A 57,671-nucleotide genomic window follows, 5' to 3' on the forward strand; every position below is an offset into this window, starting at 1 on the left:
AACCGATCAAAGGGGTTGAGCTAGCCAAGCTTTGCTCCGTCAGCCGTCAGATTATTGTGGGAGATATCACCCTCCTTAAAGCGCGTAATCACCCCATTATCGCTACACCTAACGGCTATCTCTACCTTCAGAACGAAGAGCGCAGGCCTGCCCTTAAAAGCATGATTATCGCAAGCGAGCACCCGCCGGAAGATACAGAGAAAGAATTACAGCTCATCGTCGATTGCGGTGTGACCGTCAAGGATGTAAAGGTTGAACACCCGCTTTACGGCGACCTCACCGCCTCCATCATGGTTTCAAACCGAAGCGATGTCCGCCAGTTTATTATGAAGCTAAAGACGACGAATGCCTCCCTCTTATCCCAGCTGACAAACGGGATTCATTTGCATACACTTGAAGCCCCGACTGAGGAGCAGCTTCAGAATGCTGCCGATGCCTTGCGCAAGGCCGGTTTCTTAATCGAATAGACTGTCTCGAGAACGGAGAAGAACAAAAAAAGCCGCCATCAAAACCTTTTATTAATCGGTTCTTAAAGGCAGCTTTCTTTTTTTCTATCTAATAACTATAATAACTTCCCATGACATGGACCTTGCAGCCGAGCGCCTCCATTTCAGCGATCGCTCCAGGGAGAAGGACATCATCCATAAGCTGGTCGATATCGATGATGAAGAAATAATTCCCTAAGCCTGTTTTAAGCGGCCTGGATTCAATCTTTGAGAGGTTGAGCTTACGCCAGGAGAACGCAGACAAGACTTGATGGAGCGCTCCGGCATGGTCAGCCGGCAGCAGGACCATCACCGTTGTTTTCTCCCCTTTCCGCGCGAGCCCATCTAATCGTTCACCAATTGGTTTATGGCTGAGTACAACAAAGCGGGTGTGGTTATGGGCATAATCATGTATATCTGGCTTCACAATCGAAAGCCCGTATTCCGCGGCGGCCATTTCATTGGCAATCGCAGCAGCTGCTTCCTCTGGATGCTCACTGACATATTGAGCCGCAAACGCTGTTGAGGTGACATTCTCACATCTCACACCCTTCAGCTCTCCGTGTAAATATTTATGGCATTGAGCAATTGCATGGCTGTGCGAATAAATGCACTCGATTTCTCCGAGCAGCTCTGCACGCCTTGGATGGACCATTAAATGCTGGCGGATAGGCGAGGAAAACTCAGCCGCAATTGGTACACGCACTTCATGGATTAAATAGTCCATCGTAATATTGACTGAGCCCTCCAGCGCATTCTCAAGCGGAACAACCGCATAATCCACTTCTCCCTTGTCTGCTGCATCTATGCATTCAGGTATTGTGCCGTACGCTATTCTTTCGGAATTATCAAATAATTTAGTTGCTGCTAAATCACAGAATGTTGCCTTTGGACCTAGAAACGCAATCTTCTCCAACTGTCTTTCCCCCTAGTCGTCTAGCTGAACTTCTCTCTTTATAAGAAAGAGGCCCGGTTCTTTCAGCCATTAGGCACCCGAGCCAAGTATTTCTACCTTATCAACAAACTCCAAGCTCTTTAATCGATGGATAAATTCATTCATATCAATCTGCATATCCCCTGTATTCAAGGAAAGGGTGACATTCGCCTTTCCTTGAAGGGGGATGGTTTGATGAATAGTCAGAACGTTGCACCCGGATGAGGCAACAATCTGCAGGAGCTCTGACAGTGTGCCAGAGCGGTCCTCAAGATGAAAGAAGAGCGTGATAATCCTCTCCTTCACAACACTATGGAAGGGAAAGACTGTATCACGGTATTTATAGAAGGCACTTCTGCTCAGACCGGCCTTATTGACCGCATCCCACACAGACAGGACCTTGCCGCGTTCAATCATCTCTTTTGCCTGCAGCGTTTTTTGCATAGCCTCTGGCAAAACATCCTCCCTTACGAGGAAAAATCGCTTATCCAACTTTTTCTGCATCCAAACGCCCCCTAATCACCATTCAACCAAGCTTAATCAATAAATTCGAATTCATATTCCATCAAGCGGACAATATCTCCATCCTCGGCGCCGCGCTTACGGAGGGCCTCATCTACGCCCATTGCACGAAGCTGGCGGGCAAAACGCTTAACGGATTCATCACGGCTGAAGTCAGTCATCTTGAAGAGCTTCTCAAGTTTCTCTCCTGTTACGACAAATGTGCCGTCAGATTCACGCGTAATCATGAACTCTTCTTTTTCTGCTTCATGCTTATAAAGGACACGGTGAACACCGGTCTGGTCTTCATCATGCTCAAGCGGGAATTCCGGCGTTTCTTCAATCTTATCAGCTACCGCATAGAGAAGCTCGCGCAGCCCTTCACGTGTAACAGATGAAATCGGGAAGATTTGTACATCCTCCTCCAGGCGTTCCTTGAAGGCCTTTAGGTTCTCCTCGGAATCCGGCATGTCCATCTTGCTTGCAGCAATGATTTGAGGCCTTTCTGTCAAGCGGAGATTGTATTCCTCAAGCTCCTTATTAATCGTCACATAATCCTCGTATGGATTGCGCCCTTCCTGGCCGGACATATCAATGACATGGACAATGACACGTGTCCGTTCAATATGACGGAGGAATTGATGACCTAATCCAACGCCTTCATGAGCCCCTTCAATCAATCCTGGAAGGTCTGCCATAACGAAGCTGCGTCCGTCCTCTGTTTCCACCACGCCTAAATTCGGAACAATCGTTGTGAAATGATATTCTGCGATTTTCGGGCGCGCTGCTGAGACAGATGCCAGCAAGGTTGATTTCCCGACACTTGGGAATCCAACAAGCCCGACATCAGCGAGCAATTTCAATTCCATAATGATATTTCGTTCAACACCCGGTTCACCTTTTTCGGATAATTCCGGTGCGGGATTCGCTGGTGTGGCAAAACGGGTATTACCGCGTCCGCCGCGTCCGCCTTTAGCAATAATCGCACGCTGGCCGTGCTCGGTTAAATCAGCAATGATTTCACCAGTATCTGCATCAGATACAACCGTACCCGGCGGTACCTTGACAATCATGTCCGGTGAATTCTTGCCGTGCTGATTCTTGGACATTCCGTGTTCTCCGCGCGGAGCCTTGAAATGCCTCTTATATCGGAAATCCATTAATGTCCGAAGTCCTTCTTCTACTTCAAACACAACATTTGCACCATGCCCGCCGTCACCTCCGGCTGGGCCTCCTTTTGGCACATACTTTTCTCGGCGGAAGGCTACCATTCCGTTTCCGCCGTCACCGCCTTTTACGTAAATCTTGACCTGATCCACAAACATGGGCGTTTGACACCTACTTTCTTTCACCTGTTTCTCTTTGTTGCTATCTTACCGTTAATTCAAAGAAAAAAGAATTTTTATCACCTGAGGGGACTGACATTTCTATAAAATCCGGCACCGAAAGGCCATCAAAAAGACAATCAAGACTATCTACATGTCCCTGAAAATCGAATCCGACCCTCAAGGCAGCTTCTTCAGACCCGCTGATCATAACCATCAGTGTATGTACGGAACTGCCGGTCAGCTGCTGATTCAGTGCATCAAAGAAATCACGCACAAAGCCTGTCAGCCTGCTGTCATATTTAGCAAGCCCGCTAATATCGTCGATAATCTCATATCCGAGCTCGAATGTATAATGAAGCCAATTGCCTGTCAGCAACAATTCTGCCAAGCATGGCATGTCCAAGTTCGACACTTTCGCTTCCTGTTTCGCATCTATAATGATTTCCTCAATTAGCCCTGACACGCGGTCCATTTTTCCTAATGCTAGATTACCTTGAATCAGCTGAATCTTATTCAGCCAATCATGCCGTGAGTGCCTCAATAAATCGATAGTGGTCCATTTAGTCTCCATCTCCATACATTCTCCTGTCGGATAATTTAAATGAGGTCCTGATTTATTCTACATATGTTTATACTAGTATAGCATAGCTGTTTCCTTATTTCTTCAGGAGAGGAATACATCGTCAGCAGCAATATATTTGGGGTCTATAAGGAAGTGTAACATCAAGCTTATTAAGCATAGGAGGCTTATAAAAAGAAAACTCCAACCGATGAGGTCAGAGCTTCATTGTTTGTTATTATTATGCTTCTTGTGCTACAGGGTATACGCTCACTTGTTTCTTGTCGCGGCCTAAGCGCTCGAATTTAACAACGCCGTCTACCTTAGCGAAAAGTGTATCGTCTCCACCACGTCCAACGTTCAAACCTGGATAGATTTTTGTACCACGTTGACGGTAAAGAATAGAACCACCACTTACAAATTGGCCATCAGCACGTTTAGCGCCAAGACGTTTGGAAATGGAGTCACGTCCGTTCTTTGTGGAACCTACTCCCTTTTTGGAAGCGAAGAATTGAAGATCCAATCTTAACATTTATTCCACCTCCTGTTAGCTATTTATAATTTTCATGTATTTGCCATAGTCACGTTCAATTGTCTGCAGGGACACAAGCATGGCTTGAATAAGAAGCTGTACCTTTTCGTCCTCCTCCGTTACCGGAAAAGTGACTTCGAGATAGCCGCCCTCTTTGCCAGCCTGGTCAATCTTAGGCTTCACATTTGTTAAGCTTAGAATGGCATTGACAGAGCCGAAGGCTACCGCCGATACCCCGGCACAAACAATATCCTGACCTTTTCTTGCAAAATCGGCGTGTCCTGACAGGCTGAACGATTGAACTCGCTCGCCATCTCGAACTACCTTTACTTTAATCATGCGCGTCGCCTTAGAAGCTGATCTTCTCGATCGTTACTTTAGTGTAAGGCTGACGGTGACCTTGTTTCTTACGGTTGTTCTTTTTCGCTTTGTATTTGAAAACGATGATTTTTTTGTCTTTACCTTGTTTTTCAACTTTACCTGTTACAGTAGCGCCTTCAACAACAGGGCTTCCAACTTTCACATCGTCTCCACCAACGAATAAAACTTTGTCGAAAGTAACAGATCCACCTTCTTCAACGTTCAATTTTTCAACGTAGATAGTTTGACCTTCTTCGACTTTAACTTGTTTACCACCAGTTTCGATAATTGCGTACATACCTGCACCTCCTTGAATGATCTAAGACTCGCCAACGGCAGGCGCCACAGATGCGGACTTATAACCTGACATGAGCGGTTGTAGCATGGGTGCTACAAACATAACAAACAAATACTATCATATAGAGACATTCATTGTCAATCTTCTTTTAGCGTCAATCGCAGCAGGCTGTCCCCTTCCTGTTGAGAGGATGCACGTCTCGCTCTCTCATCAAGCTCTTTAACGGACCCCGTTGCACGAATGACGAAACGATGATTCCCTTCTACTGCCGCCTGTCTGAATAGAACCTGCTTCCCATGCGGTTCCAGTTCTTTTCTCCGCTCCTTTAAAAGGGCGAAGAATTCCGGATCAGCATCAATCCAGATGCACTCATCCATCACATAACGCATGCCCTCGAGCTGCCTTGATAGTTCATGCCACTCTGCCTTATTCCCTTGAATATGTCCGTTCCCATGACAGCGCGGACAATCATCAAGCATGAGCTCATATAGGTCCGGCCCTTCTTTTTTGCGTGTGATTTGCAAAAGGCCAAGCTCTGTGAACCCGACAACGACCGACCGCGTCAAATCACGCCCAAGCGCTGACTCCATCTCTTCCTTTACCTTCTTGCGGTCTGCATTTGAGGTCATATTGATAAAGTCGACAATAATGATGCCGGATAAATTCCGCAGGATGACTTGGCGTCCAACCTCTTTTGCAGCAAGCAGATTCGTCTCAAGCATCGTTCTCCGCTGGTCATGCTTGCCGGTGAATTTCCCCGTGTTCACATCAATGACATGCATAGCTTCCGTACGTTCAAATAGCAAATAGGCACCATTAGAGAGCCAGATGATTTTTTTTACGGCCTTTTCCAGGTCTGCCTCTGCCTGATGCTCTTCAAATAGAGGAATTTTGCTCTTTGCCCGCGAAATCGTCCAGTCATCTGTAGAAACAGCCTCCTTTAGAAGGCTGACTCCCTCAGAGGAGTTTGTGTAGCACTCCCCGCTAGTTCCATCCGTCCATTTTTGCACGATTTGCGTCATCCGATTATGCCCGCTTACAAGCCCTGGCGCCTTCACGGAATCTGCCCGCTGAATGAGCACCTCATATCTTTCACGAAGTCTCGCAAGCCTGTTCACGAATTCTCCTTCTCCCGCCTCAAGGAGCTGCGTACGGACAATCACTCCCTCATCTTCCCGCAAATGGTCTAAAGCAATGCCTTTCCATTTATCTGCCGTTTGGCGGCTTGCATTTTTGGAGGTTCGGACGAAATGCTCTCCCTTAATTAACACAAGTTCAGGATGAGAGATCTCAATCAGCGCGCTCACCTTTGCTCCCTTCGTTCCTTGAGGGTCGCGCACAACCCGGACAAGAAGCTTCTCTCCCTGCCTCACATAGGCGACGCCCGGCTTTCCGTCCGAGAGCTGGTAGCGCGGTGTCTCCTCAAAAGGCAAATAGGCATTCTTTTCAAGTCCGATATCCACAAAGGCCGCATTCATGCCAGGCACAACTTCCCGCACAATTCCGGCATACAGATTGCCTGCATACGGACCCTCTCCGTCACGTTCAATATGGAATACGTGAAGCCTGCCATCCCTCCAGATGCCAAGCCTTTTTTCTCCATTCTGATAATCCAATAAAATTTTATCCATAAAAATATCCTCCAACTGGCTCTTACTCTAACTTTAGCGAGTACGCCTCTGCCAGTCAATAAGGATAGAGCAGCTCCCCAATCGGCCTGTAGGCAAGCTTTGAGGTAAAGCAGGCATGAAGCACCTCTGACTCATCCAGCTTGCCAATTTCCTTCCTTTCATTCTTAATGACGATGACATGCTTATTATCCCTCCGGAAATGCTCAAGAATCTCAAAGATGGGCGTTTCCTTTTCCGCCTCAAGCCTTGAGATTGCCCGAATATCCTGCTGATGACCATAATGCCGCTCAAGCAAAAAACGCATGAACACATATTGACGGTGCTTCCATTCCTTCCAAAGCGAATATCCGAGAAATCCGGCAATGACCCACCAGTTGAAATTCAGTGGATTAAGCATTAATAGGCCAGCTAATAAAATAGCCAGAGAAACAAGAGAATACTGAATGATTAAGCGGTGTGCCTGGACGAATGGATGACGGAGGCTTAGCAGGATAAACAGAAGCTTCCCCCCATCAAGCGGCCAGATTGGCAAAAGATTTACTGCCAGTATGACTGTATTGAAAAGGAGAAACTCTTGATAAAGATGACCAGGCATCCATTCGTTCACATAGAAAAGGAAGGCTGCCCCGTAAAGCCAGAGATGCTGCGCCGGGCCAGCCAGCAGCACAGCCAGCTCTTCCTTCCAAGGAAGGTTCCCATGCTCCTCTGTCTCAAGCTCCCCTCCAAACGGAAGGAGCGTGACCGCCTTTATGCGCCAGCCATATATTTGCGCTGCTGCGGCATGGCCAAGCTCGTGAATTAGGACGAGCGAAAACATCATCAATATTTCCGCAAACTGCGCTGTAATGACTCCCAGTCCCATAACCGCCCATGTCAACGGATGAATTCGAATCTTCCAGAGTACCGGCAGAATCTTATTCAAAGGAAATCACCTCACCCGGGTCAATGAACCGACCTTCGGATTTCAGCGCAAAGTAAAATTCTCCTTTCCCCTCCTCTTCCTCTGAAGCTTGAACCCTTCCAAGCTTTGCCCCTTTCTTAACCTGTTCGTAAAGACTCACATCAATCGATTCTAAGCTTCCATACCAGGATTCACTCTTGTCAGCATGCTGAATAATGACCGTTTTTCCATATTCCTCTTTTTCACCCGCATAGATGACTACTCCTTCTTTCACGGTTCCAACAGAGGCTGCTGCGGCCGTCTTCACAATAACCCCTTGACCATTGTTCTCAAAGCTCTCCATGATTGTCCCGCTTGCAGGCATAGAAAAATCTTCTTCCTTTTCTTTGTCTGCATTCTCCGGAAGGAAGGCAAATGGCTGGCCAACGGTTTCATCAAACCAATTAACAACACTCGCAAACTGAAATTCCTGCTCATACACTCCACCGATAAGCTCTCTAGCATCATCTGTCCAAGGCGCTGATGTTCTGTAAACAATGGCCATTACAAGCACGAGGCAGGTCGAGGCCAATACCTGAAAGAGCATCCATTCCTTCTTGATAAACACCTTATTAGGAGGACTTTTGATTCCCTCATCGTAAACGACCATATTCTCCGCACCCCAATCAAGCTCCTTGTCAGCGAGAATCGGACTCTCTCTCTGAGCCTCCCTTTTCTGATAACCAAGGTTCTTCTCTCTGTTCTTCCGCCGCTGGGCTATCCGTCTGCGGACATCTGCGCTGTTTTTGTATGCCATCCCCTTCACCCCTTAAGAAATACCATGTTAATTAAAACTATGAGTTTCTCGTCCAAGCTATGACTGGAGATGATAACGCAAAAAAGCCCGCTGCAGCTAGGTTTACCAGCTGAGCAGGCCTTTTGGGATTAATTTTTAACACCGAATAATTTTTTTATGCGCGTGAAGACACCTGTCTTCGTTTCCTCCAGCGGTTTAAGCGGAATGGACTCGCCCAATATCCGGCGCGCAATGTCACGGTAAGCGATGGACGCCTTATTGTTTGGGTCAAACACGATGGGTTCACCTTGGTTAGACCCTTTAATGACATCATCATCATCAGCGACAATACCAATCAGATCGATGGAGAGATGGTTAGTGATCTCATCAATATCAAGTACATCCCCCTGCTTAAGCATATGACTTCGGATCCGGTTGATTACGAGCTTAGGAGCTTCAACATCCGGCTCCTTCTCCAGCAAGCCGATAATTCGGTCTGCATCACGGACGGCTGTTGTTTCTGGGGTCGTCACAACAATCGCCTTATCCGCACCCGCAACAGCATTGCGGTAGCCTTGTTCAATTCCTGCGGGGCAGTCAATAATAATATAGTCGAAATCGACTTTCAAACTCTCAATTAATTTCTTTACTTGCTTCGGTGTAACCGAAGACTTGTCCGCCGTTTGTGCTGCAGGCATTAAATAAAGCCTGTCTTCGAAGCGTTTATCCTTAACGAGCGCTTGATGCACCTTGCATCTTTCTTCAATGACATCCACCAAATCATAGATAATCCGGTTCTCAAGCCCCATGACTACATCTAAATTTCTTAATCCGATATCTGTATCGACCAAACAGACTTTTTTCCCCATTAACGCCAAGGCTGTTCCGACATTGGCACTTGTTGTCGTTTTACCGACACCGCCTTTTCCGGAAGTAATTACGATGGCCTCTCCCATGGCTATACGCCCTCCTCAAATAAGGATATATTCGGTCTCACTTTACTCAAGACTTGCAATCTATCAAACATGATTTCATTCGATTGATTCACATAAGCACATGCCATCATCTGGTCATCCTGCTCATGATGATCAAAGGAGTTATACAATATATCCCCAATGGTAATCAGCGCCGGCTTAAAGACAGAAGCTGAAATCACACAATCCTTATTGCCATTAATGCCTGCTTCGGCCCTTCCTCGCAATGTGCCCATCACAAATATATTGCCGCCGGCCTTAACGGTACCTCCAGGATTGACATCACCGACAAGGAGAAGATCTCCCTTCACCTCAAGCACCTGACCAGAGCGAACAATCTTCATTTCCTTTGTGACAGCCACTTCTTCTGCCATTCGCTTCGATTCTTCCAAAAGGATGACATTTGATTCGACATCCTTTACGGTCATATATCCTTTTTTCTCAACCAATTCCACAAGATGAGTGGCTTGCTCATCCGTTAAATATCGATTACCCGTATGTATAGTGACGTGTATACTGGATGCCGGCTCATTATTCGCCAGATGCTGATGATGAATGGACAGCTTTTCATCCAGGTCCCTCATTGCTTCAGAAAAGGAGGATGTGTCATCAATGACAATCATTAATCCTTGTTTACTTCCTTTAATCATAACATGCTGTACAGTTTTTTTCCCCATGACGTCGTGCTCACCTCAATGCAATTTAATTCGACATAAGCGCTGGCAAATCCTCTTTTAGCGGTATTCCGCCGCTTAGAGGTCTTCCTCTACTACCCATTTCTTCATCCATTTTGCAAATAAATGCGCAAATAGAATGAGGAAAACAAGATTCAGCAGTAAAGTAGGCAGCAATCTCATTTTTGCAAAATCAATGAAACTCAATGAAGCAAAACCAATCAAACTGTTCACCTCATACACGATGATCTCAAGAACAGATATTGCAAGCAGGCTGACCGTTGAGACAATTCCCAGATTCACTTGCAAAACCTTCATCAGCTGAGATGAAAGGTAGACCATTAATGGCAGGGTGAACGTGTAAATGCCCAGTATTTCTGTATAAACAACATCGTAAAAAATTCCAAGCCCGAAACCATACCATATAGCCATTTCCTTCTTGCCGTATACGGTCAAGAACACTAAGAAAATCATAATGAACCTCGGTACGAGAATATAATCCGTCTTATTGAGGAGGCTTGAGAATACCTCTACGAAAATACCTTCTGAAATAAAGACAAGCACCGCAAGAAGGAATACCCTAATTTTCATTATAGGTCATCCCCCTCAGTACTTTCTGTATCGACCTCGGCAGTCGAACGTTTAACAATCATGACATCGTTGACATCATCAAAATTGGCTGCAGGCTTAATATAAGCCGTCTGTGTCAATCCATACTGATCAATGATAACCTCTTCCACTTTGCCGACAACCAGTCCTTTAGGGAATACACCTCCAAGGCCGGAGGTTTCCACATTGGAGCCTTCCTTAATATCCGCATCATACAATAGTCCTGTGAGCATGAGCGCTTGCTTATCCTCATCAAACCCTTGAATAAAGCCGTATGCGGGCTTCTTCCCCTGCACGACAGCGGAGATACGGTTTTGCGGGTCAAGTGCTGTCAGCAGCTGAACAGTGGACGTAAATTGGGACACACTTTTCACCTTGCCAATCAAGCCTTTAGCCGTTATGACAGCCATATTCTTCTCAATCCCATTGACACTTCCCTTGCTCACGGTCAAGGTTTCATGCCAGCGTTCCGGACTTCTTCCGATAACGGTCGCTTGAGTGACGGTAAATTCACTGAGCGACTCTTCTTTTTCAACCATTGCTCGCAGCTCTTTGTTTTCTTTTTCTAGATCATAAATTTCTGTTTCAAGCTTCACATACTCTTCCAGGCGCGCTTTAAGATTTTTATTTTCCTCATATGTATTTCTTAAATCGGAAAGATTCTCAAAAAAGCCCGCTATTGCAGAAGCGGGCTTATGGAAAATTGTTTGCACAAAGCCGGCAGAGTCCTTCATAAACTGTTCCGGCCAGCTTAGTTCATCTCTTTCCCTAAGTGAGAACCCTATTAAAGACACCAGAAAGATGATGCTAATCAGCAAGATAATCAATTTTTTGTTTAAGAAAAATTGCGGCATATTCTTGCTCCTTCATCGTTATTATCCTCTTTCGGGATTTTTCAGGCTTTATTCGGTTTTTATTTCGTTGCTTTCCCCTTGAACAAATGGATATGGTCAAGCGCTTTTCCTGTACCAATTGCTACGCAGTCAAGCGGGTTTTCCGCAATTAAGACAGGCATTTTTGTTTCTTCAGAAATCACCTTATCAAGGTTGCGAAGTAAAGCTCCGCCTCCTGTCAAGACAATTCCGCGGTCCATAATATCCGCAGCAAGTTCTGGCGGAGTTTTTTCAAGCGTGTTCTTCACGGCATCAACAATCGCATAAACAGTATCATGCAACGCTTTTGCAATCTCTTCAGGCGTGATTTCAATTGTTTTTGGTAATCCAGTCAACAGGTCACGGCCGCGGATTTCCATGTTTTCAACACCTTCTGGATCACCAGCAGAACCGATTTCCAATTTGATGGCTTCAGATGTACGATCACCAATCATAAGATTGTAATTCTTACGGATGTAGTTAATGATTGCTTCATCCATTTCGTCACCGGCAATGCGGATGGATTGACTTGTTACAATACCGCCAAGGGAGATAATAGCCACTTCAGTTGTACCGCCGCCGATATCAACAACCATGCTTCCTGTCGGCTCCCATACAGGCAGGTTCGCACCGATTGCTGCCGCAAATGGTTCTTCAATTGTATAAGCATCACGTGCGCCAGCTTGTCTAGTTGCATCCACAACCGCTCTTTCTTCAACGGCTGTAATGCCGGATGGCACACAAACCATGACATATGGCTTACGGGCAAACAAGCCTTGGTTTTTCAACGCTTGCTTCATATAATATTTCATCATCGTAGCTGTTGTATCGTAATCAGCGATTACCCCGTCTTTCATCGGGCGAAGAGCAACAACATTCCCCGGTGTACGGCCAATCATATTCTTCGCATCATTACCGACAGCAACGATTGATTTTGTATCAGTTTGGAAAGCCACAACGGATGGCTCACGCACAACGATTCCTTTTCCTTTTACATAAACCAGCGTATTGGCAGTTCCTAAATCAATTCCTAAATCTCTATTTCCAAGCATTTTTTAATATCTCCCTTTCTGAAACGTATTCCATATTAGGCATGAATTTTTTCCATTATATTTTTCTATATAGGTAAAAGAGTTTATCTTCATGACTTTGTTAATTATATTGTCGATATCTGCATAAATCCATTCTTCCATTCAGAAGATCATCCGCGGATTTTCGCCTTATTTCAGCAATAATAACGCATAACAGAGCTTTTTTTCCGTAAGAGGCTGAAAATAAACCCAGTTAAAAAATCATACGTTATATTATAGCTCATCCTTTTTTGAATTCATAGTATTATAAATATCCTTTTTCTTTCAGACTGACATATTTCTTCTCTCCAATAACCAAATGGTCCAGCACTTCAATTCCCATGATTCTTCCGCACTCGACAAGGCGTTTCGTCACTTCAATATCTTCTCGGCTTGGGGTCGGGTCACCTGAGGGGTGGTTATGCAAGCATATAATAGATGCTGCTGACCTGCGGAGAGCTTCTTTGAAGACTTCTCGGGGATGGACAATAGAGGCGTTTAAGCTGCCGATGAAGATGGTTTGCTTGTGCAATATTTGGTTTTTGGTATTTAGATAAAGGCAGACGAAATGTTCCTGAGATAAAAAGCGCATATCATTCATGCAATAATTGGCGCAATCCTCTGGAGACCGGATCACATACCGTTCCTCGTTCGTCAGATTGCTTATTCTGCGGCCAAGTTCCATCGCAGCAGCCAACTGGACTGCCTTCGCTTCCCCTATTCCCTTGATCGCAGTCATTTCTTCAATTGTGGATTCCTTCAGGAGTCTTAAACCGCCAAACCTCGTCAGAAGCTGGTTGGCCAAGACCATCACGGAATCCTCTTTCGTCCCTGTCCTAAGGAGAAGGGCAAGTAATTCTTGGTTGGAGAGACTTTCTCCTCCGTATTGCAGGAATCGCTCACGCGGACGTTCATCCTTCGGGTAATCCCGAATCATAATTTGCGTATCCATATCATCCTCCATTCCATTGACGGAGCGGGGGCCTTTACGTATGCATGATGTCCTTCAGCTCCCGATTCAGCCTTGAAACGGGCAATCCTACAACCGTGAAATAATCTCCTTCTATTCTTTTAACGAGTAAGGAACCATATCCCTGAATGCCATAGGAACCCGCTTTGTCAAACGGCTCTCCTGTCAACACATATTGCTCAATATCCTGCGTGTCTAATGGCCAAAATTCAACATCTGTCTTCTCATAAAAAAGATGGGTACGGCCTTCTTTCACAAGAGCCACACCTGTATAGACCTGGTGGACCTTTCCGGATAATTGCGTCAGCATGGAGATAGCATCCGCCTTACCCTTGGGCTTTCCCAACACTCTTCCGTCTGAGACGACGATTGTATCTGCACCTATCACAATGGAGTTCTTGGTAGTTTCAGCGATTGCATTTGATTTTATGCGCGCCAATTCCATAACGATTTCATGAGGCTGCAGTCCATCCTGATAGGTCTCCTCCACATCACTTGCCTTCACCTGGAAGGGGATGCCGAGAAGTTCGAGTAATTCCTTTCTTCTTGGGGAAGAAGAAGCTAAGATTAGATTCATTTTGTCACCTGCTATGAAAAGTTTAGATAGGGAGATACATATTAATCCTAACAGAATGCGACACCTTTCTCAATTCCCTATTGCTTCCACACAAAAGAAAAAAGAGCGGCATCATCCACTCTCTGCCTTTTCAGGGTAGCTTCACCCTTTAAAGATGATTATTTCCCAAGAAATAAAATTCACAATTTGCTCCATTCAACAGCGAATTGGAGGGTACACTGCTGAATCTGCATCAATAGCTCTGGCTTTGACTCCTGCTCGTATTGAGTCCAAAGCTTCTTCATGCTGGAATTTAAATTGTACATATTTTGCAAATTATCCGGCACCTTTTCTAATGAGAATGCTTCTGCCTTTGGCGCAGATGTCTTATCACCCATTAAATGCTTCGCTGTAACAGCATCGTATTGCTGCACATTAAGAAGCATCGCTTGAATGGCTTTTTGTTCTGCTTTCGTGTAGCCTTGACGGCTTTTCCCTGAGAATTGGACTTCCTTCCAAAACGTCTCAGTTCCCTTCTTGTTAAAGAACACGGCTAATTGCTTCGCATCCTCAAGGCTGCCAGCTGTACCGAGGTAAATATACCATTGGTCGGACTGCTTTAAAATGATTGGCGAGTATCCATCCTCCTCAAGAAGAAGAACCCGCTCCTCGGCAGCTTCCTTCGAGGAGTATACTCCACCCTGAACCATGAAGGCTGTCCATTCCTTGCTGACAGGCTGACCTCCAGATTCTGAAACAGCCGCACCGAGGGTCGGCAAGCCTGACTGCTGCTGTCCCACTTTCTCACCGGTCCCGCCAAAGAGAACCATCTTTAGGGCAATAATTCCGAACACCGTCCCTGTGACAAGGGCCACAAGAACAGGCAGACCCACTCCGAACAACCGCTTCTTACTGGGTTTAATTTTCCCAAATGTCCATGTTTTCTTTGGCTTTTTCCCTCCATCTATTGTGGCCTTCTCTTCACCCCCGCCAGGGACAATCCAAAGCGGAGGCTCCGGTTCCTCCTCCACACTGCTGGCCACCTGTTCAAGGGTTTCCCTTATGTCCGGATCCTCACTCGATATCCATTTGTACACCCTTTGCTCCCCGTTCACATTAACAATGATTGTTCTCTCCCGTGTTGGCTTGTCCATTGCATGGCCTCCGCGTTTTAGACCATCTTATCATCCACCGCCAAAAAAAGAACAAGACTCTTGTCGTCTTGTCCAAAAAGCTTTCGTCAAATTTCTAGGCCTCCACATCTCCCGCATGCTCTTCATCCCTATGAAGCATACGCGGACCATAAATAAAACAAGCGGCGGATTCATCTCTGCCTTCCACTTCATCCCGGTATCCGGGTCAATGTTTACCCGAAATAATCTTCTAGCGCCACTCCAAACGGGTCATTTGAATACCGGTTTCTTGAATCGATTTCCTTGCTATTATATATAGAGGTTACCTGGTCTCCTTACCAATTTGATGATGGACATTTTCGCAAAAGCAAACAGAAGTCAAAAGTAATAAAAATCATTGGTAATATTTATATGTTTCATGAGTTTTACATTGGTGGTAAAGCAATAATTATCACTTAGAGGAGTCTCATTATCGTCAATACTGCCAAACACATTCTATCAAGTAAGTGGCAGCCATAATAAATGGTGTATCTCCAATCAAGAGCTGTTCCCTTTGAGTTTAGTAGAACTTCCTTAAGGAGTAAGTCATGAAAGTATTTTTTCTAACTACCAACATCATCTTTTGGATCATTCTTCTATACTATACCGTACTTACAGTCGTAGGTTTATTCCAACGAAAAAAAGCAAAAAGGCTTAATCCGCTGGCTGAATACCCTTCACTTGATGTACTAATCCCTTCTCATAACGAAGAGATTGTTATGAAGGATACTTTATCAGCAATGGCCAAGCTTGAGTATCCCGGAAATATACAAATTTATGTTCTGAATGACAATTCTCAAGATAAGACCGGTGAGATAGCAGAATTCTTCGCCAATAAATATGCTCACATCCATCACATCGAAGTACCTGAGAGCAATGAACCAAGAGGAAAAAGCAGAGTATTAAATTATGGTTTATCCATTTCTGATGGAGAATACTTCATTGTATATGATGCTGACAATCGACCTAATCCCGATGCAGCTATTCGCTTGATGGAAATTACAATGAACACAGAAAATGCTGCTGGGGCAGTTGGTTGTGTAAGAACTTTAAACGATCAAAATAACTGGCTTACAAGGTTTATAGCAATAGAATTCAAAACATTCCAATTGATTATGCAATCTGGCCGTTATGCATTACATAGGATTGGCTCTTTACCCGGCACCAATATGTTATTAAAACGAAGCATCATAACGGACCTTGGTGCATATGACCCATACGCTTTAGCTGAAGATGCAGAATTAACTATTCGCCTTTCGTCTAAAGGATATGTTATTGCTGTTGACCCTCATTCTCAGACATGGGAACAGGAGCCACAAACTTTAAAAGCTTTAATGAAACAGAGGACTCGTTGGCTGCAAGGAAACCTGTACATTATGTTCAAGTTCTTCAAAGAAAAAAATTGGTGGAAGAAGCCTTGCATTATACACCTTACTTATTATCTTACTATTTACGTTATCTTTGGCGGCCTTCTTCTCTCTTCCAATATCTTGTTTATATTAGGATTGTTCGGTTTCATCAATTTTAACTCTGGAATTAACTATCTTTTCTTCTGGTTTCTTGCCTATCTGACCTACACAATCCAGTTACTGTGCGCGGTTTGGTATGACAAGAAGTTATCAGCGAAAAACGTATTAGCTGCATCACTTATGTACTTCACATACGCTCAACTATTCATTTTCTTATTAGTCCGGGGACTTGTGTTGATGATGAAAGACAAGAGAAACGGAACAGTTATCTGGGATAAAACAGAAAGGGTTGCTATTGAAAAATAATATGCAGCCTTTTTTGCCTGTTTCGAGAACCTGATACTCAGAGGAATGATTTGTGAATGAGAAAAATATAAGGAATTAAAGTAAATGTTTCACAGATTAAATGATTAGTCTGGAATGGGAATGTTCACCTGCATTCAAACGACCTACTGTAGCGGGCATTCTAAGAAGATGACCGCGCTCTCTTTAAGCAGCAAAGAGGATTTCCTTTGTTCCTTCACAATCCGACCGTATTGTGATATCACTTATACAAAAGAAAACCACCGTCCCATACTCCAAGTATCATATCCATTGATTTCCCTTGGAATGGGAATCACGACCACCTTATCATACTAGATGCATAGACAACTGCATCGGCAGCCTGCCTTAACTTCCCTTATAGAAAACGCCAATACCAATCAAGCACATCCTGTCCAAAAAAATAAGCGGAAATAGTCCCTGCCGCGATGAATGGACCAAAAGGCATTGGCTCTCCTCGCTTTACCAATCCAGCAATTAAGCCTGCCACCCCAAAAATCGCACCCAAAAGCGTTGCAAATATAAAAGAAAGAAGTACTCCTTTCAGCCCAATCGCAAAGCCGACTAAGGAAAACAGCTTTATATCCCCGCCGCCCATACCGCCTTTACTGATAACGGCAATGAAAAATGGAATCATAAAACCAGCAAGCCCTCCTGCAAGCGGATCCCACCACGGGTCTAATGGGATGAATATCCGAAGCAATAAAAAAACAATGGTAAAAAAAAGCAGGATTTTATTTGGAATAAGCATGTACATAATATCTGATACGAAAATGATTACCATAAGCGAAATCAATGCCCATGCAATGATAAGCTCCATACTCCATCCGAGCAGGAGCGGAGCTGCTGCAAATAGCAGCCCCGTCATTAGCTCTATGATGGGATAAAGCGGAGAAATACGCTTACCGCATTTGCGGCAATTCCCCTTCAAAACGAGATACGAAATGACAGGCACTAACTCAAGAGGTGCCAAGGTATGGCCGCAGGACGGACAAGCCGACCTCGGCATTACGATTGATTCCTTTGCCGGAATCCTCAGACCAGCTACATTATAGAAGGAGCCAAGGATGAGGCCGGCGAGGAAGATTAGTAGAGTAAGAGTAATCATTTATTAGCCATCTTCTCCTATGAGTTTAATATTGTCTCTTGCAAATTTGCTGCCGTTTTAACTCCATTATTAATAATAGAATAATTACATTGCTTCATTAAGACTAACTGTATGTATTAAAGCTCAATCCTCTTATTGAAAATAGGTTACTGGGGATTTATCTGCTAAATCCTCGAAATATTCTCCATTTTGTCGTTTGAATAATGCAGAATCAAATAATCATACCTCAACATTCTTCTTATTTGTACCAACGCCAGAATAGCGAAACAGCACCGTTGGCCTTTTCCCCTTAGCTTATCTGTTTGCACTCCCTTCCCCCTGAAAAAATACCATATAAAAGTTATGTAGTTCTACACACTCGAAATATACAATCTTCCACCACATCACACTGATAAGCAGGGACACCATCCTGCGGAACAAACGCTCATCTACTCCTGTGATCCACACTTGCCGTTATTTTCTTAACGTAAAATTCAACCGTCTCTGTAAGCATGGAGGACTCAATACATTGGAGGCCAAGATGGTAAGCCTAATAAAAAGGAATAGGGGAAACGAACAGTCATAGCGTGTATAAGGCTATCTACCCTCCTTCCACCCCATTCCTATTTAGGTATTATTATCCATATACACAACATATTTTATCAAATATTCCGATTAATGTCACATAATGTTTTAAATAATAAGGTCCTAAGTCTGATAGTCATTTTTCCTATGCTCTTTCGTCATTAAAGCTCATGTCATCAAAAATTACTTTTGGTCACGAATCAGAAACGGTCGGGCTTCAGCCAAAAAATAAAGAGAGCCGGTTATCACTAACACATCCTCTTTTCTCATTCGTTTGCAGGCCTTTCTAATCGCATCCTGCCAATTCTCTTCAATATATTTCTCCTTAAGGATACTTGTCTTAAATAATTCCTCCGCTTCATTCATCCGCTCCATCCTTGTTTGTGTAAAGGTAATGCTGTCAGCCCTTCGTTCAATCACTTTGATCATCCTCTGATAATCCTTATCCTTCAGGGCTGCAAAGACAAAGTGAATTCTCCTTCCCTTATATCGCTCCTCTATCGTTTGAAGCAACACCTTCATACCTGAAAGATTATGGGCGCCGTCAAGAATGACGGCTGGATTGCTTGAAACCTGCTCAAAGCGCCCCTCCCATCTCGCCTTCAGCAATCCAGAACGGATACTCGCCTCCCTCACCGGGAAATCATATTTCCTATCAAGCAGCACGCAAGCCTGAACAGCCAATGACGCATTGTTCAGCTGATGCCGACCGAGCATCCGTAATGTGAGCCCGGAAAAGTTCAGCTCTTTCGAACAAAAATCAAAGCCTTCCTCCCCCTCCTCAAGTACACGGTTCTCCGGCCAGAAATCCATGCCAATTCGATATAATTCAGCATGTTCTTCCTCCGCTTTATTCATGATAGGCTGTATCGCCTCCGCTGATTCAACCCCCGTTATGACCGAAATGCCTTTTTTAATAATTCCAGCCTTCTCTACAGCAATTTCAGCAAGGGTGCTTCCAAGGATTTGCGTATGTTCAAGAGAGATACTTGTAATAATGGCAAGCATAGGGGTAATAACATTTGTCGAATCGAGCCTGCCTCCGAGCCCAGTTTCAATCAAAGCAATGGACGGGTGTCTTCTTTCAAAATACATGAAGGCTAGGATCGTGTAGATTTCAAAGGTGGTTAAATAACTGCCTTCATCATCGGCCTCCCTCAAGATAGGCATTAGTTCATTCAATAAATCAACGAGCTCTTCATCCGTAATCATGTCATCATTAATCCTTATTTGCTCATTCGCCTTTTCTAAATAAGGAGAAGTAAAGGAGGCAACATCATATCCCTCTGTCATCAAGATTTCTTTCAAAAAGGCAAGGGTCGACCCCTTTCCATTCGAGCCGGCGATATGAACCATCGGAAGCTTTCTTTCTGGATTTCCAATTCTCTCAAGCACCCTTTCCATGCGTTCAAGACCAAAGTCCATCCCAAGCTTGGCTGCACGCTCATTCAAAAAGGCAAGTGCGTCCTCATAGCTTTGAATCATCCTAATCACTCCATTCCCTATAACAACACCCTGCTCATATTCGAACAGGGTGTCATCATTAAGCCAATATTAAGCTAGTTCTTCTAGATCTTTCAAACGATTTTGGACTGCTTCACGTTTTTCAAGGTAATCAGCCAATTTCGCTCTTTCCTCTTCAATAACTTTTTCAGGTGCTTTCTTCATGAAGCCTTCATTGCCGAGTTTTTTCTCAATGCGCTCGACTTCCTTCTGCCATTTATCGAGCTCTTTTTGAAGTCGTTTTAGTTCTTCTTCAATATTGAGAAGCCCTTGTAAAGGAAGGATTAATTCAACACCTGTCACGATAGCGGTCATCGCTTTATCGTCAGCCGGGATATCAGTTCCAATGGTTAGTTCCTCTGGGTTACAGAAGCGTTCGATATAGCTGCGGTTCTTCTCTAGGACAGCCATTGTTTCCGCATCCTTCGCTTTTAAGGAAAGCTTGATTTTCTTGCTGAGCGGCGTGTTAACCTCTGCACGGATGTTACGAACAGTGCGGATGATCTCAACAAGCAATTTCATCTCATCGGATGCTTTCTCATCTGTCAGTTCATCCTTAACAACCGGCCATGCAGCCGTTGTGATGGATTCGCCCGCGTGCGGAAGGTTCTGCCAGATTTCCTCTGTAATGAACGGCATGAACGGATGCAACAGACGCATCGTTTGATCAAGCACATATGCTAGGATAGAACGAGTTGTCTTTTTCGCTGCTTCGTCTTCACCATACAATGGGAGCTTAGCCATTTCGATATACCAGTCACAGAAGTCATCCCAAATGAAGTTGTAAAGGGCACGGCCCACTTCACCGAATTCATATTTATCAGCAAGCCTTGTTACGGTTTCAATCGTTTCATTCAAGCGTGTCAAGATCCATTTATCCGCAACAGATTTCTCTCCGCTCAAATCGATTTCATCATAAGTCATTCCGTCCATATTCATTAGTGCGAAGCGGGAAGCGTTCCAGATTTTGTTTGCGAAGTTCCAAACGGATTCCACTTTCTCATAGCTGAAACGCAAATCCTGTCCTGGGGAGCTTCCAGTCGTTAAGAAGTAACGAAGGGAATCGGCTCCGTACTTGTCGATAACCTCCATTGGGTCAACGCCGTTTCCAAGGGATTTACTCATCTTACGGCCTTGCTCATCACGTACTAAACCATGGATGAGTACATCTTTAAATGGACGCTCGCCCGTGAATTCAAGACCTTGGAAGATCATACGGGACACCCAGAAGAAGATGATATCATAGCCTGTCACGAGTGCCGCAGTTGGATAATAACGCTTGAAGTCCTCTGCATCCTTCTCCGGCCAGCCCATTGTAGAGAACGGCCATAATGCGGAGCTGAACCAAGTATCAAGGACATCTGTATCCTGCGTCCAGTTCTCAATGTCTGCCGGCTCCTCTCGGCCAACATATACTTCACCTGTTTCCTTATGGTACCAAGCAGGGATTCTGTGGCCCCACCATAGCTGTCTGGAGATACACCAGTCATGGATATTATCCATCCAGTTCAAGTACGTCTTCTCGAAGCGCTCAGGAACAAATTGTACCTTGCCTTCTGTCTCCTGCAGTTTAACTGCTTCTTCTGCCAAAGGTCCCATTTTAACGAACCATTGTGTGGAAAGATATGGCTCAACTACCGCACCGCTGCGCTCGGAGTGACCCACTTGGTGGATATGCTCCTCAATCTTGAAGAGAACGCCTGCCTCTTGCAGGTCCTTTACGATTTGCTTGCGGCATTCGAAGCGGTCCATGCCTTCGTATTTGCCGGCTTTCGCATTCATCGTGCCATCCTCATTCATAACAAGAACACGTTCAAGATTATGACGGTTGCCTACCTCAAAATCATTCGGGTCATGTGCCGGCGTAATCTTAACGGCACCAGAACCGAAGTCTTTCTCAACATACTCATCACCAACAATTGGAATCTCGCGTCCAACGATTGGCAGAATCAAGGTCTTGCCGATTAAGTGCTTGTAGCGCTCATCTTCCGGGTGTACCGCAACAGCTGTATCACCAAGCATTGTTTCCGGACGCGTTGTTGCGACTTCAATATGACCGCTACCATCAGCCAACGGATAATTCATGTGATAGAACGCGCCTTTCACTTCCTTATGAATAACCTCGATATCAGAGATGGCTGTTTTTGTGGAAGGATCCCAGTTAATGATGTATTCGCCGCGGTAGATTAAGCCTTTCTCATAAAGGGTAACGAAAACTTCACGAACCGCTTTAGATAAACCTTCATCAAGGGTGAAACGCTCACGGGAATAATCAAGTCCAAGTCCCAGCTTCGACCATTGCTCACGGATATGGCCGGCATATTCCTCTTTCCATTTCCATGTTTCTTCAACGAACTTCTCACGTCCAAGATCATAACGGGAGGTACCTTGTCCGCGAAGCTTTTCTTCTACCTTTGCTTGGGTAGCGATACCGGCATGGTCCATTCCTGGAAGCCAAAGGACATCATAGCCCTGCATTCGCTTCATTCTTGTCAAAATATCTTGAAGAGCTGTATCCCATGCATGACCAAGGTGCAATTTGCCCGTAACGTTCGGCGGCGGAATCACGATTGTATATGGTTCCTTCTCTTGATCTTGGCCAGCTTCAAAGAACTTGCCCTCAAGCCACCAGTCATAGCGGCCTTTTTCAATTGACTGCGGATCATATTTCGTCGGCATGCCAATTTCTTTTTGTTCTTCGCTCATGTTCATTCTCCTTCTTTCTTCTATTTTGGGGTCCTGGAAAATAAAAAAACCGCTCCATCCTTCTGTTATCAAAAGGACGAAACGGTTAGTCTCGCGGTACCACCTTCATTCCGGCACATGCTGAATAAGCATGCCTCCGGCTCTTCATTCATCATAACGGCTCTTCACCGGTTCTCGCTACTTTCAACAGGTTCACGAAAACAGCTCCTGGGCGACCTTCTGCGGATTTGGTTACTGAAGGAATCTTTCAGCCGGTGGATTCCTCTCTCTAACAGCCTTCTGCCGCGTACTCTTCCCATTCAAAGCTTTTCATTTGGATTAATTTAATACTGTTATCATACATAAGTATGCAGCCTGTCGTCAATCATTGTTTCCCAAATTTATATAATTTATTCAATTAGGTATCCGCACAAAAGCCTAGCCCCTTGAATAGACTAGAAGAAAGGGGGAATGTATGCATGAGACGAAGGATGAATAGGTACAGCCTGCCTCCTTGGATACAGAACACCATTAATGTGACGCGTCAATTTGCTGTTCCGGTAACCGTATTTCAGGGAATCCGCACCTTTTTCCTCCCGAGCATCTTTGACCTGCTTCTGCTCTTTTTCCTAATCGGCCTTGTACTCGCCTTTCACTTTGAAATCATCTAATGCTTTGATTTACCGGGCAGACTGCCCGGTTTTTCTCTGTCCATTAATAAAGGCAGCCCTTTATTCGGCTGCCCAATCAATCATCCTGTTCCTTCGGCTTCTTGCTTTCCTCGATTTGTTCCATTCTCATAATGATATATTCGATATTCTTCAATAACCAATACTGCCGCTGAAACTTCCGGCAATAGTCCATTTCATCCTTTCCAGATATCTTCCTTGAATATTGGTCGACGATTTTAAGGCAGTTTGCAGGATAGGCCATATAAGACATGAAAAGAAGCATTTCTCCCTCCTTGAAAGGGAAAAAGCGAAAATACCCGTTAATCCACTCCACCGTTTCCGCCGACTGGATTGGATAGGTTTTCAATTGCTTCACAACAAATGGCAATAGATCAAAATACGCAGGTGCTATTTTGGTTCGCTCGAAATTGATGAAATGTCCGTACCCATTCTCACTGTATAAGAAATGGTGAATGGACACATGCCCATGTGTAATGACATTACGGACCTTTTCTTCCTCCTTCGTCTGCTCATACCACTTCTTAAATTTATTCATAGAATAGGTCAGGGCCTGTGAGACGTCATAATAACAAAGACAGAACAATTGCTCGAACGGTGACATATACCATTTCTTCTCAATTGTATTCATATATTCAAGCAAGAATTCCCGCTGCTCCTCCCACTCCTGAAGGGTTTTCTCATAATGCTCCTGCCTCTCCTGGGACGGGATGCTCGATTCCTTCGATGAAATGGTATGCATACGTGCCAGCTCACGGAACATTTGCTGATGACGTTCATCTCTTTCCTCCACCACCTCATCAGGCAGCCAGGGCAGAAGATAGCTGAGCTTATCATTATGCAGAACCGCATACCGTCCATCAATTGCTGGGAAGATCGGCACAATGCGGTTATATCCATTTTGATAGAGAGTTTGGATATTTTTGATGAAATCAAAGCCTTTTTTAGCCTTGATTGTCTTAACGGCAAAAATGCCATTGTTCGTATAAACCTTTTTAACTTTTCCAAAATCCTCATAGAACTCAAGCTCCAGCTGATAATTCTGCAAATAATCAGCCAGCCATTTATCATCCGCTCTTAACATCATAATGGCACCCTTTCTCCTCGTGCCTATTAGGCAAAGGGCAGAGCCACAGGAATTTGTGCACTCAGCCCTCTCATTTACTCAGTTGATTTATTGGATGAAGCGGTAACTGGAATATAGATGACCTGGCCTGCTCTTAAACTATCAATCTCCCCGATTCGGTTAACCCGAGCGATATGCTGAGCGCTGATTTGATAACGGTCTGCCAGACTATCAATCGTCTCATTTCCTTGGACAATATAGACCTTCAACTTAGCCTGCCTGGTCTCCTCCTCAGCGGTGAATAAATCATAAAGCAGGGATTTAGACTCTGCCTTACCAGTATTCTTATATTCTTCCTTCGGTTCCTCTTTCTTTGGATAATTTCTTGAGTACTCCTCTCTCGGAGTATACGATGCCTGCGGCGGCTCTTTGCTTTCGTTCGTTGTTGGCATATGATTCAGGAAATCCCTATCCTCATCGAACTCCTCGTCCTCCTGTGCCTCCTGCTGTTCAACAGGAATTCTCGCCTCCGCATAAAAATCATCCTCATTCGAGGACTCTTTGCCAAAGGTAGGATAGGATGGAAAGCTGAATGGAGTCAATTCCTCTTCATATTCCTCCTCCTCAGCCTCTACCTCTGTACTTGAGCGGTATAACGGCAGCTCCTCGGTCTTTGCTTCAATGAGAATTTCCTCCGGTGACTCCTCCGTTTCTGCCTCACTTTCCCTGTATTCCACAGCTGCCTCAGGAAGAATGGCTTCTGCTGCCTCTTCAGCCTCTTCTTGCTCCTCCACTTCTTCACGCTCAATTAATAATTCCTCTTGGATACCAGTAATCCAAAGCTCCGCCGTTAAATGTAAACAGCCATCCTCCAAGAGCTGATAATCAAAGCTTTGGACACCTACACTCAGTTCATTCCGGTCCTGTACCCGCTCAGCCGGAACGGTAATATCGACAGGGAAGTGATGCTGGAATTCATACGTATCCTCCCGTTGGTCCGTGATGGAGACATAGCGGCGGTTCAATTCATCCTCTTTGGGTTCGATATTGCCCTCTTGTGGTTTGTATTCCCCCATAAGATCCAATGTTCCTCGCAAAATCACATACTGTTCCACCTCATGCACAGATACATTCGGCTCAAGTGAGATGGAATAAAGCTCGCTAACTTCCTGTCCGCTTTGAAACCACACATTTTCTTCTAATGAAAATCGTAAATACGATGTATTTTCTGGAGACATGCCTGTTCCTCCTTCCAACCCTTTTCATCTAAATGTCATTTAAAGCCTATGCGGGTATCGTTGAAATTATGAACAGGATTACAGAAGAGTGACCGAAACGCAAGTCGTTTAACACCTAACATTTCCCATGCCGAATAAAGGAATATGGTATAATAAGGGACAACTACTCGGTGCGGGTGGTATGCACTTTCTTTTCCTTATTTTAAAAAGGGAAGGGAGGTGATATGCCAATGGATTTTCTGCAAACTTTAGCCAAAGATACAGCAACGATCTTTCTAACGACCTTTGCTGCAGGCATCGCCATGCGATTTGCTAATCTTCAGCTGAAGGGCAAACGAAAAACCACCCCGTGCCGGCCAAAGCAAAAGGGTGGTTCTTCATCCAAGAAATAGCATAATGGGCATACCACTCGCAGTAGTTGCCGCCAGAGAGTTAACGGCTCTCTGGTTTTTTCGTTTATAGTTATGTTTAATAATATACCCTTCCTGTCATTTGTTCAATCAAAAGTTACGCCGAATTTAAGACTAATTCCATCTAGAAAAAGAGGCTCGGACAAAACGAAATAAATGATCCTCAATAACGAAAACTTCTTCTTCCTATTCAACAGCAGTTGGAAAGATAAATCCGTTCCATTACGCGAAATGCACTCGACTCCTGCGGGAAGTAGAGAAAAGGCTGAGACCCCACAGGTGTGTGCACCGAGGAGGCTCAAGCCTTTCTCCCTCCGCGGAAAGCGAGTGCATTTTGCTCCATTCCACTAGTCACTGATGTTAGAAAGCCACAATCAACTAATGCATGGAAAATCAACAAATAAAAATCCGAACAATTAGACGATAGTTTATCATTGGCTGAAATACTTATGTCCTAGCCTCTTATTTTTCATTATCCTTCAATCTTTCCCTGCACCTTACATAGATGATTTTATTCTCTTCTGTTTGTCGAAAGCCGGGCAACGTCATGCGTTCTTCACAGAAAAGGAATTGAATCAATATACGATGATTTTTACTTTATTTGCAGACAGGTAGAAGTGGACATCCCTTACAATAAACCTGATGGAGTGCAAGCACAAAAAAACTGTAGATCAAATCAATAATGGATTTGGTCTACAGTCTGAGGGTAAGCATTCATTAACCTTTTATCTTTCCAAATTCAAACAAAATTAATTTAACGTATAATTATGGGACAGTCACTTTCTCCACTTACCCTTTAATCGCCTTGAACGCTTTTTGGGCTGCTTGAATGGTTTTCTCGATATCCTCATCACTATGCTCCGTTGATAGGAAGACGCCCTCGAATTGAGACGGAGGAAGAAAGACGCCATTATCCGCCATTTGTTTATAATACTCCGCAAAGAACTGAAGATCAGACGTTTTCGCAGATTCATAGTCCTTCACCTGCTCATTCGTGAAGAAGAAGCCAATCATGGAGCCTGCCCGGTTGCATGTAAGCGGAACATTATATGTTTCAGCCGCTTCCATGAAGCCCTCTTCTAAACGGTCAGCCTTCTTAATGAAGGTTTGATAGGTTTCTTCTGTTAATTGAGCCAATGTTTCATAGCCCGCTGTCATTGCCATTGGGTTTCCTGATAGCGTGCCAGCTTGATAGATGGAACCGCTTGGCGCAATCTGGCTCATGATTTCCTTTTTGCCGCCGAACGCACCAACAGGAAGTCCCCCGCCGATTACCTTTCCAAGACAGGTTAAATCAGGCGTTACACCGAAATAGCCTTGTGCACAGTTGTAATCCACACGGAATCCAGTCATGACTTCATCAAAGATCAGGACAGTGCCGTTTTTCTCCGTGATTTCACGCAGACCTTCCAAGAATCCAGGAAGAGGCGGAACAACCCCCATATTGCCGGCTACCGGCTCAACAATTACAGCGGCGATGTCTTCGCCAAATTGTTCGAACGCATATTTCACGCTCTCAAGATCATTGTACGGAACGGTAATCGTATTACGTGCGATTCCCTCAGGCACTCCCGGGCTGTCAGGAAGACCAAGCGTTGCCACACCTGAACCAGCCTTGATAAGAAGGGAATCCCCATGTCCGTGATAGCATCCTTCAAACTTAAGAATTTTATCTCGGCCCGTATATCCCCTTGCTAGGCGAAGCGCAGCCATCGTCGCTTCCGTTCCGGATGAAACCATGCGTACCATCTCAATGGAAGGAACACGATCGATAACAAGCTGAGCTAATTTGTTTTCAGATAAGGTCGGCGCACCGAAGCTTGTCCCTGTTTCAGCAATCTTTTTAATCGCTTCAACAACCCGGTCATTGGCATGTCCGAGAATAAGCGGTCCCCATGAAAGGACATAATCAATATAATCATTTCCATCAATGTCATAGATTTTGGAGCCCTTTCCTCTCTCCATGAAAATTGGATCCATATTAACTGATTTAAATGCACGCACAGGGCTGTTTACTCCGCCAGGCAGCAGGTGTACAGCTTCCTTGAAGGCTTCCTTTGATTTTTCATATGAACGCATATGCCTAAACTCCTTTTCACTATCGGATTAATTTGTTTCTTTGATCCATCTTGCAGCATCCTTGGCATGGTAGGTGATGATGAGATCAACGCCGGCCCGTTTCATGCCGATTAACGTTTCCATCACAATTCCTCTTTCATCCACCCATCCATTGGCGGCTGCTGCTTTAACCATTGCATACTCTCCACTTACATTATAAGCGACAAGCGGCAAATTAAAATTATTTTTCACATCGCGAATAATATCAAGGAAGGCAAGCGCCGGTTTCACGATAAGGAAATCTGCTCCTTCCGCCACATCAGATTCTGCCTCGCGAAGCGCCTCAAGCCGGTTCGCATAATCCATTTGATAGGCTTTGCGGTCGCCGAATTGGGGGGCAGAATTCGCCGCATCACGGAAGGGACCGTAAAAGGCAGATGAATACTTAACCGCATAGGACATGATGGGAATATCCTGATAACCCGCTTCATCCAAGCCTTGACGAATCGCTGTCACAAATCCATCCATCATATTAGAAGGTGCAATGATATCTGCGCCTGCTTCTGCTTGGCTGACTGCTGTCTTCACGAGGAGTTCCAGGCTTTCATCATTCAAGACGGTGCCATTCTCCACGATGCCGCAATGGCCATGACTTGTATACTCACAAAGGCATGTATCCGCAACAACAAGCAGCTCTGGATACTGCTCCTTCACAAAACGGATTCCTCTTTGGATGATTCCATGGGTATGGAATGCACCTGTTCCGCATTCATCTTTATCTGCATCATCCGGTACCCCAAATAAGATGACCGATTTAATCCCTAATGATACAACCTCATCCAGCTCCTCCTTCATGCGATCCAAAGAGAATTGGAACACACCTGGCATTGATGAAACTGGATTCTTTTGGTTCTCTCCCTCTGTGATAAAGATCGGATAGATAAAATCATCTACATGAAGATGCGTTTCACGTACGAGCGCTCTCATCGCACTGTTTTTGCGTAATCTCCGATGGCGGTTAAATGTTGTATTTGTCATGACCTGCACTCCCTTAATTTCGATAATATAAGCCTATTTCCTCAAGCATATGTTCAATCGTGTATTCACTCGGACTTACATGAACGGTTAAGCCAAGCCGCTCTGCCCGCTCCTTCGTCACCGGTCCGATGGTTACGATTACTTTCCCGGCAATACTCTCCTCTAGCCCTGCCTTATGCATAATCCGCATAAACGTCTCCACTGCAGACGGACTCGTGAAGAGAAAAAGGTCAATAGCCTGTTCCTTAAGCGTCTGTATCAACTGAGCATCAGCACCTTTAGGCGGCTTGTTGCTATACACGACTGCCTCTTGTGCCTCGATGTTTTGGCCGCAAAGCCCTTTATAAATATAATCTCTAGCCAAGTCTCCTTTGGCAATTAAAATGGCTTCCCCTTCATGTACAACTTCGAGAAATTCCGGGAGAAAAGCCTCTGCCACATAGCTCTTCGGAATGAAGGCAGCCTTAAGCCCATGCTTCAAGAGCTCCTTCTCCGTCTTCTTCCCGATAGCAGCTATCCTCGGCATCTCTTCAAGAGACAGGCCTAGTTCCTTCGCCAGCTCCATGAAGAAATGAACACCATTTCTGCTCGTAAAAACGAGCCAATCAAACCTGTCAAGACGCTTTGCTTTCCCCGCTGCATCCTCCCACTTATCCAAGCCCGGCCGCTGAAAGGATAAGAGGGGCACCAATACAGGTACCCCTCCATGGTCTGAAATCATGGCGCATAATGACTGGGCCTGTGATTCCTCTCTAGTGACCAGCACCCGTTTCCCTTTTAGAAACTTGGTATGTGCCATCTTTAACCTTCCATCTCCTCTTTCACCAAGGCAATAAGCTCCTTTGCACCTCGTTCAGACAAACGCTCAGCAAGCTCTTCTCCAAGTGCAATCGGTTCGCTTCCTTGCACCGTATCCCGGTAAATGATCTTCCCATCTGGAGAACCGACAAGTGCTTGCATTTCCAAGCTGCCATTATCCAGCTTCTTCGCATAACCGGCAATGGGTACCTGGCAGCCGCCCTCCATCGTTTTCAAGAAGGCGCGCTCAGCTAGGACTGCCTCCTCCGTCGCACGGCAATTAAGCTTCGCCAGTTCCAATATAAGCTCTTGATCATTTGCCCGGCACTCAATTGCGAGTGCACCTTGACCGACAGCCGGGATGCAAAGCTCATCATCCAAATATTCCGTTACGATTTCCTTGCTCCAGCCAAGTCTGGACAAGCCTGCTGCTGCCAAGATAATCGCATCATAATCCTCATCCTTTAACTTCTGCAGGCGTGTATCCACATTTCCGCGAATCCATTTGATTTCAAGATCCGGTCTCTCTGCCAGCAGCTGGGCGCTTCTGCGCAGGCTTGATGTTCCGACAACCGCTCCCTCCGGCAATTCACTAAGCGGCACATGGTTCTTTGAGATTAACACATCCCGGTGGTCCTCGCGCTTAGGCACACAGCCAATTGTCAGTCCTTCCGGAAGCTCAGCCGGCATATCCTTCATGCTATGGATGGCCATATCAATATCGCCGTCAAGCATCGCTTGTTCAATTTCTTTGACGAATAATCCTTTTCCCCCGACTTTTGAAAGGGTTACATCCAGGATTTTATCCCCTTTAGTCACAATCTCCTTTAATTCAAACTCAAAGGGCAGACCCAGCCCTTTCAGCTGGTCAATGACCCAATTTGATTGTGTTAATGCCAGTTTGCTTCTACGTGATCCTACAATAATTTTCCTCATGATTTCCCTCCATCAAAAGACATGAAATGCTGATGTGTTGCCAAATAAAAAGAAATTGATTAAAACAAGCAGGAAGGATGCAATATTCCAATAGGCCAGCGTCTTCCCGTAATATTTTTTCTTTACCTTCATATATAAGTAAATACCATATACGATTAAACAGGCAAAGGATCCGATTATTTTACTGTCATACCATACGATATCGGATACAACCAAGTAAGCGAACTCAAGCCCCAGTATTAAAGAAAGCAATAAAAGGGGGAGCCCAATGACTGCCAGCCTATAGGACATCTGTTCAAGCTTCGCCAAATCCCCCAGCCTGACAAGCCGCTTGCCCCATTTCTTCCGCTTCAGCAAATCATATTGAATCAAGTAAAGAAGCGAGAAAACAAATGACAGGGCGAAGGCCGCATAGGACAAGATGGCGACTGTTATATGGATGACCGACAGCTCAGAAATAAATTGTGTCCGGTTCCCAAGCCGGTCAAGCTGCAGGGGCGAGAAAGTCTGTATGACCATTAACCCAAACCCGAGCAGATTGGTGAAAAAGATGAAAAAATCTGTTCTCAAAAACCAGTTTATAGCTAGTGAAAAGGTAATCAAGATCCACACATAAAAATATAATCCTTCGAGCAGTGAAAGGATTGGAAATCTGCCCGCTTCATACATATAAAGAAACAAAAAGATTGTTTGCATGAACCAAACAATCGAAAGAATCCAGAAGGCCGCTTTGTTGGCCTTCTGATTATTTTGTAGAAAATCATAGAAATATAGCAATACACTCAAAGCATATAAAATGATTGTTATCTCATGCACTCTATTTAAATATACATCAATCATCTCATTCGTCCTGCCTGATCAAAAGGGCTGCGACACTACTTGCAGGATGGGCCGCCCTTGCTTGCGTGCAGTTTCCTTTGATGCTGCTTCTTTCCCGTCTTTCTCGATGAGGTCCTCTATATCAAATGTATCAATAAAAGCTTGGAGCAAAGCATCCGAATGCTTTTTATCAGCTATCTCCTTCGCATAAAGAATAGGGTCCTTCAGCATTTGATTGACGATGCTTTTTGTATGCTTATTGATGACCTTCCATTCTCTCTCGCTGAGTCCAGGCAGCTTTCTCTCCATGCTAGCGATGGTATCGGCCTGAATAGCAAGCGCCTTTTCGCGCAGGGCGGAGATTACAGGGACGATTCCAAGCATCTTCAACCATGCGTTGAATTCAACAAGCTCTTGTTCAATCATGATCATAATCTCTCTAGCTGCTTCTTTCCGTTCTGCAAGATTTGCTTGGACAATGCCTTCTAGATCATCAATATCATAAAGGAACACGCTGTCGAGCTCCACTAACCGAGGATCAAGGTCACGCGGAACCGCAATATCGACCATGAAAATTGGTTTTCCTTTACGAAGAATATTGATGTTCTCCATCATTTCCTTTGTAATAACATAATCTTTAGACCCCGTTGAACTGATAAGAATATCCGCTTCGAGCAAGGCACATTGCAGCTCCTGCAGCATCTTAGCCTTACCGGAATATTTGGAGGCAAGCTTTTCCGCCTTCTCAAGTGTCCGATTAATAACAGTAACCTGGGTCGCTCCGCTTCCATATAAGTTTTCAATCGCGAGCTGCCCCATCTTGCCGGCACCAACGACAAGAACCTTCTTATCTTCTAATGAACTGAAGATTTTCTTCCCCAGTTCTACAGCCGCGTAGCTGATGGAAACCGCATTCTTATTAATTTCCGTTTCAGCATGGGCCTTTTTCGCGAGCGTAATCACTCTCTTGAATAAATTATTAAACAGTGTGCCTGTTGTTTTTTCTACTTGGGCGAGCATAAAGCTCTTCTTCACCTGACCGAGAATTTGCGTCTCACCAAGCACCATGGAGTTCAACCCGCATGCTACTTGGAAGAGATGGTTGGCCGCTCCGTCCTCTTCATATATATATAAATAAGAAGACAATTCACCCAGTTCAATTGAAAACCACTCAGATAAGAATTCCTTAATATAGTACCGGCCTGTATGTAACTGATCGACAACCGCGTATACCTCTGTACGGTTACAGGTGGAAACAATAACATTCTCTAAGACACTTTTCTTCGCCTGCAGGGTTTTCATCGCTTCTGGCAATTGATCTAATTCAAAGCTTACTTTCTCTCGGATTTCAACAGGAGCAGTTTTATAATTCAGACCTACGGTAATGATATGCATCTACCCTGTTACACCCCCATTTACGTAATTTGCGTCTATTCTAAAAGCAGGTAATCCTCATAAACTGCTAGAATGGTAATTGTGAACAAAATCGTAACATTGCCCAATTCTCATTCAATAGTGGACCGCCGGCCGTATGTAACCACCCGCGAACGACCGCCTATCTGACATCCTTCTACATCATTTGAGTTTATGATTTCTTTCCGGGCATCCACTTTAAAAGCGCTTGCCGGAATAATCATCAACCGGCTCAAACCCTTGATATAAATGGATTTATTGAAAATAAAAACAAAAGATGGCTAAACCTGATATAATCTATATAGGTTTCATTCAGTAAGCGTTTTTACCAATAAGTTGCTTATCCTGAAGTATGTGTAAATTCGTACTATCTGTACATTAACAAAGATTAGAATAATTATCAATAATAACAAACTAGGAGTCGAAAGATGAGAGAATTTCGCTATTTTACTTGTACTATTTTAATTGGGTTTGGATTTTTTTACTTATTGAGATCGATTGATTTTACCCTTTTCCAACCATATTATTCATGGGCAACGCTAAGCATCCTACTAGGGCTTGCTTTTCTTTTGCAGAGCAGGTTCGGGGGACAGGCAGAATTTCTGCTGCCAGGGGTTATCTTCACTGGTTATGGCTTGCATCAATATATCGCCGGAAAGCTTGAGTATTGGCCTGGAGAACAAGTGATTATCTTTCTATTAATCGGTCTGGGATTACTTCTCATTTACTTAAAGAAAGCCATCGGGAAAGGGGCAGGAATCCTCTTTCTCGTCATCTCTGTCCTGCTGATTTTTTATGAGCAAATCCTTAGTTTCTTAGGTGTATCCAATTATGCCGACACCTTCTCCACCTATTGGCCGGCTGCATTAATTCTCGCCGGATTGTTCATTCTTTATAAGAAGAAATAACAAATGCAGGGGCCTGATTGAGGCCCCTGCATTTTATTCGTTCCTTACATTCTAGCCTGAATGGCATTCCACGCTTGATCTTTCCCGAGCCCTGTCTCAGATGAGAAGAGAATAATCTCGTCTCCCTTCGCAAGGTCCAATGTATCCCTAACTACTTTCAAATGCTTCTGCCATTTTCCTTTTGGAATCTTATCTGCTTTCGTCGCAATGACAATAGTCGGAATCTCGTAATGCTTCAAGAAATCATACATCATCACATCATCAGCGGAAGGCTTATGACGCAAATCAATGATAAGCAGCATTGCACGAAGCGGCTCCCTAGTCGTAATGTATGTCTCGATCATCTTACCCCAGGCTTCTCGCTCTGTCTTGGATACTTTCGCGTAGCCGTATCCTGGAACATCGACAAAGAAGATCGCTTCATTCAATTTATAGAAATTCAACGTCTGGGTTTTTCCCGGCTTGGACGATGTCCGTGCCAAACCTTTACGATTGATCATTTTATTAATGAAGGAAGATTTCCCTACGTTCGAGCGTCCTGCAAGTGCAAATTCCGGGAATCCGTCTGTCGGATATTGCTCCGGCTTCACGGCACTCATGACGATCTCTGCTTGTGTTACTTTCACTTTTCTTCACCTGCCAATGCATGCTCCAACACTTCATCTAGTTGCGAGACAAATACGAATTCTAAATCATTGCGCACACTTTCCGGAATGTCGTCAATATCCCGTTCATTATCGATTGGGCAAATAATCTTCTTCAAACCGGCGCGGTGAGCACTTAATGATTTTTCCTTCAATCCGCCGATTGGCAGCACACGCCCCCGCAGGGTAATCTCACCGGTCATGCCGACTTCCTTGCGGATAGGTCTCTTGGTAAGAGCTGAAATAAGTGCTGTCGCAATCGTAATCCCGGCAGATGGACCGTCCTTTGGCACGGCTCCTTCCGGGACATGGATATGAATATCATATTTCTCATAGAAATCCTTGTCAATATGAAGTTCTTCTGCTTTGGAGCGTACATAGCTGAACGCGGCCTGTGCAGACTCCTTCATTACATCTCCAAGCTTTCCAGTTAAGATTAGTTTGCCTTTGCCAGGTGATAAAGAAACTTCAATCTGGAGTGTATCCCCGCCAAAGTTCGTATAGGCAAGCCCTGTTGCCACTCCGATTTGATTCTCCAGTTCCGCTTCCCCATATCGGAAGTACGGCTTACCGAGGAAATCACTGACATTCTTCTGCGTCAGGACGACCTTCTTCTTCTCACCAGAGACGATAATCCTCGCAACCTTACGGCAGACAGCCGCCAGTTGGCGTTCAAGTGTCCGTACGCCCGCTTCCCTTGTGTAATAACGAATGATCTGTGTGATGGCCTCATCCTTCATTTGCAGCTGGGCTTTCGTTAAGCCGTGTGCCTTCAATTGCTTCAGAAGCAAATGCTCCTTGGCAATATGAAGCTTCTCATATTCGGTATAGCCGGATAGGTTGATAATTTCCATCCGATCGCGCAGCGGGGCCGGTATCGTAGATAAATCATTCGCTGTTGCGATAAACATGACTTGGGATAAGTCATATGTTTCCTCTATATAATGATCACTGAATGAATTATTCTGTTCAGGGTCAAGAACCTCAAGCATGGCTGAGGAGGGATCCCCGCGAAAATCATGTGACATCTTATCAATCTCATCAAGAAGGAAGACTGGGTTAATGGTTCCTGCTTTCTTCATCCCTTGAATGATGCGGCCCGGCATGGCACCAACATAAGTACGTCGGTGACCGCGAATTTCAGATTCATCACGAACACCGCCGAGAGAAATGCGGACGAAATGACGATTCATTGATTTTGCAATCGACTTCGCTAAGCTCGTCTTCCCGACACCAGGAGGTCCAGCTAGACATAAGATTGGTCCCTTCAATGAATTGGTAAGTGACTGAACCGCCAGATACTCCAGCACACGTTCCTTCACCTTTTCAAGACCGTAATGATCCTCATTCAAGATTTTCTCTGCCTTGCCAATATCCAAGTCATCCTTTGTTGCATTGGACCAAGGGAGCGCAATCAGCCATTCGAGATAATTGCGGATAACCGCGCTTTCTGCCGAGCTTGCCGGAATCTTCTCATAGCGGTCCAATTCCTTCTTTGCTGTTTCAAGGACATGCTCAGGCATGCCTGCCAGCTCAATTTTCTCCAACAACTCCGCAATCTCAGCCGTCTTGCCTTCCTTATCGCCAAGCTCCTTCTGGATAGCCTTTAATTGCTCGCGCAAATAATATTCCTTCTGCGTACGCTCCATGGATTTCTTCACGCGCAAACCAATCTTTTTCTCCAGATTCAGCACTTCTTTTTCGTTATGAATAATATCTATGACCTTGTTTAGACGTTCTTTTATATCGATTGTCTCCAATATATCCTGCTTATCCTTGAGCTTAAGCGGGAGATGAGAGGTTATGATATCGGCAAGCCTTCCCGGCTCTTCAATGTCAACTGTCGTATTATACGTCTCTGTTGTCACTTTCTTTGAAATCTTTATGTATTGTTCAAAGTAATCCAACAAGGTTCTCATTAACGCTTCGGTTTCCGGATCCTTCTCAATAGAGTCTTCCATTACTTCAAGCCTCGCAGCGAGATAATCTCCTTCATCCACAAACTCAATCATATGAGCCCGTGAAACGCCTTCGACTAATACCCGAATGGTACCGTTTGGCAGTTTAAGCATCTGCTTAACCTTCGTCAGAGTGCCTAATTGATAGACATCATCCTCACTCGGTTCATCTGTGGATACTTCCTTTTGTGTAGTCAAAAAAATAAAATGGTCATCTACCATTGCTTTCTCTAGCGCCTGCACCGATTTCTCTCTTCCAACATCGAGATGTAGAACCATTGTCGGGAAAACAAGCAATCCGCGCAGCGGCAGGAGGGGAACGTGTTTTTCCTCAGTAATTGCCATTTGTTGCACCTCCATAAAAACCTAATAAGATATCTTACTTAAGAATAGACCTTTACCAATTTTATCGTATTTATAGACTTGTGTCTATTTAGGGAGATTTCTTCCTCACGCTCCTCTTTTCCCTATTCCTCAGTATTTTTAACATGAATCGCTGCTTTATTTCACTCATGAATCATAAGGACTGTAGCATATAGAGAACATAAGAAAAGGAGCCTGCCCATTCAACGAGCAAGCCCCTTCCTTTTAGCCGCTCTCTCTTTCAGACGGCCGTTCCACACTTCCCACGATTTGGTCAATAACCTGGGTCCGGTCAAGCGCCTCTTGGAAAACCTCTTTCAGCTGGCTGACCGGTTTAATCTTAATGCCATCAAGCTCATCCAGAATGGATTGAACATTCTCCTCTGGGATAATGACCATTTCAGCTCCAGCAAGCATCGCTGCATTCGCCTTCGTAAAGACGCCTCCAACCGGCTTCACTTTCCCATGAATGCTGATTTCTCCTGTCATAGCCACTTTATTTTTCACAGGAATCCGATAGATGGCCGAATAAATGCCCACAGCCATAGCAACCCCTGCTGATGGTCCGTCAATCGGAATACCTCCAGGGAAATTTACATGAATATCATATTGGTCAGCCGGTATTCCCATCGTCCGCAAAACGGTTACGACATTTTCAATTGACCCTTTCGCCATGCTCTTGCGTCGTATTGATTTACCCGGGCTGTTTAAACTTTCCTCTTCCACGATTCCCGTGATGGTTACCGTCCCTTTATCACGCGCATCAATAACGGTTACTTCAATCTCTAACAAAGCACCTGTATTCGGACCAGTTACCGCCAGACCATTGACAACTCCTATGGATGATTCCGCCCCAATACTCGGACTGAAGCGAGGTGTCATCTGGCTTGATTGGATAATCCATTCGATATCTTCATCCTTAATGAAATTACGTTCATCCGTAATAGCAAGGCCGGCTGCACTCTGAACCATATTCACAGCCTCACGCCCATTGGATGCATATTGGCCAATCAGTCGAAGCCCCTTCTCGCCTAAGGTCAGCTCCACCCGCTTCGCCGCATTGGCAGCAACCTGCATCAGTTCATCCTGATTCAATTCACGGAAGAAGATTTCCATACATCTCGAGCGGATAGCCGGCGGAATTTCCGATGGTGTTCTTGTTGTGGCTCCAACGAGACGGAAATCAGACGGCAGGCCATTCGTGAAGATTTCATGAATATGCTTAGGAATATTCGGGTTTTCCTCACTATAATAAGCACTCTCAAAAAAGACTTTCCGATCCTCGAGCACCTTTAATAATTTATTCATTTGGATATTATGAAGCTCCCCAATTTCATCAATGAAGAGAATGCCTCCATGCGCATTTGACACAGCCCCCTGCTTCGGCTGCGGAATTCCAGCCTGCCCCATAGCCCCTGCTCCCTGATAGATAGGATCATGAACAGAGCCAATTAACGGATCGGCTATCCCGCGTTCATCAAATCTTGCTGTTGTAGCATCTAATTCAATGAAAGGAGCCGTTTGACGAAAAGGAGATTTTGCATTTCTCTTCCCTTCCTCTAAAACAAGTCTCGCAGCAGCCGTTTTACCGATTCCAGGAGGCCCATAAATGAGCACATGCTGCGGATTTGGCCCGCATAAAGCTGCCTTCAACGCCTTAATGCCATCCTTCTGTCCGATAATATCTTGAAAACTAGCCGGCCGTACCTTCTCAGACAATGGCTCCGTCAGCTTAATCCCCTTCATTCTATGTAATTGATCCATTTCCTTCTTTGCTTCCCGATCAATGGTTACCTTTTGAACCCGCTGCCCTCTCAACAGATTCAAGAAATATAATCCAATGACAACTCCAAAAAATAATTGGATGATGATCACTATGGCTGTCCAACTCATTTATGCACCCTCCTGAAGATTCATCGTAAAGATACAAGCTAGTATCTCCTTAACAGAAGGGGAATAAACCTCCAAACATCCCATATAAGGACAGGGATGAAGGTTTATTTACTACTCCATAGGCTTGATTATTTTGACATGTTGATTTTTGTTTCAGGCAGCAAAAACAAAGGAGTGTCACGGAGCCTCCTCCTAGTCCTATGTATCTCTATGGGCTGTCTTTTCCGCTAATCCCGCAAAAGTTAATCGCCTTCAACGTTAACTGGCGGCATTCTATCCTATCAACAGTCCTTAACAGAACTATTTCATAAAAAAATGCCGGTTCCAAATGGAACCAGCATTTTCATATCATGTTCTGCGTTAAGCAGAAGTTTTCTTCTCAACCGTTTCAGTTGTCCCATCAGAAAGGATAATCTTCGGTGATTTTCCTTCAGAAATAGACTCTGCAGTGATTACGCATTTCGCAATATCATCACGTGAAGGCAATTCGAACATCACTTCAAGCATGATGCCTTCAATGATGGAACGGAGACCACGAGCACCTGTCTTACGCTCGATTGCTTTCTTCGCAATCTCGAGCAAGGCATCATCCTCAAATTCCAATTCTACATCATCAAGAGACATCATCTTCTGATATTGCTTCACAAGAGCATTCTTCGGCTTTGTAAGGATTTGAATCAAGGCATCCTCATCAAGCTGTTCAAGTGTCGCAATGACAGGCAGACGGCCGATGAATTCTGGAATTAAACCAAAACGAAGCATGTCCTCCGGTAAAACTTTAGATAGAAGATCCTTATCTTGGATATCTTCTTTCTCCACTCCAGAACCGAAGCCAATGACCTTTTGGCCAAGACGTCGTTTAATAATCGGTTCGATACCATCAAATGCTCCACCACAAATAAAGAGGATATTTGTTGTATCGATTTGGATGAATTCCTGATGCGGATGCTTTCTTCCACCTTGTGGCGGCACACTTGCAACCGTACCTTCAAGAATCTTCAGCAAGGCTTGCTGAACCCCTTCACCTGATACATCACGAGTGATGGAAGGGTTCTCAGATTTACGCGCGATTTTGTCAATTTCATCGATATAGATAATGCCTTTTTCGGCTTTCTCCACATCATAATCTGCCGCTTGGATTAGCTTGAGAAGGATGTTCTCAACATCTTCCCCTACATAACCAGCTTCTGTTAAGGATGTTGCATCCGCAATAGCGAACGGAACATTCAGCAATCTAGCCAACGTTTGTGCAAGCAAGGTTTTCCCGCTTCCTGTTGGTCCAATTAGACAGATATTAGACTTGGATAATTCAACGTCTTCAATCTTGCTGTTGGAATTGACACGTTTATAGTGATTGTATACAGCCACGGCCAAGGATTTCTTTGCGCTTCTTTGACCGATGACATATTCGTCAAGTATATCGAGGATCTCCATTGGTTTTGGAATATCCTTAAATTCTACTTCTTCGTCAGTACCTAATTCTTCTTCCACGATTTCTGTACATAGTTCAATACATTCATCGCATATATAAACACCTGGACCCGCTACGAGTTTTCGGACTTGTTCCTGAGTCTTGCCACAGAAAGAACACTTAAGCTGCCCTTTCTCATCATTAAATTTAAACATAGTTTCACCCCTTGGTATTATGGACTCTATCATGAAATCTGCATTTCTAAATCAGATTAACAAATGAAGGGTATGTAAGGATTGTAACACACATTACTCCATTTGAGGTAAAGAAAAGACTGACGACGTATACGTAATCACGTGATCATTATGTATATGTACATAATATCCATTCTGCACGACTTTCAATCCTCTATTTTGAAAATGGAAAACATATGTATTTTGATTATTTAGAATTAATCTACACTTTATTCGAGAAAAAAGCAATTATGTATAGCCAAAAACAATTCGATACAGAAAGTCGATTTTTAGCGAGTTTTGCAAAATATGTTATGTATAAAACAAGGTACGATAAGTTAAATCGCACCTTGTTTTTATGGTTTTATATAAATTAAGCTTCTACTGTTTTGCTGCTTTCAACCAATACGTCAATTGCTTTTCTTACAAGCAAGTCGCCTTTAACACTTTCAGTGCCGCCAAGCGCTTGGATGATTTGTTCAGCAGATAAGCCGTATTGCTCAGACATTGTTTGAACCTCAGCGTTGATTTCTTCTTCGCTGACTTCAACGTTCTCAGCTTTGCCGATAGCTTCAAGAGTAAGGTTAATGCGTACGCGTTTTTCAGCTTCCTCTTTCATTTGCTCTTTAAGAGCTGCTTCGTCTTGACCAGAGAATTGGAAGTACATGTCAAGAGTCATACCTTGCATTTGAAGACGTTGACCAAACTCTTGTACCATGCGGTCAGTTTCTGTATCGATCATGGCAGCTGGAATATCCATTTCAGCATTTTCTGCTGCTTTTTCGATTACAGTATCTTTAACATGGTGTTCAGCATCGTGGTTTTTCTTGTCCACTAAGCGATTTTTGATTTTTTCTTTAAGAGCGTCAAGTGTTTCCACTTCTTCATCTACATCTTTTGCAAACTCATCATCAAGTGCAGGAAGCTCTTTTGTTTTGATTTCGTGAATTTTCACTTTGAATACAGCTGGTTTACCTGCTAATTCAGCAGCGTGGTATTCTTCAGGGAAAGTTACTTCTACTTCTTTTTCTCCGCCTGTTTCAAGTCCGACCAATTGGTCTTCGAAACCAGGAATGAAAGAATTAGAGCCAAGCTCTAATGTGTAGTTGTCAGCTTTTCCGCCTTCGAACGCTTCGCCGTCAACGAATCCTTCGAAATCAAGAACAACTGTGTCGCCTTTTTCAGCGGCACCTTCTTCTTTAATAACAAGTTCAGCATTACGCTCTTGCAATTGTTTGATTTCTTCGTTTACATCTTCATCAGTCACTTCAGTGTCAACTTTAGTTACTTCAAGACCTTTGTATTCGCCAAGCTTAACTTCAGGCTTCACTGTAACAGTTGCTTTGAAGATAAGAGTTTCGCCTTTTTCCATACGCTCGATATCGATTTCAGGGCGGTCTACCGGCTCGATAGCTGTTTCGTTAATCGCTTCAGCGTAAGCTTCTGGCAAGATGAAATCAAGGGCATCTTGATAAAGGGATTCTACACCGAATCTCTTTTCGAACATAGAACGTGGCATTTTTCCTTTACGGAAACCTGGAACTTGTACTTGTTTCACAACTTTTTTGAAAGCAGAGTCTAATCCTTCGTTCACTTTTTCTACAGGAACTTCAACGGTTAAGACGCCGCGGTTACCTTCTAGCTTTTCCCATTTTGCAGACATGGTTTTCCCTCCAACTATATATATTTCCTAATAAATCGTCTTTTTTTAACACTGGCATGTATGAGAACCAGATATATAGATCCTTAGGCCGCACAGGCCTTTGCCTGTACACATGCATATTGCAACCATTATATTATAACATAGGATTTCCACGTTTCAACACTTCGGACTTCAAATAACAGGGAAAGTAATGCCCTCTAATTTCCTTATTTCTTCTAAAATCCCGGAAATTTCTTCATCAGGCTCATCCCATACAAGCCCGTACGCTTCTTTGACAAGTCTTTCATATGCTTCACCCCAAATCGACAAATGGTCGATATTTAGCGGATATAGAAGAATGTTATGTCGTTTGACCATTTCCATTGCCTGTTCATACATAATAGGGTCATTATGTTCAAGCTTTTCACTCAATTCCTTTTGAAGCATCTTCAAGAATTCCGTTTCTTCCACTTTTGGAAGATCCTCTATGTTCACTGTCCATCTTTGCCCAAATTTATCTAATTCAACCGTCTTATTTACTTCCTGCTCACGCAGAAGAGAAAGGGCCAATGTCTTCAGGAAAGGATGCTTTTCTTCTATTAAGTATTGGCACAGGACATCAGTCCACGGCCGTATGTTTTGGTTGGATAAAGAGGATAATATGTATAATTGTTCTTCAATCGTACCATTCTCAAGGATTCGCAGAACCTCTGTCTCATCAATCGGCAGTCCCTCTGTCTGGGATGGCTGAGAAGGGTCTGTCTGCTGCCCGACAATCCTCTTGCTCATTGCAAGCAGGTTCTCAAGTGATTCCACCCGCTCTGGCGGTATCTGCTGCTCATCAAACAAGGCTTCAATCACGTGAATGATTTCTCCATGCTCATTTAATTGAAGCAAAATCATCAAGTAAATATTAATCACATGGAAATAATCGCCGATGCCCTGCTCCATCATTCGCTTAACGATTACCTTCGCCTCTTGATACCGCCCCAGCTCTACCAATGATAATGCCAGCCCGATATTGATATCCTCATGATCCGGTTCAATTTGAATCCCTTGGTCAAAATACCGGTATGCTTCTTTATAATTTTTTTCCTCCATTGCCTCCATGCCCTTTTTCATCAAAAGCTCGCCCAGATGCGGAAAGGGAATAACCTTATGTTCATTTTTCTTCATATTGTCCCGCCTCGGATTAATAAATTATTGAAGTAAGTGTAGCACGCCTTTCTGTGAAAAACAAAACATTGTGGGAAAGGGGAGTTGTGGAAGAAGCTGACTGACAAGTCTCCGGCCCGCCAAGAGCAGTGTCTTGATCTCCTATGCTCTTCAGCCAGGATGCTGGCTGTCTCTCCTATAAACCTTTCTCCATACTCAAAGGACCTTAGTACCTTCTTGTCGTCCATACCCCTCTCTTTTTGTCCATAAACCAATGCGCTTTTATGGTATTAGTAAACTGCTGCAATCAACAGGAAATGGAACGTCTGGTATCCATTCATTCGCTATATAGAAATAGACAAAATAAAAAGGCGGAGCAAACGCCGCCTATTCCTTCCTGATATGCACTCCACTTATCCCCGAACAAACACACGCTCTTCATACTCTTTAATCGAATCCTCATATTGCATGGTTAAGGAAATCTCATCCCAGCCATTTGTGAGCATATTCTTCCAATAGGGATGTATATCAAATGAAATCGCAAATCCTTCCCCTGCATTGAGCTCCTGCTTCGGCAAATCAACAGTGATATCCGCCTTTTGACTGCGTATATGCTCCTTCAACGCTGCCAATGTATCTTTTTCAAGCGTAATCGGCAGAATGCCGTTTTGCAGGCAGTTCTGATGGAAGATATCTGCAAATGAGGAAGCAATGATCACTTTGAAGCCATAATCACCAAGCGCCCATGGAGCATGTTCCCTTGAGGAACCGCAGCCAAAATTCTCACCGGCCACCAATATGGTTGCTCCTCGGTTCTCCTCCTGATTCAGTTCAAACTCCGAGCGTTCAACATTCTCTGCTTCATAGCGCCAGTCATAGAATAAGAAACGGCCAAAGCCAGTACGCTCAATCCTCTTCAAGAATTGCTTCGGGATGATTTGGTCTGTATCCACATGGTCTCGATCCATAACAACCGGCTTCCCTGTATAAACCGTCAAACGTTCCATATTAATTCACACTCCCTTCACTGATGATGCTTTCAAGCTCTCTCACATCTACGAACCGTCCATAAAGCGCAGCAGCAGCAGCCATTTTTGGACTGACAAGATGGGTCCTGGCACCAGAGCCCTGTCTGCCTTCAAAATTCCGGTTCGAGGTGGAGGCACAATGCTCACCAGGCGGGACAACATCCGGGTTCATGCTCAGACACATACTGCAGCCAGCCTCTCTCCACTCAAAGCCCGCCTCTTTAAAGATTGTGTCAATGCCTTCCTCCTCTGCCTTCCTTTTCACCCTTTGAGAGCCGGGAACAACTAGTGCGCGAACACCTTCTGCTACCCGCTTCCCTCTCAGTATTTCAGCTGCTTCCCTTAAATCCTCCATACGCGAATTCGTACAGGATCCAATGAAGACATGCTGTACCGGAATCTCCTTTATTCCCTGTCCCTCTTGAAGGCCCATATATTCAAGCGCACGCCTCAAGGAACGTGCGGCAGACTCGTCAAGGTCGGAAGCAACAGGTACACGGCCATCAACCGGACTGCACATCCCTGGGTTGGTTCCCCAGCTAACCATTGGAGAAATGTCCTCACCGTTTATTTCAATGACCTTGTCATATGCCGCGTCTTCATCACTGATGAGCTTTTCCCACTCCTTACTGTAACGCTCGAACTCATCCGGCTTTGGCGCATATTTGCGTCCCTTCATATAAGAAAAGGTTGTTTCATCCGGACTGACCAATCCAGCGCGTGCGCCTCCTTCAATCGTCATATTACAGATTGTCATGCGCTCTTCCATGGACATTTGCCGGACAACCTCTCCTGCATATTCCAAAATATGTCCAGCACCGAAATGAACACCGTTTTGTGAAATAATATAGAGGATAACATCCTTAGCGGTTACTCCCGGCTTTAATTTCCCGTTTATTTCAATCTTCATCGTTTTCGGCTTATTTTGCCAAATAGTCTGTGTTGCCAAAACATGCTCTACCTCACTTGTGCCGATTCCGAAAGCCAAGGCTCCAAAGGCACCGTGCGTAGAAGTATGGCTGTCCCCGCAGACAATTGTCTTACCCGGCCAAGTCAAACCAAGATCTGGCCCGATAACATGGACAATCCCCTGGTCTTCACTATCAAGGCCGGCCAGCGGCACCCCAAATTCACTGCAATTGCGCTCAAGGGCGCTCATTTGTTTTTTTGCAATATCATCAGTAATGACGAAACGATTAATGGTCGGAACATTATGATCCATCGTCGCAAAGGTCAAATCCGGACGACGAACCTTTCTTCCTTTCAGTCTTAATCCTTCAAACGCCTGAGGAGAGGTCACTTCATGCACGAGATGCAGATCGATGTATAATAAATCCGGCTTGCCCTCCTCTTTGCGAACAATATGCTTCTCCCAGATCTTATCAATAATCGATTTACCCATCTATAATCCCTCCTCATTGAAATTTCATTTATTCGTTCTTATGCATAAGCATCCATAATGTGAAAAATGGCATCCTTCTGCAGGATATCTTCTTTAATCGCTTCTACCATCTTGGACGTAGAATATGGCTTGCCGGTACCTGATAGATCGGCGGTCCGCTTACCTGAATCCAGAATATTCTTGACCGCCTGCTCCACCGCCCTTGCTTCCTCCTCCCATCCAAAGGAATGACGCAGCATGGAGGCACTGGAGAGAATCATCGCAATCGGGTTCGCTTTATCCTGACCGGCTATATCAGGCGCCGAACCATGGATTGGTTCGTATAAATGAAGTCCGCTTTCAGAAAGGCTGGCTGAAGGCAGCATACCAAGCGACCCAGTAAGTACACTTGCTTCATCACTCAAAATATCGCCAAACATATTTTCCGTTACAATCGTGTCAAATTGTCTCGGATTCTTAATGAGCTGCATGGCCGCATTATCGACAAGCATATGCTCTAAGGTTACATGAGGATAATCCTTAGCTACTTCTTCCGCAACCTCCCGCCACATACGGCTCGATTCAAGAACATTCGCTTTATCAACTGATGTAACCTTAAGGCTTCGGGAGGAGGCAAGCTCAAAGGCAAGCTTCATGATTCGTTTCACTTCACTTCGTTCGTAATAAAGGGTATCAACAGCCGCTTCCATCCCATCGCGGTATGTCCTCTCACTCGGCTTTCCGAAATAAAGGCCTCCTGTCAATTCTCTTACAATCAGAAAATCTGTCTCTTCGATGATTTCCTTCTTTAACGGGGAAGATTCTATTAAACTGGCATAATAGTTGATTGGACGCATATTCGCATACAGATTCAATTCCTTGCGAATCTTCAGCAGGCCCTGCTCTGGCCTTTGCATCGGCGGATTCTGATCCCACTTCGGTCCTCCGACTGCTCCGAGCATAATGGCATCGCTTTGCCTGCAAAGGGCCAGCGTATCATTTGGAAGCGGAGTGCCTGCATAATCAATAGCCGCTCCCCCAATCATTCCATATTGAAAGGTGAATTCATGCCCGAAGCGTTCCCCGATAGCCCTGAGGATTTCGACCGCTCCCTTTGCTACTTCCGGCCCGATGCCGTCGCCTGGTAATACAGCAATGTTCTTTTTCATTTCGAAATCCTCCTTCTAAGATTTAGTTCATCAAAGCAATGGATGTTCTTTCCTCTGTCATGATGGCTCGGTTTATCGCATTTAGGTAGGCTTTGGCAGATGCCTCTAAAACGTCCTGGGCCAATCCCCGCCCGCTTGTTTCCACTCCTTCATACATCACCTTAACAAATACCTGGGCCAGCGCATCCCTTCCTGCACCAACGGATTGGATTCGGTAATCCTTTAACGTAACAGGCTTATTGATGCAGCGTTCAAGCGTGTTATACAAGGCTTCGATACTTCCCGCACCAGTTCCCGCTTCCTGAATCTTTTCATTAACCATTCCTGACAATGTCACCGTTGCCGTCGGAATCTGATTGGTTCCATATTGGACTTGGATGGAGACCAAATCATAATAGCCGCCCTCCTTCGTCACCTTCTCTTCAAGAACCAAGGCAACAATATCCTCATCCGTCATCTCTTTCTTGCTATCTGCAAGATTCTTAAATACCTTGAATAATTGGTTCATTTCCTCATCTGATACTGTAAATCCAAGCTCTTGGATTTTCGTGCGGAAGGCATGACGACCGGAATGCTTGCCAAGGACCATGGCATTAGAGCTTAATCCAACTGTCTCCGGCTCAATGATCTCGTAGGTGGTTTTTTCCTTCAACACGCCGTCTTGGTGGATACCAGATTCATGAGCGAAGGCATTCTTTCCGACTACCGCCTTGTTTGGCGGGATAACCATGCCAGTCAATTTACTCACAAGTTCACTCGTCCTTTTTATTTCACCTAACACCATCCTTGATTCTGCTTGGTAGAAATCCTTCCTTGTATAAAGACCAAGGGCTACCTCTTCTAATGCCGTATTGCCGGCACGCTCGCCAATTCCGTTGATTGTTCCTTCAATTTGTGTTACACCGGCAAGAATGGCAGCCATAGAATTAGCAGTTGCAAGACCTAGATCATCATGACAATGTGCTGACAGCTTCACACCCCCAATGGATGGAACATGATTCTGTAAGTATTTAAACACCTCTGTGTATTCACGCGGCGTGATATAGCCGACCGTATCTGGAATATTAATAATTTCCGCTCCTGCCTTAATTGCTTCCTCTACAATTCTAGCGAGAAAGGGAAGCTCTGTTCGGCAAGCATCCTCTGCTGACCACTGAACAACCGGGAAGAACTGTTTTGCATATTTAATAGAAGCAACCGCCGCCTCAACGACCTCATCCTCTGTCATCTTCAATTTATAATGGCGGTGGATCGGCGATGTTGCCAAGAACACATGAATACGTGGATTCGCTGTATTTTTTAGTGCCTGCCAAGCCGCATCAATATCCGATTGTGCTGAGCGGGCCAGTGCGGTTACGGTTGAATTCTTCACCATCTCCGCGATTTGCTTAACGGATTCAAAATCCCCTTGAGAAGCCGCCGGGAAGCCGGCTTCAATAATATCGACACCCAGCTTCTCTAATTGTCTCGCAATCTCGATTTTTTCCGTACTCGTCAAGGTTACGCCGGCGGACTGCTCGCCATCCCTTAATGTGGTATCAAATATCTCAATTTTTCGCACTAGTCACCACTTCCTTTTGCTTCTTTTGCTGCTCATTGATAAACGGCATCATTTGACGCAGCTCCCTGCCCACTTGTTCAATCGGATGCTCATTCTCCTGTGCCTGCGTTGCATTAAAGACCGGTCTGTTCACCTGATTTTCAACCAGCCAGCCTTTGGCAAATGTTCCGTTTTGGATTTCCTTTAATACCTGTTTCATTTCTTCCTTTACTTGAGGACCGACAACACGCGGGCCGGATACGAAATCTCCCCATTGAGCCGTATCGGAAATGGAGTAGCGCATGCCCGCCATTCCGCCTTCATACATCAGGTCAACGATTAATTTCAGTTCATGCAAGCATTCAAAGTAAGCAAGCTCTGGCTGGTACCCTGCCTCAGTTAATGTTTCAAAACCTGCCTTTACAAGAGAGGTTAATCCTCCGCATAATACAGCCTGTTCCCCAAATAGATCTGTTTCCGTTTCTTCCTTAAAGGATGTCTCAAGCGCTCCTGCTCGCAATGCACCAATTCCCTTTGCATAGGCAAGCGCAACTTCACTCGCCTCACCTGAAACATCCTGATGAATCGCGAACAATGCCGGCACACCTGCTCCCTGCTCATAGGTTCTTCTGACTAAGTGTCCAGGTCCTTTAGGTGCAACCAGCGATACATCAACATAGGAAGGAGGGACAATTTGGTGATAATGTACGTTAAATCCGTGGGCGAACATCAACGTATGCCCTTCATGCAATACCGGTTCAATCTCAGCTTTGTACACCTTCGTTTGATGCTCATCCGGCAGGAGAATCATAATGACATCCGCTTCCTCACTCGCTTCTCTGACAGATTTCACATCAAACCCATCCTCTGCTGCTTGATCCCATGATTTCCCTTGTCTTAACCCGATGACGACATCCATTCCGCTGTCCCTAAGGTTCTGCGCATGAGCATGCCCTTGTGAGCCATATCCGACGATAGCGATTTTCTTGCCTTTTAATACCGCTTCATTTGCTTCATTTTGATAATACATTTTTGCCATAAGTAATCTCTCCCTTTCATTATTAGACGATAGAATAATTGCGATTTCCTAATCCTGCAGGCTGGGTACCGCGTGTAAAGGCGGTTGTGCCTGTTCTAGCGATCTCTTTAATGCCATAAGGCTTAATCAGCTCCAAGAAAGCTTCTATCTTATTCGTCTCCCCTGTAATTTGAATAACGAGACTGTCCTTGCCGATATCAATGATGGACGCCCGGAACGGCTCAATCAGTGAGTAAATTTCACTTCTTGTTGCCGGCAGCACCGCTACCTTAACTAATGCGAGCTCCCGTGCGACCACAGATTGATCGGTAATATCCTGCACTTTAATGACGTCTATCTGCTTATTCAGCTGCTTCGTAATTTGTTCAGCAATCTGGACGCTTTCGACATTGACAACACATGTGATTCTCGACCTGTTTTCCACCTCAGAATGTCCGACCGTGATGCTCTCAATATTGTAATTCCGCTTTGAGAACAGGTTCGTGATTCGGTTTAATACACCAGGCCTGTTCATAACGGTCAGCGTGATGATTCGTCTCATCTCTTCTTCACTCCCACCATCTCATTGATTCCCTTGCCTGGAGCAATCATCGGGTAAACATTCTCTCCCGGCTCAACATACACATTGATAAGAACCGGTTTATGCTGAGGGAATTCTTCTGCGAAGGCCTGCTTCACTTCTTCCTCTGTCCTTGCGTCAATCCCTTTAATCCCATAGGCTTCGGCTAGCTTGCTGAAGGATGGCTGTGAGGCAAAAACACTTTGTGAGTACCTGGATTCATAGAAGATTTCCTGCCATTGCCGAACCATTCCAAGCGAGCCGTTATTCAAAATAATGATTTTAATCGGGAGATTCTGCTCTGCAATGACACCAAGCTCCTGAATCGACATCTGGACACCGCCGTCTCCATTGACGGAGATAACCAGATCATCCGGTTCGGCCATTTGAGCACCGATAGCTGCCGGTAATCCAAAGCCCATCGTACCGAGCCCTCCTGAGGTCACCCATGCATTCGGCCGCTTGAACGGATAATATTGTGCTGCCCACATTTGATGCTGACCGACATCTGTTGTCACAATGGCATCCCCGCGGCTATGCTCATAAATCAGCTCCATTACCCGTTGCGGCTTCAAGCCTTTCTCCTCTTCATTCTCATAATGATAAGGAGCCTCATCAAGCCAGGATCTAATCTGCTTTCTCCAAGGCTCACTTTCAGAACGCTTGCCATTTTGCTTAATAAGCTGAATTAGAGCTTGCTTGGCATCCCCTACGACTGGAATGGCAGTTGGGACATTTTTGCCAATCTCTGCCGGGTCTATATCGATATGTGCTACCGTTGCATATGGAGCAAATCGCGATAGATTACCTGTCAGCCGATCATCAAAACGGGCTCCGATATTGATGAGAAGGTCACATTCATACATCGCCATATTTGCCGCATAAATGCCATGCATGCCGCCCATTCCAATATAGAGCGGATGCTCGGGCGGGAAGGTACCAAGACCAAGCAATGTATTGACGACTGGAATTTGCTGCTGCTCCGCAAATTCGACTAATTGCTTAGAAGCCTTTGCATGCAAGACACCCGCACCCGCTAAGATAAGCGGTTTCTTGCTTGAGCTGACAGACTCGACAAGACGTCTAATTTGCAAATAATTCGGTTCTGTTGTCGGCTGATAACCCGGAAGCGAGATGCTCTCCGGCTCGGTCTCCTCTGCCTCAAGTGTCGCTATATCTTTCGGTATATCAATCAAGACGGGGCCGGGTCTGCCCGATGAAGCAATATAAAATGCCTCCTTCACAATTCGAGGAATATCTTTCGTATCCCGGATTTGATAATTATGTTTCGTTACCGGAGTGGTAATCCCTACAATATCTGCCTCCTGGAAAGCATCTGTTCCAATCACGCCCGTACCTACCTGACCGGTGAAAATAACAAGAGGTAAAGAATCCATCATCGCATCTGTAATGCCTGTAACCAGATTCGTTGCACCAGGACCTGAAGTCGCTATCACGACTCCCGGCTTGCCGCTTATCCTTGCATATCCTTCCGCTGCATGTATGGCCCCTTGCTCATGACGGGATAACACATGTTTCAATCCCGCATGATAGAGAGAATCGTAAATGGGTAAAACGGCTCCTCCCGGATAACCAAACAATACTTCCACTTCCTGCCTCTTCAATGCATTGATCAACATCTCGGCTCCGCTGATTCTCGCGTTAGACTGCACTTCCTTTTCAGCAAGAGCTGCTTTTTCCATCATGGAATCTCCCTCCCGATTTGTGATAGGCTTACCCGCCAGACTTGATATATTGGAGAATAAAAAAAGCCTCCTCATCCCTGACGTTTCTTGAATGAAACGCAAGGGATGAAAAGGCTTATCTCCTCTCCATGGTACCACCCTCATTCATGGCCCGAAAAAGATGCCATGCACTCGACTGTTTTGATAACGGGTTTTGGTTATAAAACCCGGCCTGTATTACTCAACTGTTCACACAGGCACTCCAAGGTGAGTTCATAAATGGAAACAGCACCGGCTCTCAGCACCCCGGCTCTCTGTATCTGTTCACCCCATCTACTACTTATCCTCTTCATTGTTTTAACACATATATACTTAATTGGAATAGGTCTCTCGCCTTTCCAAATTCAAGGAACATTGTTGTTGAAACTTATGATACGACCTTCCAGATAAAAGGTCAACCGATTTTTCATAATTATTTGATAATTTAGTTTATTCAGAATTTGTTGTAACCGTTTACATCATTGGGGTGAAAGCGTTTGTTTTCATTGTAATTTTTTTATCTGTGGATGGATAGGGCAGGCAGCGAGATGGCGGCATGATTCCTTTTGCTTTTCCTAGGCATTGGCGGGGAGACGGAATAGACATGGGTCAGGTATGGGGATTGACACGCTCCCCACACTTCTCACAGGCTTCAACCGGGATAGATGGGATAGGCATGGGACAAAGATAGGCTTTGTCACGCCCGAAAAAAGACGCACACCCCCTTCACAGGAGCATGCGTCTCAGGATGTTTGCACATTCTTAAACTGACTCTCATACATATGCCGGTATTGGCCATTTTGGGCGATCAGCTCTTGGTGGCTGCCTTGTTCTTTGATCTGGCCGTCATCAATGACCATGATTGTGTCGGCTTCACGGATGGTGGATAGCCGGTGGGCAATCATGAAGCTTGTTCTGCCCTCCATAACTTTGCGCATGGCATTTTGAATGGCGAGCTCGGTTCGCGTATCGACACTGCTCGTGGCTTCATCGAGAATGAGAATGGCTGGGTCAGAGAGAATGGCTCTCGCAATGGCGAGCAGCTGCCTTTGTCCCTGGCTCAGATTCCCGCCGCTTTCTGAGAGCATGGTTTCATATCCATCAGGCAGCCGTGTAATGAAATAATGGGCATTGGCCATTTTGGCTGCCTCCACGACTTCATCATCTGTCGCGTCAAGACGGCCGTATTTAATATTATCCTTGATGGTTCCTGTGAACAAATACGTATCCTGCAGAACGATGCCGAATGTATTGCGCAGACTCTCCCTGGTGAAATCGCGTATGTCGGTTCCATCAATCGTGATTCGGCCTGATTCGACATCATAGAAGCGTGTCAGCAAATTGATGATGGTCGTTTTACCGGCACCGGTCGGACCGACGAGCGCGATATGACTTCCGGTCTTTGCTGCGAAGCTGATGTCATTAAGGATTGGCGATTCTTTTTTGTAGCCGAAGCTTACATGTTCAAAGCGAACCTCTCCTTTTGCCTGTGTGAGCGAAATGGCTTTTGGTTTATCGACCACCTCTTCCGGTTCATCAATAACCTGGAATACACGCTCTGCCCCCGCAACAGCTGACTGGAAGATATTAAAGATATTCGCCAAGTCATTTAACGGGCGCGTAAATTGTCTGGAGTAACTGATAAAGGCGGCAATGACGCCTACCGTAATGGAGCCATTAACAGCCAGTATTCCGCCGACAATGGCCACAGAAGTCAATCCAAGGTTATTAATAACATTCATGATTGGCATTAGGAAGCCGGACCAGATTTGTGCCTTCCGTCCTGATTCATACAGCTTGCCATTGATTTCGTCAAAGGTTGAGATGACCTCGTCCTCATGGTTGAAGGCTTTTACGATCAAACTGCCGGAAATCGATTCTTCAATATGCCCATTCAGCCTTCCCAAATGCTTTTGCTGTTCTCTGAAAAGCACCCTCGTTCTCTTGGCGATTGTTTTCGTCAGCAAGTACATAAGCGGGATAGTCACACAGGCGGCAAGCGTCAATATCGGACTGAGTACGAGCATCATGACAAAGGAGCCCGTAATCGTGATGACCCCGCTCATAAGCTGTGTCGTGGATTGAGAAATACTTGTGCTCACATTGTCGATATCATTCGTTACACGGCTCATCATGTCGCCATGTGTATGTGTGTCATAATAGGAAATCGGCAATTTATTCAGTTTACGGAATAACGATTGTCTCAAAGAACGAACGACTCGCTGGGAGATTCCCGCCATCATCCAGCCTTGCAAGAGCGAAGCGATTCCATCTGTCACATACACGGCTGCAAGGATGATGACAAGCCAGTGCAAGAGAGACAGGTCAACTTGACCCCATTCTAGGGTGTCAACAGTCTTTCCAATCCAATAGGGGACAAATAAGCTGATGACTGCACTGATGATCACAAATAAAAGGACAATCCACAGACTACGTTTCTCGCTTCCGAAGTACCCCCATATTCTTTTTAATGTGCCGCTAAAGTCCTTGGGCTTCTCAACGGCGGCGAATCTAGCTCCGCCATGCCCTCTCGGCGGGCCTGTCGGGAGCGTCCCTGTTTTCTGGTTAGTTGATTCAGCCACTAGTCTCCATCTCCGTTCCTAATTGGGATAGAATAATTTCCTTATAGACAGAATTGTTCTTAGCTAATTCCTCATGCGTTCCCGCTCCGGCCACATGTCCATTCTCCATAACGATAATATGGTCCGCATCCATGATAGAGGTAATTCGCTGGGCAATCAAAAAGACGATTCGCCTTTCTCTATTCTCACTCAAGGCCTCCTTTAGCCGTTGTTCGGTTACGGCATCAAGTGCGCTTGTTGAATCATCCAGAATGAGGATTGGCGCCTCCTTCAACAAAGCACGCGCAATGGAAACCCGCTGTTTCTGTCCGCCTGATAGATTCACTCCGCCCTGACCGAGCTGTGTATCATACCCTTCCGGCAGCCGAGAGATAAAGGCATCTGCCTGGGCAATATTGGCCGCATGCCGAATGTCCTCCATAGAAGCATCCGCTTTCCCCCAAAGGATATTTTCCTTGATAGTGCCGGTAAACAGCATCGATTTCTGCGGAACATAAGCAATTTGATTCCTCAATTGCTTAAGGTCCATCGTCTGGATATTCTCTCCGTTTATGTAAATCGCGCCATGGGATGGTTCATACAGCCTGAGGAGTAAATTCACAAGACTGCTCTTCCCCGCCCCGGTTGAACCGATAATCCCGATGGTTTCGCCAGGCTTCAAGGATAAGGAAACATCCTTCAGGACATACTCCTTCGTGCCATGATAGGAGAAATGAACCTGCTCAAATACAACGCCCTCCTGCGGGATGCTTGTTTTGAGCCCCTTAATCTCTGCCGGGTTGTCTGTCCCTAGCACTTCACTAATCCTGCCGGCTGACACCCTTGCCCGGACAAACATATTGAAGATCATTGTGATCATCATTAAACTGATGAGGATTTGGGTCATATAATTCACATAGGCAACAACCTCGCCCACCTGCATTTGACCGTCATTGATGTTCCACCCTCCCGCAAGCAGGACGAGCACAATCCCAAAGTTCACTGTAAGAGATATACCAGGACTGAAAATAGACATGACTCGCATCGCTTTTGTGGATGTGCCGAATAATTGTTCATTCTTCTCATCAAATCTCGATTGCTCGAACCGCCCGCGATTAAACGCACGAATAACCCGAATACCAGAAAGATATTCCCGTACAACACCATTCAGTTTATCGGTTGCCTTCTGAACGCGCATGAAAAAAGGCAAGCTGATTCTGACGTTCAACAGGATGATGAGTGCAACAATCGGAATGACAATTAACAGCACCCAGGAAATGGAGGCATTGAGCCGCACTGCCATGAAGATGCTTCCTATACAGACAAGCGGAGCTTTTACCATAATCCGCATTAATCCATTCACGAACATTTGCATTTGATTGACATCATTCGTCAGTCTTGTCACAAGAGAGGAAGCCTCGAATTGATTCATTTCCTCAAGCCTAAAGGATTGGACCTTCCTGTATAAGTCAGAACGAAGCTCTGCTCCAAGCCTTTGTGACAGATTGCTGGAGATGATATTCCGGATAATAGCTCCGAGTGCACCAATACCTGTCACAAGCAGCATGAGCCCGCCCATATTCAAGACATATTGAAGATTACCATCGGCAACTCCATTATCAATGATGGATGCCAGTATCGTTGGAAGAAGCAAATCACAAATTGCCTCTATCATTAAAAAAATGATGGCTATAGAAAATAAAAAGCCGTATTTCTTGATATACTTCTTAAAATGTCTCATTCATTCACCCTTTTCCTGCAATAGACACGTATGCATATCCTTATTTTGCTAAAATTCCAGTCATCATACAAGCAAAAAAGCCCGGAAGGATTTTCACTAATCACGAGACAAAAAAAAGACAGAACCGCGAGAATATCAACAGTTCTGCCTTTCATATGAATTATTCACCTGATTTTTTCAAATAAAGATAAACAGGGTAGCCAATCGCTGTAATCGCTAATCCGATCATGGAGTAGAGCGTATCACTAATGATTGTGCAAACTAATATATAGATACCGCCAATAATACCGACAAGCGGCACAAAAGGATAAAGCGGTACACGGTATGTCGGCACTAAATCCGGGCGCTTCTTGCGCATCACGAATACGCCGTAAATCGCGAGTACAAAGAAAATCCAAATCGCAAATAACGCAAGGGTTGATAACGTATCAAAGGACCCAGAGAATATATAGACAATGGCAATGGCTACTTGGAAGATGAATACATTGATTGGTGTGCTTGTGCGTTTCTCAACACGGCTAATGACATGGTGGAACGGGAATATCTTGTTCTCTGCCATGGCAAACGGTACACGCACACTCGTCATCAAATAGCCATTTAACGTTCCGAAGATGGAAATGAGAATACCGATAGAGATAAGCATAGAACCGCCGCTGCCAAATAATATTTGAGCGGCATCAGAAGCCACATTCTCTGCCCCCACTATTTGCCCTGGAGTTAGTACAGATAAGAAGGCTACATTGATCAAGACATAAGCCGCAATAATAATCGTCATCCCTAAGACGATAGAACGCGGCAAATCACGCTTAGGGTCCTTCATCTCACCCGCCATATTACCCACGCTAATCCATCCTTCGTAGGCAAAAAGCGTCCCAAGCATGGCTACGCCAAACGTTGCGAAGGAAAATCCATGCACTGGTTCTCCGGAGAAAACAGGTGTCGCTTCGTTAACACCATGGATAATCCCAAAGATGATGATAAACACGATAGGAATCATTTTAGCAATCGTTGCAATAAATTGTATCCGGCTTCCGAGCTTCGTAGAAATAATATTTAATAGAGCAACAAAGAGCAAGATACCAATGGCCAATGCTTTTTGCTGACCGCCTGACATCGGTATGAAATAAGTGGCCTGAGTGGCAAAGACAATGGCAAGTGCCGCAACAATAGCCGGGCCGTAGATTAAAGCCTGCACCCAGCCGAATAAAAAGGCAACCTTCTCTCCATATAATTCTTTTAAATAAGCAAAAACACCGCCAGTTTGAGGGATGGCTGATCCAATTTCCGCTAATGTCAAAGCTGCAGCCATCGTCAGCAGCCCCCCAAGCAGCCATGCCAGTACAGCTGCTATGGCTGAACCAGCGCTATCCATTACAGGTGTCGCTTTAAAAAATATCCCAGATCCA

50 protein-coding genes and 3 other annotated features (2 of these 53 only partly in view) are annotated in these 57,671 nt (G+C 44.8%); of the genes, 5 read left to right on the plus strand and 45 right to left on the minus strand.

The window, feature by feature from the left end; all coding sequences use genetic code 11:
- Positions 1-467, plus strand: partial view of a transcription repressor NadR gene (locus ACY8DX_RS16195; RefSeq protein ID WP_439802126.1) — the 3' portion only. It extends 67 nt beyond the left edge of the window; only the last 467 of its 534 coding nucleotides appear in the window; the start codon falls outside the window, past its left edge; its stop codon occupies positions 465-467.
- 88 nt (positions 468-555) lie between these two features.
- On the opposite strand, the gene pheA is transcribed toward ACY8DX_RS16195, so the two are convergent.
- The 18 genes from pheA to ACY8DX_RS16285 all read right to left on the minus strand — a co-directional run bounded on the left by pheA (position 556) and on the right by ACY8DX_RS16285 (position 15,183).
- Positions 556-1,401, minus strand: coding sequence for a prephenate dehydratase (gene pheA, locus ACY8DX_RS16200; protein ID WP_439802127.1), 846 nt, complete (start codon positions 1,399-1,401; stop codon positions 556-558).
- 69 nt (positions 1,402-1,470) lie between these two features.
- Positions 1,471-1,923, minus strand: a complete 453-nt coding sequence (locus ACY8DX_RS16205) for an ACT domain-containing protein (protein ID WP_049670016.1) — start codon at positions 1,921-1,923, stop codon at positions 1,471-1,473.
- 32 nt (positions 1,924-1,955) lie between these two features.
- Entirely contained in the window at positions 1,956-3,245 is a 1,290-nt protein-coding gene (gene obgE, locus ACY8DX_RS16210; RefSeq protein ID WP_439802128.1) for a GTPase ObgE, read from the minus strand.
- Between the two features lie 43 nt (positions 3,246-3,288).
- Positions 3,289-3,819: a Spo0B domain-containing protein gene (locus ACY8DX_RS16215; RefSeq protein ID WP_156185555.1), complete on the minus strand. Its 531-nt coding sequence runs from the start codon at positions 3,817-3,819 to the stop codon at positions 3,289-3,291.
- A 229-nt stretch (positions 3,820-4,048) separates the two neighbouring features.
- The gene (gene rpmA / locus ACY8DX_RS16220; RefSeq protein ID WP_049670013.1) at positions 4,049-4,339 is read right to left on the minus strand and encodes a 50S ribosomal protein L27; all 291 of its coding nucleotides are present in this window, start codon (positions 4,337-4,339) and stop codon (positions 4,049-4,051) included.
- Positions 4,340-4,354: 15 nt separating this feature from the next.
- Positions 4,355-4,678 (minus strand): ribosomal-processing cysteine protease Prp, encoded by a 324-nt coding sequence (locus ACY8DX_RS16225; RefSeq protein WP_049670012.1) that lies wholly within the window; start codon positions 4,676-4,678, stop codon positions 4,355-4,357.
- A gap of 10 nt (positions 4,679-4,688) precedes the next feature.
- Positions 4,689-4,997 carry a 50S ribosomal protein L21 gene (gene rplU / locus ACY8DX_RS16230; protein ID WP_049670011.1) on the minus strand — a complete coding sequence of 103 codons (309 nt, stop codon included), beginning with the start codon at positions 4,995-4,997 and terminating at the stop codon, positions 4,689-4,691.
- Between the two features lie 14 nt (positions 4,998-5,011).
- Positions 5,012-5,087, minus strand: a sequence feature (ribosomal protein L21 leader region).
- 47 nt (positions 5,088-5,134) lie between these two features.
- A complete protein-coding gene (locus tag ACY8DX_RS16235; RefSeq protein ID WP_462405604.1) occupies positions 5,135-6,628 on the minus strand; it encodes a ribonuclease E/G in 1,494 nt (497 codons plus the stop codon).
- Between the two features lie 55 nt (positions 6,629-6,683).
- On the minus strand, positions 6,684-7,550 hold the full coding sequence (locus tag ACY8DX_RS16240; protein ID WP_439802130.1) for a M50 family metallopeptidase: 867 nt from the start codon (positions 7,548-7,550) through the stop codon (positions 6,684-6,686).
- Complete coding sequence (locus ACY8DX_RS16245; RefSeq protein ID WP_439802131.1) at positions 7,543-8,325, minus strand: peptidoglycan DD-metalloendopeptidase family protein; 783 nt, start codon at positions 8,323-8,325, stop codon at positions 7,543-7,545. Before ACY8DX_RS16245 ends, ACY8DX_RS16240 begins: the two co-directional genes overlap by 8 nt.
- 128 nt (positions 8,326-8,453) lie before the next feature.
- The gene (minD, locus tag ACY8DX_RS16250) at positions 8,454-9,260 is read right to left on the minus strand and encodes a septum site-determining protein MinD (protein ID WP_049670007.1); all 807 of its coding nucleotides are present in this window, start codon (positions 9,258-9,260) and stop codon (positions 8,454-8,456) included.
- A 2-nt stretch (positions 9,261-9,262) separates the two neighbouring features.
- Positions 9,263-9,955 (minus strand): septum site-determining protein MinC, encoded by a 693-nt coding sequence (gene minC / locus ACY8DX_RS16255; RefSeq protein ID WP_049670006.1) that lies wholly within the window; start codon positions 9,953-9,955, stop codon positions 9,263-9,265.
- 75 nt (positions 9,956-10,030) lie between these two features.
- Entirely contained in the window at positions 10,031-10,543 is a 513-nt protein-coding gene (gene mreD, locus ACY8DX_RS16260; RefSeq protein ID WP_049670005.1) for a rod shape-determining protein MreD, read from the minus strand.
- Positions 10,543-11,415, minus strand: coding sequence for a rod shape-determining protein MreC (mreC, locus tag ACY8DX_RS16265; RefSeq protein ID WP_049670004.1), 873 nt, complete (start codon positions 11,413-11,415; stop codon positions 10,543-10,545). The genes mreD and mreC overlap by 1 nt, the downstream gene beginning before the upstream one ends.
- Positions 11,416-11,474: 59 nt before the next feature.
- Positions 11,475-12,485, minus strand: coding sequence for a rod shape-determining protein (locus ACY8DX_RS16270; protein ID WP_049670003.1), 1,011 nt, complete (start codon positions 12,483-12,485; stop codon positions 11,475-11,477).
- A gap of 283 nt (positions 12,486-12,768) precedes the next feature.
- The gene (gene radC / locus ACY8DX_RS16275) at positions 12,769-13,455 is read right to left on the minus strand and encodes a RadC family protein (protein ID WP_049670002.1); all 687 of its coding nucleotides are present in this window, start codon (positions 13,453-13,455) and stop codon (positions 12,769-12,771) included.
- 34 nt (positions 13,456-13,489) lie between these two features.
- Positions 13,490-14,050: a Maf family protein gene (locus ACY8DX_RS16280; protein WP_049670001.1), complete on the minus strand. Its 561-nt coding sequence runs from the start codon at positions 14,048-14,050 to the stop codon at positions 13,490-13,492.
- A gap of 179 nt (positions 14,051-14,229) precedes the next feature.
- Entirely contained in the window at positions 14,230-15,183 is a 954-nt protein-coding gene (locus ACY8DX_RS16285) for a hypothetical protein (protein WP_439802570.1), read from the minus strand.
- A gap of 566 nt (positions 15,184-15,749) precedes the next feature.
- On the opposite strand from ACY8DX_RS16285, the gene ACY8DX_RS16290 reads away from it, so the two are divergent.
- A complete protein-coding gene (locus ACY8DX_RS16290) occupies positions 15,750-16,976 on the plus strand; it encodes a glycosyltransferase family 2 protein (protein ID WP_439802571.1) in 1,227 nt (408 codons plus the stop codon).
- Positions 16,977-17,349: 373 nt separating this feature from the next.
- On the opposite strand, the gene ACY8DX_RS16295 is transcribed toward ACY8DX_RS16290, so the two are convergent.
- The 3 genes from ACY8DX_RS16295 to ACY8DX_RS16305 all read right to left on the minus strand — a co-directional run bounded on the left by ACY8DX_RS16295 (position 17,350) and on the right by ACY8DX_RS16305 (position 22,872).
- Positions 17,350-18,099 carry a prepilin peptidase gene (locus tag ACY8DX_RS16295; protein WP_439802572.1) on the minus strand — a complete coding sequence of 250 codons (750 nt, stop codon included), beginning with the start codon at positions 18,097-18,099 and terminating at the stop codon, positions 17,350-17,352.
- A gap of 747 nt (positions 18,100-18,846) precedes the next feature.
- Complete coding sequence (locus tag ACY8DX_RS16300) at positions 18,847-20,148, minus strand: bifunctional folylpolyglutamate synthase/dihydrofolate synthase (RefSeq protein ID WP_439802573.1); 1,302 nt, start codon at positions 20,146-20,148, stop codon at positions 18,847-18,849.
- 69 nt (positions 20,149-20,217) lie between these two features.
- Positions 20,218-22,872, minus strand: a complete 2,655-nt coding sequence (locus ACY8DX_RS16305; RefSeq protein WP_049669996.1) for a valine--tRNA ligase — start codon at positions 22,870-22,872, stop codon at positions 20,218-20,220.
- Positions 22,873-22,941: 69 nt separating this feature from the next.
- Positions 22,942-23,184, minus strand: a binding site (T-box leader).
- A gap of 146 nt (positions 23,185-23,330) precedes the next feature.
- On the opposite strand from ACY8DX_RS16305, the gene ACY8DX_RS16310 reads away from it, so the two are divergent.
- On the plus strand, positions 23,331-23,522 hold the full coding sequence (locus ACY8DX_RS16310; protein ID WP_049669995.1) for a hypothetical protein: 192 nt from the start codon (positions 23,331-23,333) through the stop codon (positions 23,520-23,522).
- A gap of 76 nt (positions 23,523-23,598) precedes the next feature.
- Here ACY8DX_RS16310 and ysxE read toward each other — a convergent pair whose 3' ends face one another.
- Both ysxE and spoVID read right to left on the minus strand, forming a co-directional pair.
- Complete coding sequence (gene ysxE, locus ACY8DX_RS16315; protein ID WP_462405605.1) at positions 23,599-24,627, minus strand: spore coat protein YsxE; 1,029 nt, start codon at positions 24,625-24,627, stop codon at positions 23,599-23,601.
- 74 nt (positions 24,628-24,701) lie between these two features.
- Positions 24,702-25,844: a stage VI sporulation protein D gene (spoVID, locus tag ACY8DX_RS16320; RefSeq protein WP_049669993.1), complete on the minus strand. Its 1,143-nt coding sequence runs from the start codon at positions 25,842-25,844 to the stop codon at positions 24,702-24,704.
- Between the two features lie 230 nt (positions 25,845-26,074).
- Between spoVID and ACY8DX_RS16325 the strand changes: the two genes are divergently transcribed.
- Entirely contained in the window at positions 26,075-26,236 is a 162-nt protein-coding gene (locus tag ACY8DX_RS16325) for a hypothetical protein (RefSeq protein WP_197089903.1), read from the plus strand.
- Between the two features lie 807 nt (positions 26,237-27,043).
- Here the strand turns inward: ACY8DX_RS16325 and hemL are convergent.
- From hemL to hemA, 6 genes are read right to left on the minus strand one after another with little or no spacing between them, the layout of a single operon-like run.
- Positions 27,044-28,333, minus strand: a complete 1,290-nt coding sequence (gene hemL, locus ACY8DX_RS16330; RefSeq protein ID WP_462405606.1) for a glutamate-1-semialdehyde 2,1-aminomutase — start codon at positions 28,331-28,333, stop codon at positions 27,044-27,046.
- 27 nt (positions 28,334-28,360) lie between these two features.
- The gene (hemB, locus tag ACY8DX_RS16335; RefSeq protein WP_049669991.1) at positions 28,361-29,350 is read right to left on the minus strand and encodes a porphobilinogen synthase; all 990 of its coding nucleotides are present in this window, start codon (positions 29,348-29,350) and stop codon (positions 28,361-28,363) included.
- 13 nt (positions 29,351-29,363) lie between these two features.
- Positions 29,364-30,149: a uroporphyrinogen-III synthase gene (locus ACY8DX_RS16340; RefSeq protein WP_462405607.1), complete on the minus strand. Its 786-nt coding sequence runs from the start codon at positions 30,147-30,149 to the stop codon at positions 29,364-29,366.
- 2 nt (positions 30,150-30,151) lie between these two features.
- The gene (hemC, locus tag ACY8DX_RS16345; protein WP_462405608.1) at positions 30,152-31,084 is read right to left on the minus strand and encodes a hydroxymethylbilane synthase; all 933 of its coding nucleotides are present in this window, start codon (positions 31,082-31,084) and stop codon (positions 30,152-30,154) included.
- 12 nt (positions 31,085-31,096) lie between these two features.
- Positions 31,097-31,924: a cytochrome C assembly family protein gene (locus ACY8DX_RS16350; RefSeq protein WP_049669988.1), complete on the minus strand. Its 828-nt coding sequence runs from the start codon at positions 31,922-31,924 to the stop codon at positions 31,097-31,099.
- Between the two features lie 18 nt (positions 31,925-31,942).
- Entirely contained in the window at positions 31,943-33,298 is a 1,356-nt protein-coding gene (hemA, locus tag ACY8DX_RS16355) for a glutamyl-tRNA reductase (protein WP_049669987.1), read from the minus strand.
- A 446-nt stretch (positions 33,299-33,744) separates the two neighbouring features.
- On the opposite strand from hemA, the gene ACY8DX_RS16360 reads away from it, so the two are divergent.
- Positions 33,745-34,224, plus strand: a complete 480-nt coding sequence (locus ACY8DX_RS16360) for a hypothetical protein (RefSeq protein WP_462405609.1) — start codon at positions 33,745-33,747, stop codon at positions 34,222-34,224.
- 44 nt (positions 34,225-34,268) lie between these two features.
- Here ACY8DX_RS16360 and yihA read toward each other — a convergent pair whose 3' ends face one another.
- From yihA to ACY8DX_RS16440, 16 genes are all read right to left on the minus strand, one after another.
- On the minus strand, positions 34,269-34,850 hold the full coding sequence (yihA, locus tag ACY8DX_RS16365; RefSeq protein WP_049669985.1) for a ribosome biogenesis GTP-binding protein YihA/YsxC: 582 nt from the start codon (positions 34,848-34,850) through the stop codon (positions 34,269-34,271).
- Positions 34,847-37,171, minus strand: a complete 2,325-nt coding sequence (gene lon / locus ACY8DX_RS16370; RefSeq protein ID WP_049669984.1) for an endopeptidase La — start codon at positions 37,169-37,171, stop codon at positions 34,847-34,849. The genes yihA and lon overlap by 4 nt, the downstream gene beginning before the upstream one ends.
- 243 nt (positions 37,172-37,414) lie before the next feature.
- Positions 37,415-39,082: an ATP-dependent protease LonB gene (gene lonB, locus ACY8DX_RS16375; protein WP_049669983.1), complete on the minus strand. Its 1,668-nt coding sequence runs from the start codon at positions 39,080-39,082 to the stop codon at positions 37,415-37,417.
- A 360-nt stretch (positions 39,083-39,442) separates the two neighbouring features.
- On the minus strand, positions 39,443-40,708 hold the full coding sequence (clpX, locus tag ACY8DX_RS16380; protein ID WP_049669982.1) for an ATP-dependent protease ATP-binding subunit ClpX: 1,266 nt from the start codon (positions 40,706-40,708) through the stop codon (positions 39,443-39,445).
- Between the two features lie 391 nt (positions 40,709-41,099).
- The gene (gene tig, locus ACY8DX_RS16385; protein WP_049669981.1) at positions 41,100-42,389 is read right to left on the minus strand and encodes a trigger factor; all 1,290 of its coding nucleotides are present in this window, start codon (positions 42,387-42,389) and stop codon (positions 41,100-41,102) included.
- Positions 42,390-42,560: 171 nt separating this feature from the next.
- On the minus strand, positions 42,561-43,544 hold the full coding sequence (locus ACY8DX_RS16390) for a tetratricopeptide repeat protein (protein ID WP_462405610.1): 984 nt from the start codon (positions 43,542-43,544) through the stop codon (positions 42,561-42,563).
- A gap of 392 nt (positions 43,545-43,936) precedes the next feature.
- A complete protein-coding gene (leuD, locus tag ACY8DX_RS16395) occupies positions 43,937-44,530 on the minus strand; it encodes a 3-isopropylmalate dehydratase small subunit (protein ID WP_049669979.1) in 594 nt (197 codons plus the stop codon).
- Between the two features lies 1 nt (position 44,531).
- Complete coding sequence (leuC, locus tag ACY8DX_RS16400) at positions 44,532-45,953, minus strand: 3-isopropylmalate dehydratase large subunit (RefSeq protein ID WP_049669978.1); 1,422 nt, start codon at positions 45,951-45,953, stop codon at positions 44,532-44,534.
- A gap of 38 nt (positions 45,954-45,991) precedes the next feature.
- Positions 45,992-47,101, minus strand: coding sequence for a 3-isopropylmalate dehydrogenase (gene leuB / locus ACY8DX_RS16405; RefSeq protein ID WP_049669977.1), 1,110 nt, complete (start codon positions 47,099-47,101; stop codon positions 45,992-45,994).
- A 22-nt stretch (positions 47,102-47,123) separates the two neighbouring features.
- Positions 47,124-48,662, minus strand: coding sequence for a 2-isopropylmalate synthase (locus tag ACY8DX_RS16410; RefSeq protein ID WP_049669976.1), 1,539 nt, complete (start codon positions 48,660-48,662; stop codon positions 47,124-47,126).
- Positions 48,649-49,680 (minus strand): ketol-acid reductoisomerase, encoded by a 1,032-nt coding sequence (gene ilvC, locus ACY8DX_RS16415; RefSeq protein WP_462405611.1) that lies wholly within the window; start codon positions 49,678-49,680, stop codon positions 48,649-48,651. Before ilvC ends, ACY8DX_RS16410 begins: the two co-directional genes overlap by 14 nt.
- Before the next feature lie 22 nt (positions 49,681-49,702).
- Positions 49,703-50,221: an acetolactate synthase small subunit gene (gene ilvN / locus ACY8DX_RS16420; RefSeq protein ID WP_049669974.1), complete on the minus strand. Its 519-nt coding sequence runs from the start codon at positions 50,219-50,221 to the stop codon at positions 49,703-49,705.
- Positions 50,218-51,945, minus strand: coding sequence for an acetolactate synthase large subunit (gene ilvB / locus ACY8DX_RS16425; RefSeq protein ID WP_049669973.1), 1,728 nt, complete (start codon positions 51,943-51,945; stop codon positions 50,218-50,220). Before ilvB ends, ilvN begins: the two co-directional genes overlap by 4 nt.
- 98 nt (positions 51,946-52,043) lie before the next feature.
- Positions 52,044-52,286: a binding site (T-box leader), on the minus strand.
- 420 nt (positions 52,287-52,706) lie between these two features.
- Complete coding sequence (locus tag ACY8DX_RS16430) at positions 52,707-54,545, minus strand: ABC transporter ATP-binding protein (RefSeq protein ID WP_049669972.1); 1,839 nt, start codon at positions 54,543-54,545, stop codon at positions 52,707-52,709.
- Positions 54,538-56,265, minus strand: coding sequence for an ABC transporter ATP-binding protein (locus ACY8DX_RS16435; RefSeq protein ID WP_462405612.1), 1,728 nt, complete (start codon positions 56,263-56,265; stop codon positions 54,538-54,540). The genes ACY8DX_RS16430 and ACY8DX_RS16435 overlap by 8 nt, the downstream gene beginning before the upstream one ends.
- 160 nt (positions 56,266-56,425) lie before the next feature.
- Positions 56,426-57,671 carry the 3' portion of an APC family permease gene (locus ACY8DX_RS16440; RefSeq protein WP_439802578.1) on the minus strand. It continues 101 nt past the right edge of the window, so 1,246 of the gene's 1,347 nt are visible here — the last part of the coding sequence; the start codon falls outside the window, past its right edge; the stop codon is at positions 56,426-56,428.

This window comes from Gracilibacillus sp. Marseille-QA3620, assembly GCF_054950035.1.

Coding starts and splice junctions, on each gene's coding strand:
- ACY8DX_RS16205 (WP_049670016.1), bottom strand. CDS start 1,923: ATGCAGAAAAAGTTGGATAAGCGATTTTTCCTCGTAAGGGAGGATGTT.
- obgE (WP_439802128.1), bottom strand. CDS start 3,245: ATGTTTGTGGATCAGGTCAAGATTTACGTAAAAGGCGGTGACGGCGGA.
- ACY8DX_RS16215 (WP_156185555.1), bottom strand. CDS start 3,819: ATGGAGACTAAATGGACCACTATCGATTTATTGAGGCACTCACGGCAT.
- rpmA (WP_049670013.1), bottom strand. CDS start 4,339: ATGTTAAGATTGGATCTTCAATTCTTCGCTTCCAAAAAGGGAGTAGGT.
- ACY8DX_RS16225 (WP_049670012.1), bottom strand. CDS start 4,678: ATGATTAAAGTAAAGGTAGTTCGAGATGGCGAGCGAGTTCAATCGTTC.
- rplU (WP_049670011.1), bottom strand. CDS start 4,997: ATGTACGCAATTATCGAAACTGGTGGTAAACAAGTTAAAGTCGAAGAA.
- ACY8DX_RS16235 (WP_462405604.1), bottom strand. CDS start 6,628: ATGGATAAAATTTTATTGGATTATCAGAATGGAGAAAAAAGGCTTGGC.
- ACY8DX_RS16245 (WP_439802131.1), bottom strand. CDS start 8,325: ATGGCATACAAAAACAGCGCAGATGTCCGCAGACGGATAGCCCAGCGG.
- minD (WP_049670007.1), bottom strand. CDS start 9,260: ATGGGAGAGGCCATCGTAATTACTTCCGGAAAAGGCGGTGTCGGTAAA.
- minC (WP_049670006.1), bottom strand. CDS start 9,955: ATGGGGAAAAAAACTGTACAGCATGTTATGATTAAAGGAAGTAAACAA.
- mreD (WP_049670005.1), bottom strand. CDS start 10,543: ATGAAAATTAGGGTATTCCTTCTTGCGGTGCTTGTCTTTATTTCAGAA.
- mreC (WP_049670004.1), bottom strand. CDS start 11,415: ATGCCGCAATTTTTCTTAAACAAAAAATTGATTATCTTGCTGATTAGC.
- ACY8DX_RS16270 (WP_049670003.1), bottom strand. CDS start 12,485: ATGCTTGGAAATAGAGATTTAGGAATTGATTTAGGAACTGCCAATACG.
- radC (WP_049670002.1), bottom strand. CDS start 13,455: ATGGATACGCAAATTATGATTCGGGATTACCCGAAGGATGAACGTCCG.
- ACY8DX_RS16280 (WP_049670001.1), bottom strand. CDS start 14,050: ATGAATCTAATCTTAGCTTCTTCTTCCCCAAGAAGAAAGGAATTACTC.
- ACY8DX_RS16285 (WP_439802570.1), bottom strand. CDS start 15,183: ATGGACAAGCCAACACGGGAGAGAACAATCATTGTTAATGTGAACGGG.
- ACY8DX_RS16290 (WP_439802571.1), top strand. CDS start 15,750: ATGAAAGTATTTTTTCTAACTACCAACATCATCTTTTGGATCATTCTT.
- ACY8DX_RS16295 (WP_439802572.1), bottom strand. CDS start 18,099: ATGATTACTCTTACTCTACTAATCTTCCTCGCCGGCCTCATCCTTGGC.
- ACY8DX_RS16300 (WP_439802573.1), bottom strand. CDS start 20,148: ATGATTCAAAGCTATGAGGACGCACTTGCCTTTTTGAATGAGCGTGCA.
- ACY8DX_RS16305 (WP_049669996.1), bottom strand. CDS start 22,872: ATGAGCGAAGAACAAAAAGAAATTGGCATGCCGACGAAATATGATCCG.
- ACY8DX_RS16310 (WP_049669995.1), top strand. CDS start 23,331: ATGAGACGAAGGATGAATAGGTACAGCCTGCCTCCTTGGATACAGAAC.
- ysxE (WP_462405605.1), bottom strand. CDS start 24,627: ATGATGTTAAGAGCGGATGATAAATGGCTGGCTGATTATTTGCAGAAT.
- spoVID (WP_049669993.1), bottom strand. CDS start 25,844: ATGTCTCCAGAAAATACATCGTATTTACGATTTTCATTAGAAGAAAAT.
- ACY8DX_RS16325 (WP_197089903.1), top strand. CDS start 26,075: ATGGATTTTCTGCAAACTTTAGCCAAAGATACAGCAACGATCTTTCTA.
- hemL (WP_462405606.1), bottom strand. CDS start 28,333: ATGCGTTCATATGAAAAATCAAAGGAAGCCTTCAAGGAAGCTGTACAC.
- hemB (WP_049669991.1), bottom strand. CDS start 29,350: ATGACAAATACAACATTTAACCGCCATCGGAGATTACGCAAAAACAGT.
- ACY8DX_RS16340 (WP_462405607.1), bottom strand. CDS start 30,149: ATGGCACATACCAAGTTTCTAAAAGGGAAACGGGTGCTGGTCACTAGA.
- hemC (WP_462405608.1), bottom strand. CDS start 31,084: ATGAGGAAAATTATTGTAGGATCACGTAGAAGCAAACTGGCATTAACA.
- ACY8DX_RS16350 (WP_049669988.1), bottom strand. CDS start 31,924: ATGATTGATGTATATTTAAATAGAGTGCATGAGATAACAATCATTTTA.
- hemA (WP_049669987.1), bottom strand. CDS start 33,298: ATGCATATCATTACCGTAGGTCTGAATTATAAAACTGCTCCTGTTGAA.
- ACY8DX_RS16360 (WP_462405609.1), top strand. CDS start 33,745: ATGAGAGAATTTCGCTATTTTACTTGTACTATTTTAATTGGGTTTGGA.
- lon (WP_049669984.1), bottom strand. CDS start 37,171: ATGGCAATTACTGAGGAAAAACACGTTCCCCTCCTGCCGCTGCGCGGA.
- lonB (WP_049669983.1), bottom strand. CDS start 39,082: ATGAGTTGGACAGCCATAGTGATCATCATCCAATTATTTTTTGGAGTT.
- clpX (WP_049669982.1), bottom strand. CDS start 40,708: ATGTTTAAATTTAATGATGAGAAAGGGCAGCTTAAGTGTTCTTTCTGT.
- tig (WP_049669981.1), bottom strand. CDS start 42,389: ATGTCTGCAAAATGGGAAAAGCTAGAAGGTAACCGCGGCGTCTTAACC.
- ACY8DX_RS16390 (WP_462405610.1), bottom strand. CDS start 43,544: ATGAAGAAAAATGAACATAAGGTTATTCCCTTTCCGCATCTGGGCGAG.
- leuD (WP_049669979.1), bottom strand. CDS start 44,530: ATGGAACGTTTGACGGTTTATACAGGGAAGCCGGTTGTTATGGATCGA.
- leuC (WP_049669978.1), bottom strand. CDS start 45,953: ATGGGTAAATCGATTATTGATAAGATCTGGGAGAAGCATATTGTTCGC.
- leuB (WP_049669977.1), bottom strand. CDS start 47,101: ATGAAAAAGAACATTGCTGTATTACCAGGCGACGGCATCGGGCCGGAA.
- ilvC (WP_462405611.1), bottom strand. CDS start 49,680: ATGGCAAAAATGTATTATCAAAATGAAGCAAATGAAGCGGTATTAAAA.
- ilvN (WP_049669974.1), bottom strand. CDS start 50,221: ATGAGACGAATCATCACGCTGACCGTTATGAACAGGCCTGGTGTATTA.
- ilvB (WP_049669973.1), bottom strand. CDS start 51,945: ATGATGGAAAAAGCAGCTCTTGCTGAAAAGGAAGTGCAGTCTAACGCG.
- ACY8DX_RS16435 (WP_462405612.1), bottom strand. CDS start 56,265: ATGAGACATTTTAAGAAGTATATCAAGAAATACGGCTTTTTATTTTCT.